We start from the raw sequence: 57,272 nt of genomic DNA, 5'->3' as shown, positions 1-57,272 counted from the left end.
ATCTGCGTGTCGCGCGCGTACTTCTTGCGCCACTCGAAGGCCACGAAGCGCACGCCGGGGTTGCGGCGGCAGTACTCCAGCGCGTGACCGCCCGCCCCGGAGCCGATCTCCAGCTCCAGCGGCCCCGTGAAGCCGAACTCCGCGTCCCAGTCCGGGGGCGCTTCCAGGGGGACGAACTTGAGGCCGACCGGATCAGGGAGCAGGGCAGGGCGCATGGCGGGGACGGGGCCTCTAACCATGGAGCCGCGTGGGTTGGCCAGGGCAAAAGCGCGCGGGGTGGTATAGGGAAGGGCCATGAAGGTCTTCCAGTCCGTGTCCGAGGCGGGCCGCCAGCTTCAGGGGCAGGCCCTCGCGCTGGGCAACTTCGACGGCGTGCACGTGGGCCACCAGGCCCTCTTCGCGGAAGCGCTTCGCCACGCCCCCGCGAACGCGCTCACCTTCCAGCCCCACCCGGGCAAGGTGCTCCAGCCGGACCTGGCGCCCAAGCTGATCACGCTCCTGCCGCGCAAGCTGGAGCTGCTCGCCGCGTGCGGCCTGTCCCACGTGGTGGTGCAGTCCTTCACCCGCGACTACGCGCGCTCCACGCCGCAGGACTTCGAGGCCGCCCTCTTCGACACGCTGGGCGTGGGCCACGTCGTCGTGGGCAGCGACTACACCTACGGCGCCCAGCGCGCCGGCACCGTCGCCACCCTGCGCGACGCCGCGGCGAAGCGGGGCGCCAAGGTGCATGTCGTGCAGCCGGTGAACGTGGACGGCGTCGTCGCGTCCTCGTCGCGGATCCGCGAGTACATCCTGGAGGGCAGGGTGGGCGCGGCCAGGCGCCTGCTCGGACGCCCGTTCGACCTGGATGGCACGGTGGTGTCCGGCGCGGGCCGGGGGCGCACCATCGGCTTCCCCACCGCCAACGTGGACACGCAGAACGAGCTGCGGCCCGCGCCCGGCGTGTACGCCATCCGCGTGCGCCTCCTGGCGGAGGTGGATGGGCCCTGGCGGCCGGGGGCGGCCAACATCGGCGTGAAGCCCACCTTCGGTGGCACGGAGGTCACCATCGAGGCGCACCTGCTGGACTTCACCGGCGATCTCTATGGCAAGGAGCTGCGGGTGCAGTTCCTGGAGCGGCTGCGGCCCGAGCAGCGCTTCGGCTCCGCCGCCGAGTTGGTGGGTCAAATCAAACGCGACGTGGAGGCCGCCCGCACCGTGGTGGCCCGCGGCGACGGGTAGGGGTTCCAGAGCCGAGGGGCGCGCCCTCCCGGAAGCGGGCGCCGGACAGCAAGGGAGCACGCCAGGGCGCCTTGACAGGCCGCGCATCGGTTTCCTCTAATCCGGGAGGATCCGTGCCAGGGCTTCAGGCCCCTGACGCACGGGCTCATTTCCCCCCGCGGGTCCCGCCGACAGCCGGGACCCTGGCTGTTTCCTCCTCACGCTCAAAGAGGCATCCCAGAAATGTCCGGTCGACTCGGTGAATTGCTGGTGCGCGAGAACCTCATCTCCGTCCAGCAACTCCGCAAGGCGCAGGAGGAGCAGCAGAAGAGTGGCGCGCGCATCGGCACGGCGCTCATCAAGACGGGCGCCATCGAGGAGTCGAAGCTCACCGACTTCCTGTCGAAGCAGTACGGCGTGCCGGCCATCAACCTGAAGGACTTCGACATTGATCCGGACATCATCAAGCTCGTGCCCAAGGAAGTGGCCGAGAAGCACCTGGTGATCCCGGTCAACCGCGCGGGCCCGTCCCTCATCGTGGCCATGTGCGACCCGTCCAACATCTTCGCCGTGGACGACCTGAAGTTCCTCACCGGCTACAACATCGAAGCCGTCGTCGCGTCCGAAATCTCCATCCGCGAGTCCATCGAGCGCTACTACGCGGAGAAGGGCCCCTCGCTGGAGGACATCGTCGGCGACGTGGGCGACGACATCGAGGTCGCCAAGGAGGAGCAGGAGAACGTGGATGAGATGGCCAGGGCCGCGGACGACGCGCCCGTGGTCAAGCTGGTGAACCTCATCCTCATGGACGCCATCAAGAAGCGCGCGTCCGACATCCACATCGAGCCGTATGAGAAGGACTTCCGGGTCCGCTTCCGCATCGACGGCGTGATGTACGAGGTGATGCGCCCGCCCATGAAGCTGCGCAACGCCATCACCAGCCGTCTGAAGATCATGGCGTCGCTGGACATCTCCGAGCGGCGCCTGCCGCAGGACGGCCGCATCAAGATCAAGATCGGCGGCGGCAAGGAGATGGACTTCCGCGTGAGCGTGTGCCCCACGCTCTTCGGCGAGAAGGTCGTGATGCGCTTGCTCGACAAGAGCAACCTGCAGTTGGACATGACGAAGCTGGGCTTCGACGCGCAGCCCCTGGCCTGGTTCAAGGAGGCCATCGACCGGCCCTACGGCATGGTGCTGGTGACGGGCCCCACGGGCTCCGGCAAGACGACGACGCTGTACTCCGCGCTCTCCAGCCTCAACGACGTGGGCACCAACATCTGCACCGCGGAGGACCCGGTCGAGTTCAACTTCGCCGGCATCAACCAGGTGCAGATGCATGAAGACATCGGCCTGAACTTCGCGGCCGGCCTGCGCTCCTTCCTCCGCCAGGACCCCGACATCATCATGATCGGTGAGATCCGCGACTTCGAGACGGCGGAGATCGGCGTGAAGGCGGCGCTCACGGGCCACCTGGTGCTCTCCACGCTGCACACCAACGACGCCCCGGGCACGGTGAGCCGTCTGCTCAACATGGGCATCGAGCCGTTCCTCGTGACGGCGTCGCTCAACCTCATCCTCGCCCAGCGTCTGGCGCGCCGCCTGTGCCCCGCGTGCAAGCGCCCCGCGGAGAAGGTGGACGAGCAGGCCCTCATCGACGCGGGCATCCCGCCGGACAAGATGGGCACCTTCACCATGTACGAGAAGGTCGGCTGCCGCGAGTGCAACGACCGCGGCTACCGCGGCCGCGTGGCCATCTACGAGGTCATGCCCTTCTGGGACGGCCTCAAGGAGCTGGTCATCAACGGCGCCTCCGCCGCGGAGCTCAAGCAGGAGGCCATCCGCCTGGGCATGAGCAGCCTGCGCATGAGCGCGCTCAAGAAGCTCATGGACGGCATGACGACGCTCGAAGAGGTCGTGGGCAACACCGCGCCGGACCGCTTCTAGTCACCCCACCTCCTCTCCCCACTTCTTCCTCCGACAGGACACGCATCCGTGGCCAACCTGCACCAGCTCCTCAAGGCGATGGTCGAGAAGGGCTCTTCCGACCTCCACATCACCACCGGCTCGCCGCCGCAGCTCCGCGTGGACGGTGAGCTCGTCCCGCTCAAGACGGCGCCGCTCACGCCCGTGGAGACCAAGCAGCTCTGCTACTCCATCCTCACGGACGCCCAGAAGCACAAGTTCGAGGAGGAGAACGAGCTGGACCTGTCGTTCGGCGTGAAGGGCCTGTCACGCTTCCGCGCGAACATCTTCATGCAGCGCGGCGCCGTCGCCGGTGCGTTCCGCACGATTCCGTTCAAGATCCTGACGTTCCAGGAGCTGGGCCTGCCGCCGGTGGTGGCGGAGCTGGTGAAGAAGCCGCGCGGCCTCATCCTGGTGACGGGCCCCACGGGCTCCGGCAAGTCCACCACGCTGGCCTCGATGATCGACAAGATCAACACCGAGCGTCATGAGCACATCATGACCATCGAGGACCCCATCGAGTACCTGCACCCGCACAAGAACTGCCTGGTGAACCAGCGCGAGGTGGGTGCGGACACGCGCAACTTCAAGACGGCCCTCAAGTACATCCTCCGCCAGGACCCGGACGTGGTGCTCGTCGGCGAGCTCCGCGACCTGGAGACCATCGAGGCGGCGCTCACCATCGCGGAGACGGGCCACATCTGCTACGCGACGCTGCACACCAACAGCGCGGTGCAGACCATCAACCGCATCCTGGACGTCTTCCCGCCGTACCAGCAGCCCCAGGTGCGCGCCCAGTTGTCCTTCGTGCTGGAGGGCGTGATGAGCCAGGCGCTCGTCGCCAAGCAGGGCGCTCCGGGCCGCGTGCTGGCCTTGGAGGTCATGGTGCCCAACCCCGCCATCCGGAACCTCATCCGCGAGGACAAGGTCCACCAGATCTACTCGTCCATGCAGGTGGGGCAGGCGAAGTACGGCATGCAGACGTTCAACCAGGCGCTGGCCGCCCTCCTGGCGCGCCGGCTCATCTCCCAGGATGAGGCCTTCGGCCGCTCCTCCGACCCGGAGGAACTGCGCAACATCCTCGCGACGGGCGGTGGGCCGGGCGGAGCCCAGCGGCCGGCCGGGGGAGCGGGCGCCCGTTAGTTTTGGGGCATGAAAATCACAGGTTAGACTCCTCGCCCTCCCCGGAGGTCCCGTCATGGCAGCACCAGCAGTGCAGCAGAAGGCGACAGCGTCCAAGAAGAACACGGCCCAGTTCCTCTGGGAGGCGAAGACCAAGAGCGGGGAGAGCAAGAAGGGCGAGATGGAGGCCTCGGACATCGAGGCCGTCAACGCGCGCCTGAAGTCCCTGGGCCTCAACCCGACGAAGGTGCGCAAGAAGAGCGCGCTCGACGGGGAGATCAGCCTGCCCGGCCTGGGCGGCGTGACGGGCAAGGACATCCTCATCTTCACCCGCCAGTTCGCGACGATGATCGACGCGGGCCTGCCGCTGGTGCAGTGCTTGGACATCCTGGCCAGCCAGATGGACAACCCCGCCTTCAAGAAGGTGGTGTTCGCCATCAAGGGCAAGGTGGAGCAGGGCAGCACCTTCGCGGACGCGCTGAAGGAGCACCCCAAGGTCTTCGACGAGCTCTACGTGCAGCTCTGCGCCGCGGGCGAGGTGGGCGGTATCCTCGACACCATCCTCAACCGGCTCGCCGCCTACCGTGAGAAGAACGAGAAGCTCAAGGCGAAGGTCAAGGGCGCCATGACCTACCCGACGGTGGTCATCCTGGTGGCCATCGGCGTGACGGCGCTGCTGCTGCTCAAGGTGACGCCCGTCTTCGAGAAGATGTTCGCGGACTTCGGTTCGCAGCTCCCGGGCCCCACGCAGGTGGTGGTGGACCTGTCGAAGTTCGCGCAGGCGTACTTCCTCCACACGGTCGCGGGCATCGCCGCCATCGTCTCCGCCTTCACCTGGAGCTACCGCCAGCCCCGGGGCCGCAAGTTCTGGGACAAGACCTTCCTCAAGCTGCCCCTGTTCGGCGACGTGCTCCGCAAGGTGGCGGTGGCGCGCTTCACGCGCACGCTGGGCACGATGATCTCCTCCGGCGTGCCCATCCTGGACGCGCTGGACGTGACGGCGAAGACGGCCGGCAACCGCACGGTGGAAGAGGCCATCTACTACGTGCGCGGGAAGATCGCCGAGGGCAAGAACATCGCGGGTCCGCTGCTGGAGACCAAGGTGTTCCCGTCCATGGTGGTGCAGATGATCGGCGTCGGTGAGGCGACGGGCGCCATGGACACCATGCTCAACAAGATCGCCGACTTCTACGACGACGAGGTGGACACGGCCATCGGCGCGCTGACGTCGATGATCGAACCCCTCCTGATGGTGTTCCTCGGCGGCGTGGTCGGCGGCTTCCTCATCGCCATGTACCTGCCCATCTTCTCGCTTGCCGGCGCGATCAAGTAACGCGGTGCCGGGAAGCACGGCGCGAAGCGCGGCCCCGGGGCTGCGCTCGCGCCTGGTGTGGCTGGTGTTGTTCCGCACCGTCGCCGCGAGCCTGTCGCTCGTCGTGACGGTGGTGCGGTTGATGACCCAGCCCGTGCAGGAGCCCAGCCGCGCGGACTCGCTGTCTTTCGCGGTCATCGCGGGCGCCTACCTCCTCACCGTGGTGACGGGCCTGCGGCTGCGCCGGGGCACGGCCGGGCGCCTGGACGCCACGGTGCAGGTGGTGGGCGACGTGCTCATCGCCACCGGGCTCGTCTACCTGAGCGGCGGCGCGGACTCCCCGCTCACGTTCCTCTACAGCCTGGCCGTCATCGGCGCGGCGGTGGTGCTGGACTGGCGCGGCGCGCTGGTGGCCGCGGCCGTGTCCACGTTCGCCTTCACCGCGCTCCTCCTGGTGATGCGGCTCACCACGCCCGCGGGCGGCATCATGGTGTCGCCCTCGCGGGTGCTCTTCGTGCTGGGCAGCAACGCGCTGGCGCTGGTGCTCATCGCCGTCCTGTCCGGCTACCTGTCGCGCCAGTTGTCCGCCACCGGCGGCGCGCTGTCCCAGAGCGAGGCGGACCTGCGCCGGCTGGGGCGGCTCCAGCAGCTCATCCTGTCCTCCATGCCGTCGGGGCTCGTCACCTGCGACATCCACCGGCGCGTCACCTTCCTCAACACCGCGGGCAGCGGCATCCTCCAGGAGGACGCCCTCGCGTGCGTGGGGCAGCCGCTGGAGAAGCTGTTGCCGGGCGTGTCCGTGCTGGCGCCGCGCTCCATCCGCAGCGAGCTGCCGGTGCAGACGCCGGGCGGCAAGCGGGTGCTGGGCCTGTCGGTGTCACCCCTGGAGGGGGAGGCGGGCGCGCTGCTCATCGTCTTCCAGGACCTCACCGACCTGCGGCGCATGGAGGAAGACCTGAAGCGCACGGACCGGCTGGCCAGCCTGGGCACGCTCTCGGCGCAGCTCGCGCACGAGCTGCGCAACCCGCTGGCCTCCATGCGCGGCTCCGCGCAACTGCTGGCGCAGGAGCAGTCGAAGGACCCGGTGGTGCAGCGGCTCACCGGCATCCTCACGCGCGAGTCGGACCGGCTGGCGCGGCTGGTGGAGGACTTCCTGCGCTTTGCCCGCCCGCCCCAGCCGCAGCGCCGCCCGGTGGCGCTGGACACGCTGGTGTCGGAGACGGTGGACATGCTGCGCGCGGACCCGCTCACGCGCGAGGTGACCCTGGAGGTGCGGGTGCCGCCCCAGCCGCTGACCGCGCCGGTGGATCCGGATCAACTGCGCCAGGTGCTCATCAACCTGGTGCGCAACGGCTGTCAGGCGGCGGGGGCGCGGGGCACGGTGCGCGTGGCCCTGGCGCGGGCGGACGAGGAAGCGCAGATTCGGGTCTGGGACTCGGCCGGCAGCATCACGGAGGAGATGATGGGACACCTGTTCGAGCCGTTCTTCACCACGCGGAGCGGTGGCACCGGGCTGGGCCTGTCCACCGCGCACTCCCTCATCCGCGCGCACGGCGGCACCATCCGCGTGAGCTCGCACCCGGCCGAAGGCACCGAGTTCCTGGTGGGGCTGCCGCTGTGAGCGCGCTCCATGAGGGGAGCCCGCGCGGCCACGTGCTGGTGGTGGACGACGAGCTGTCCATGCGCGAGTACCTTGAAATCCTGCTCGTGCGGGACGGCTACGCGGTGACGAGCGTGCCCGCGGTGGCGGCCGCCTGCGAGGTGCTGGCCCGGGACTCCGTGGACCTGGTCATCTCCGACATGAAGCTGGGCCCCGGCGGCAGCGGACTGGACGTGCTGCGGGCGGCGCGCGCGCGCAAGGAGCCGCCGGAGGTGGTGCTCATCACCGCCTTCGGCACGCCGTCCTCCGCGGTGGAGGCCATGCGCGAGGGCGCCTACGACTACATCTGCAAGCCCTTCGACAACGAGGAGCTGCGGCAGTTGGTGCACAAGGCGCTGGAGAAGCGCGCGCTGCGCCAGGAGAACAGCACGCTGAAGGAGCGGCTCCTGCCGGGCCTGGGCGGGTTGATGGTGGGCTCGAGCCCCCGCATGCGCGCGCTGTGGAACCTGGTGGAGAAGGTGGCCCCGGGGCGCAGCACGGTGCTGGTGACGGGGGAGAGCGGCACCGGCAAGGAGCTGGTGGCCCGGGCCATCCACCTGCGCGGCCAGCGCGCCGCCCAGCCCTTCCTGCCCTTCAACTGCGGCGCCCTCAACGAGGGCGTTCTGGAGAGCGAGCTGTTCGGCCACATGAAGGGCTCCTTCACCGGCGCCACGCACGAGCGTCCGGGCCTGCTGGTGTCCGCGGGCGAGGGCACGGTGATGCTGGACGAGGTGGGGGAGATGCCCCTGTCCACGCAGGTGAAGCTCTTGCGCGTGCTGCAGGAGCGCAAGGTGAAGCCCGTGGGCAGCGCGGCGGAGATTCCCTTCCACGCGCGCGTCATCGCCGCCACCAACCGCCGGCTGGAGGCGGAGGTGAAGGCAGGGCGCTTCCGGGAGGACCTCTTCTACCGGCTCAACGTCATCACCTTGGAGCTGCCCGCCCTGCGCGAGCGCCCGGACGACATCGCCCCGCTGGCGACCCACTTCCTGGCGCGCCTGGCGGAGGAGCTGGGCCGCCCGGCGCTGCGGTTCGCCCCGGAGACGCTGGCCCTGATGGAGCGCTACGCGTTCCCGGGCAACGTGCGCCAGTTGCAGAACATGGTGGAGCGCGCGGCCACGCTGTCGGACTCGGACCTGTTGGGGCCCACGACGTTGCCGCCCACGGTGCGCGGCGAGGCGGAGCCCCAGGCCCGCTCCGGCGAGGCCGGCGAGCCCGCGATGGGGCCGGGCTTCAACCTGGAGCGCCACCTGGACGACAGCGAGCGGCGCCACCTGCTGGCCGCGCTCAAGCAGGCGCAAGGGGTGAAGACGCGCGCCGCGGAGCTGCTGGGGCTGTCCTTCCGCTCCTTCCGCTACCGGCTGGCCAAGCACGGCCTCACCGATGAGCTGGACGAGCCGACGCCCCGGGCCTGAAGCCCGGGCCGCCGTGCTTCACGTCAGCGGAAGTCGCGCCGCTCGAAGATGACGGTGGCCAGTGCGATGAGCACGCCCGCCCACGCGACGCTGTAGGCGGCGCCGGACAGGAAGGTGCTGGCGTCCACCGGCAGCGCGTACGTGGCCTGCGGACGGAAGTTCACCCGCTCCAGGTTGGGCAGCGCGTAGTAGATGCTCTTGCCCAGCACCTGGATGAACGTGCTCTCCGAGCGGCTGGCGATGGCGTACAGGTCGCCCGTCAGGTGCCCGGTGAAGTACAGGCCCGTGGTGGCGATGGCCGACACCGCCGGCCCCGCGAAGCTGGAGAAGAGGATGCCCACGCTGCTGATGACGAGCAGCTCGAACCACAGCCCGGCGCTCGCCAGGAGCTGCGTGGAGGTGATGTTCGCGCCGAACATCACCAACTGAAGCAGGAAGACGAGCGTCATCGCCACCAGCAGCACGCCCAGCGTCAGCATGGTGCCCGCCAGCCGCGCCAGCAGGAACTGGGTGCGTGACACCGGCTTGCTCACCACCAGGAAGATGGTGCGCCGCTCGATTTCGCGGCTGAGCAGGCTGCTCGACAGGAACACCGACAGGAAGACGAGGATGATGCTCATCATCCCCAGGCCGAAGTCCGTCAGCACGCGGTCGAACGTGGTGACCGTGACCTCCGTCACCAGCGTGGAGGAGAAGAGCACCACCGCGGCGAACACGCCCACCACCACCGTCACCCGGTTGCGGCGCGCCTCGCGAAAGCCATTCCACATCATCGCGCTGAAGGCGCTCATGTATTGATCTCCCCGCCCACGGTGGACGCGCGCCCGGACTCCTTGAGCGCGTTCATGAACAGTTGCTCCAGGGAGAACCGCGCCGGCTGCACCTGGTTCACCCGGCCCCCGGCGCCCAGCACGCCGCTCAAGAGCCGCTGGGTGTCCACGTCCGACACCTGGAGCAGCACGCGACCATCGAGCGCCTGGAGCGACTCCAGGGGAACGCCCAGCCCCTTCACCGCGTCCGGCGCCATGCCCTCCACCACGACCTCCACGGTGGGCACCTGCGCGGACACCAGCTCCCGGACGCTGCCTTCGCGCACCAGCCGTCCGCCCACCAGCACCGCCAGCCGGTCGCACAGCGACTCGACGTCCGGGATGATGTGGCTGCAGAAGAGGACCGTGGTGCCCTTCTCCCGCTCCGCCAGGATGAGGTCGCGCATCTGGCGGCGGCCCAGCGGATCCAACCCGCTCGTCGGCTCATCCAGGATGAGCAGCTTCGGCCGGCTCACCAGCGCCTGGGCCAGCGCCACGCGCTGCACCATGCCCTTGGAGTAGCGGCGGATCTGCAGCTTCTCCGCGCCCGCCATCTCCACCGAGCCCAGGACCTCCTTGACGCGCACGTCCAGCTCCTGGCCGCTCAGGCCCGCGAGCTGTCCGGCCAGCGTCACGAACTCCCGGCCCGTGAGGTACTCGTACGGGGCGGGGTTCTCCGGCAGGAAGCCCACCAGCCGCCGGGTGGCGGCCTCATCCACCGGCTGGCCGAAGATGCGCGCGACCCCGCTGCTGGGGCGCACCAGGTTCATCAGGATCTTGATGGTGGTGGACTTGCCCGCCCCGTTGGGCCCGAGCAGGCCGTAGATCTGCCCGGCACCCACCTGGAGGTCCAGCGACTGCAGGGCACGCACGGTGCGGTTGAACCAGAAGCCGACCTTGTAGGTCTTGGCCAGCCCCTGGGCCAGGATGGGAGGGGCGTCAGGATGGGGAGTCGTCATGGCGCTTGGGTCGTCCGGGGCTTGGGCAGGATGCGTTCGCCCGTTTCGGTCTTCTCGTCCTCGATGAGCTCCAGCCGGAACCTGGAGGCGTTGGAGTAGGCCCGGCCGTCCTCGCCCAGGAAGAACTCCCCGCCCAGCGGATCCTCGGGAATCACTCGCAGGTCGCCCGCGGTCACCAGCGCGGGCAGCGTGTCGGGCAGGCGCCCCTCGCGAGCGCGATACCGGGCGATGGCCGCGTCGATGCCCCGGAGCACGCGCTCCTGCTGGATCTCCTGGATGCGCTGCTCGTAGAAGGCGCGGGACTCCTCGTCCTCCGCGCTGTCGCGCAGCGCGAGGGTCAACGACATGCTCGCGTCGAAGTCACCGGACTGCGCGTACAGCCGTGTCGCGAGCGCGGCGTAGTAGGGAGGCGCCCCCTCCCACCGGGACATCTCCTGGATGAGGTCCGCGGCTTCCTTGTACTTCCGCTCGAAGAACATCAGGTTGTACGCGAGCTGGAAGGTCAGGGGCTGGTCGTGCGGGACGTTCGCCACGCCCTTGCGCAACAGGGCCGTGGACTCCGCCGTGTTGAGGTAGCCGCCCTTGCCCGTGTAGACGGGGATGGTGAGGCCTCCGTAGAGGTACGGCTGCCGGAACTTCGGATCCAGGTCCGTCACCAGCTCCGCGTAGTCGAAGACATGGAGGTAGTCCTCCGCCCGCACCGCGCTGCCAATGCGGTTGAGCATGAGGATCCAGAAGTAGTCCGTCACCAGGCCCTTTTGCGCGGTGAACAGCGCCTTCAGCAGGTCGGGGCGTGGGAGCAGGGGTCCGCCACCTTGTCTGCGCGGGGGGATGGGGGGCGCGGACAGGAGGGCTACCAGCAGCAGTCCCGGAACGAATCGCAGCAGGGGCAGCTTTCGCATGGCCTCACGAAACGACAACGGGACGCCCGAAATGCCCGGGCGCCCCGTTGATTGTGCCATGCCGAGCCGCTTCGGTGAATCAAATGAAGCGGGCCCGGCAGGCTTGCACGGCGTGCAGCGAATTAGCCGCCGCAGCTCACGTCGTTGAACGCGTTGGTGGGCTCGCCCGCGACCAGGTTCAGGCCGTTCGGGGTGTCCTCGTCGATGCCGCAGGGGTTCTGCACGATGGCCTCACCGGCGACCGTGGCGGAGGTGATGCCCCAGGTGTCACCCTCGGGATCGTTGTCCACGTTGCCGATCGCCGTCGCGTTGAACGAGCAGTTCGGGCAGTCCTCGATGGTGGGGTTCACGCCCACCGCGTTGACGGCGTCCGCGGCGGCCGGCGCCGTGGGGAACTTCAGCGCGTCCTGGCCGATGCAGCCGGCGGTGGCGCCAGCGCGACGCGCCGTGGGGGTCGCGTCGACGGGGGCGGCGCAGCCCGTGGCCATGCCGTAGCTGTAGCGGTTGCCGGCCTCGGGATCGAACCCGATGACCGTGAAGTTCACCTGGTACTTGTCCTTCTCACCGAAGTACGCCTTCTGGGCCGTGAAGATGGCCTTCAGGTTCGTCTTCGCCTCCGACTGCTTGGACTTCGCCTGGAAGCGGATGAAGTTCGGGATGGCGATGGCGGCCAGGATGCCGATGATGGCGACCACGATCATCAGCTCGATGAGGGTGAAGCCACCCTTCTTCCGGAAGAGACGGTTCATCATGATTGGGGACTCCGCGGTGGGCAGAGGGGGGTTGGACGACGTGCGAACTCTTAGCACGAAGAGTGCCACGCCGAACAATCCGCCCAACCCCCGGGATTCCCAGGGCAGGCGAGCCGGGCAGGGGTTGGATCACTCGCGGGCCTGCCAATTTTTGTCACTGCCGCTGACGGTTTTCGTCCTTCATCGCGCAGTCGCCAGCTCCGGAAGCGGCGGGTAGGATTCCGGCTCCGTGACGTTCACCTACGCGCCGGGCTGGGCCGAGCCCCTCTTCATCCTCTTCCTGTTCATCCTCGGCCTGTGCATCGGGTCCTTCCTCAATGTCGTCATCGCGCGGGTGCCCGAGGGGCTGAGCATCGTGCGACCCGGGTCCCGCTGCCCGAAGTGCGGGCACGTGCTCTCCTGGTACGAGAACATCCCGGTCCTGTCGTGGCTGGGGCTGCGCGGGAAGTGCCGCGGCTGCGGCGCGCCCATCTCCCCGCGCTACGTGCTGGTGGAGCTGCTCACGGGGTTGCTCTTCCTCGCGTGCCTCAAGCGCTTCGACTGGACGTACGCGCTGGTGCCCGCGCTCGTGCTCGTGTTCCTGCTGGTGCCGCTCACCTTCATTGACCTGGAACATTGGATCCTCCCGTTCTCGTTGACGCTGCCCGGCATCGCCGCGGGCGTGCTGCTGGCCATCCCCCAGGGCGCGGAGGCGGTGGGGCAGGCGGCGCTGGGCGCGGCGGTGGGGTTCCTGAGCTTCCGGCTGATGGAGTACGTGGGCTGGCGCGCGTTCAAACGGGAAGCGCTGGGCGGCGGGGACAAGTTCCTCGTCGCGCTCCTCTGCGCGTTCCTGGGCTGGCAGTCGCTCCTGGGCATCCTCTTCTTCGCGTCGCTCCAGGGCTCCATCGTGGGCGTGGCGCTGCTGGCCCTCACGGGAAGGGCCGGCCCGCGCGGCGCGCCGGAAGCGGAAGGCCCGGCTTCTCCGCAGGGCCCGCAGGCCGACGCGTCCGTGACGCCCGCGCCGCGGACGGCTCCAGCGCAAGAGGAGGCGGAGGAGCCCGAAGCCACCATGACGTGGGACTTCACGAAGCCCGGCCTTCCTCTATGGAAGCGCGTGGTGCTCGTCCCGGTGTGCCTGTTGGTCCAGCCCATCCCGGACGCGCCGCTGGATGACGCCGGGGAGGAGGAGGAGTGGGTCCCCGGTCCCACCAACATCCCCTTTGGCCCGTGGCTGGCGCTGGCGGGGCTGGAGCTGATGCTCCTGGGGCCGTGGCTTGCGCGCGTGCTGTCCCCGGAGGTGGCGATGATGCTCGGAGGGGCGCGGTGAAGCGCCCCGCGCCGGTGCGGGGATGAAGTGGCGCATCGCCAGCGTGGCGTTCCTCCTGGGCTCGCTGTCCACGGGGCTGTCATGGCTGACCCTGCAGCCGGTGCTGATCCGCCTGCTGGACACGGCGCGCAGGCTGGCGCTGCCGGGGTCGCTGGACATGGAGAGCCTCGCGCGGATCCGCGCCTTCCTGCCGCTGGCGCTGGGGTTGGATCTGCTGGTGCTGACGCTGCTGGCCTATGGCGTGCTGGACCTGGCGGTGGGCCGCCCGCTGCGCGCCATGGAGAAGTCCGTGGAGCAGTTGGGCCGGCTGCAGTTGGACGCGCCGCTCTCCGGCCAGGGGGGGCCGCTGCTGTCGCGCATCCGGCGCGAGCTCCAGCGCATGGCGGAGGCGCTCCGTCAGGAACAGGCCCTCACGCGCGCGCAGTTGGAGGCGCTGCGCGAGGCGAATGCCCGGCTCGCGAGGGCGCAGACGGAGCTCGTCGCCTCCGAGCGCCTGGCCACGGTGGGAAAGCTGGCCGCGGGCGTGGCGCACGAGGTGGGCAACCCGCTGGCGGGCATCCTGGGCTACCTCTCCCTGGCCCGCTCCCGGGCGCAGGGGCCGGAGCTGAAGGACTTCCTGGAGCGCATCGACCATGAGGTCCTGCGCATCGACCGCATCGTGCGGGGGCTCCTGGACCTGGGCCGCCCGGCCAGCACCCAGCCCGGGCCGGTGGACGTGGGGCAGGTGGTGGAGACGTGCGTGCGGCTGGTGCGCGCCGGGCCGGAGCTGGACCGGGTGGAGGTCACCCTGGACGTGGCTCCCGGCCTGCTGGCCCGCGCGGATCCGGGCCCCCTGTCACAGATCCTCATCAACCTGCTGCTCAACGCGGCCCAGGCCATGGGAGGGGAGGGGCGTGTGCGCGTCTCCACCCGGCGCGAGGACGCGCAACTGCTGGTGGAGGTGGAGGACAGCGGCCCGGGCCTGTCTCCGGAGGTGCGCGCGCGCCTCTTCGAGCCGTTCTTCACCACCAAGGGCCGGCAGGGCACGGGCCTGGGACTCGCGGTTTCCCTGAACCTGGCGCAGGGCATGGGCGGCCGGCTGGACGCGCGAGACGGGGCCGGCGGCGGCGCGTGCTTCCGGTTGTCGCTGCCAGCGGCCTGACGGCGGGGCCGGACGGCATATGATGGGCATCCCCCATGCCCCTCTTCCGCACCGTCCTCGTCGCCGACGACGAGCCGTCCATCCGCCACATCCTCACCCTGGTGCTCACCGACAAGGGCTATGACGTGCGCGCCGTCGCCGACGGGGACGAGGCCCTGCGCGAGCTGTCCACGCGCGCCTACGACGTCCTGGTGACGGACGTGCGCATGCCCAAGCGCGACGGGCTGTCCGTGCTCAAGGCGGCGCTCGCGGAGCAGCCCGGCCTCACCGTGGTGGTGATGAGCGCGTACGGCTCCCAGGAGCAGGCGCTGGAGGCGGTGCAGGCGGGCGCCTACGACTACGTCCAGAAGCCCTTCAAGCCGGAGGAGATCGTCCTCGTCCTGCGCAAGGCGGAGGAGCGCGAGCGGCTGGTCCGCGAGAACCGCCGGCTGCACGAGGCCCGGCTCCCCGGCGCCTCCGGGGACCACATCCTGGGGAGGAGCGCCGCGCTCCAGGCGGTGCTCAAGCAGGTGGCGCGCGTGGCGCCCGTGGACACCACGGTGCTCATCTCCGGGGAGAGCGGCACGGGCAAGGAACTCATCGCGCGCGAGCTGCACGGAAAGAGCCGCCGCGCCGCCATGCCCTTCGTCGCCGTCAACTGCGGCGCCATCCCCCACGGCCTCCTGGAGAGCGAGCTGTTCGGCCACGCGAAGGGCGCCTTCACCGACGCGCGCACCGCCCGCCGGGGCCTGTTCTCGGAAGCCGACGGCGGCACGCTCTTCCTCGACGAGGTGGGCGAGCTGCCCCTGGGCGCGCAGGTGAAGCTGCTGCGCGTGCTGCAGGAGGGGGAGATTCGCCCGGTGGGCGAAAGCCGCGTGGAGCGCGTGGACGTGCGCGTGGTGGCCGCCACCCTGCGCGACCTGGGCAAGCTGGTGTCCCAGGGCGACTTCCGCGAGGACCTCTACTACCGCCTCAACGTGGTGAACCTCACCCTGCCGCCCCTGCGCGAGCGCCGCGAGGACATCCCGCTGCTCGCCCACGCCTTCCTCCAGCGCTTCAACCGCGACTTGAACCGGGACCCTCCGGTGGAGGGCTTCACCCCGGAGGCGGAGGCCCTGATGACCGCCTACGCCTGGCCGGGCAACGTGCGCGAGCTGGAGAACGCCATGGAGCGCGCGGTGCTGCTCGCGGAGGGCACCCACGTCGCGCCCGGCAGCCTGCCGGAAAAGCTGTGGGCGGCTTCCGCACCCGCTCCGGCCGGGACGGCTCCGCCGCTACAGGATGGCAGCGACCTGTCGCTCAAGCGCGCCATCCGGGAGCTGGAGGAGTCCTACATCCGGGCGGCGCTGCGGCGCACGAAGGGCAACCGCACCCGGGCGGCGGAGGTGCTGGACATCAGCCACCGGGCGCTCCTCTACAAGATCAAGGAGTACGGCATCGACCCGGACGCGGAGGGCTCCCGGACCTGAGGGCAGGAAAGACGCCCGGCCGGCGACCCTTGAGGAATCCTCCAGCGCCATTTGACGGAACGCCGCCGGGGCCGGAAAATCGGGCCTCCGCGATGGTGGGCCAGGGGGCGCGGTCGTGGCTGGCATTCACGGCGCTCCCCCGTCCGCAGGGCGGCCGGGCGCCAAGCACTTTTTAGGAGGGGTATCAAGCCGGTGCTACGCTGGCACCCTCTCCGATGGAGTTACGCATGGCGAAGGGCAAACTGGCACTCGGGCTGGATATCGGGTCGACGTCGATCAAGATGATCATGCTCAAGGAGCAGCGCAAGCGCGGTGAAGTCGGCTACGCGCTCCAGAGCTTCGGAATGAAGCCGCTGCCTCCCGAGGCCATCGTGGACGGCGCGTTGATGAACTCCACGGCCATCGTCCAGGCCGTCCAGGAGCTGATGTCCGAGCTGAAGGTCAAGGGCAAGGACGTCGCCATCGGCGTGTCCGGCCACTCGGTCATCATCAAGAAGATCCAGATGCCCCGCATGAGCCAGGAAGAGCTCGAGGAGAGCATCCAGTGGGAGGCGGAGCAGTACATCCCCTTCGACGTGAAGGACGTGAACATCGACACGCAGATCCTGGACGGCGGCGGCAACGACGCCACCGGCCAGATGGACGTGCTGCTCGTCGCCGCCAAGAAGGACATGATCAACGACTACACCACCGTGGTCTCCGAGGCGGGACTGGCCCCGGTGGTGGTGGACGTGGACGCGTTCGCCGTCCAGAACATGTTCTCCACGAACTACGAGCTGCCGGACAAGGAGACCGTCGTCCTCATCAACGCCGGCGCCTCCGTGGTGAACATCAACATCATCGCCAACGGCGTCACCGTCTTCACCCGTGACGTGACCATCGGCGGCAACCAGTTCACCGAGGAGATCCAGAAGCAGCTCAACGTCTCCTACGAGGAGGCGGAGGCGCTGAAGATCGGCGGCAACCGCGCGGACGCGGACGCCGTGGTGCCCCAGGACGTGGAGCGCGTGCTCTCCAGCGTGGCGGAGCAGGTGGCCGGTGAAATCCAGCGCTCGCTGGACTTCTACGCGGGCACCGCCGCGGACTCGAACTTCACCAAGGTCTACCTCTCCGGCGGCACCGCGAAGATCCCCGCCCTGTTCAAGACCATCGAGGCGCGGACCGGCGTCCCGGTGGAGATCCTCAACCCGTTCCGGAAGATCGAAGTGGACAACCGCAAGTTCGACCCCGCGTTCATCATGGACGTGGCGCCCATGGCCGCGGTGGCAGTGGGACTGGCGCTCCGGCGCCCGGGCGACAAGCTGGGCTGATACCGCTCTGGCCACGAGGAACTCACGCACATGATGATCCGAATCAACCTGCTGCCCGTCCGGGCGGTGAAGAAGCGGGAGATGGGCCGGCAGATCCTGGCCCTCTACGCCGCGGTGCTGATCGCCGCGGTGGTGGGTAATTACTTCTGGTACGCGGACCGCGACGGCGAGCTGCAGCGGGCCAACCAGGGCATCGCCCAGACGCGCGCGAAGATCGCGGAGCTGGAGAAGGTCATCGGCGAGGTGACCAACATCAACGCCCGCAAGACGGAAGTGGAGAAGAAGCTCGCGGTGCTGGACGCGCTGCGCAAGGGCCGCAACGGGCCGGTGCGCATGATGGACGCGCTGTCCTCGGCCATCCCCAAGAAGGTCTGGCTGAAGAACTTCGTGGAGTCCTCCAACAGGGTCACCATCGACGGCTCGGCCGTCAGCCACGACGAGGTCGCGGAGCTGATGCGCGGTCTGGGCAGCATGGTGTGGACGCCCAAGGGCATGGGGCGCCTGGTGGATCAGGGCCGCAATGCCAGCAAGACGTCGCGCGTGGAGCTCTTCAACACGGAGACCGCCAGCGTGGAGGAGTTCTCCGCGAGCGACATCAAGCCCTTCTTCGGCAACGTCGAACTGACCAACGCCGTGCAGAGCAAGCCCGGTGCGGCCGGCACGGCGACGTACGTCGACTTCAAGCTCACCCTCACCGCCAACTACGCCATCTGATTGGCGGCGAAGGACCCCTGTCATGGAAAAATACCTGGATCAACTGGCGAAGGCCCCCCCCGCGGCGAAGTTCGGCGGGCTCGCGGCCATCGTCGTCGTCTTGACCGTGGCCAACTTCTTCACCCTCATCCAGCCCACGGAAGAGAACATCGCCCGCCGCGCGACGGAGCGCCGCAAGCTCGACCTGGAGCTCGCGGAGAAGAGCGAGATCGCCCAGAACCTCAACGAGCGCCGCCGTGAGATGGACGTGCTCGAGCAGAAGCTGGCGGAGGCCCTCACGGAGCTGCCGGAGCGGCGCGACATGGAAGAGCTGCTCGCGCAGATCAACGACATCGGCAAGAAGTCCGGCCTGGAGATCGCCCGCGTGGAGCCCGGCAAGGAGTACGTCGAGGGCAACGAGTTCTTCGCGCGCATCCCCATCAAGATGACGGTGAGCGGCAACTACCACGAGATCGCCATGTTCCTGCAGGAGATGGCGAACATGCGCCGCATCGTGAACGTCAACAACATCAAGCTCGATGGCGCGGCCCTGAAGAACGAGAAGGTCGTTCTCCAGAGCAGCTTCCTGGCGACGACGTTCCGGTTCGTCGACACGAAGGCCGCCGGTACGAAGCCCGCCGACAAGAACAAGAAGAAGAGCAACTAGAAACTTGATCCGCCCGGCAACAAGGGCGACAAGGGATGACGCGGATGAAGACGTTCAAGTCCACGATGACCGTTGCGGTGATGGCCCTGACCCTGTCCGCTTGTGGGGACACGCCCAAGGCCAAACCCCCTGCTCCTGCCAAGGCCGCCGCCCCCGCGCCGGCCCCGGTGGCGGAGAAGACCGAGGCGTCGGCGGCGCCAATGTTCGTCTACACCTACAGTCCGGTGGGCAAGCGGGACCCGTTCCGCAGTCCGCTGGAGGAGCTCGGGCCGGTGGCGCGTGACGCACCGGAGCGGGCCTGCAATGAACCCCTGTGCGTGTTCGACCTCGACCAGCTCAAGCTGGTGGCGGTCGTCACGGGGGACGCCAGCCCGCTGGCGATGGTCGAGGACCCCCTGGGTCGCGGCCACATCGTCCGGCGCAACACCCGCGTGGGGCGCCAGGGCGGCAAGGTCACACAGATTCTCCGGGACTCGGTCACCGTCACCGAGGTCTTCACCGGCGCCAAGGGCGAGCTCATCAGCAATCCGGTGAGTCTCCAGCTCAAGGCGGATGGCGTGAAGGACCCCGCCTACAACCTGATGACGGGCAAGAACTGGGAGTAGCGCCCCACGGCGCGCCCGCGGGCAGTCGTCGCCCGCTTCCAACTTGTTGAGGGGACGCATGCTCGAGCAGAGCGCTGTGACGAGGGGCAAGTGGATCATGGCGGCCGCATGGGCGGTCGTCCTGGCAAGCGCCAAGGTGTACGGCGCGGATCTCAATACGCTGAGGGACCTGCAGGTGTCCCGGACGGGAGCCGGTGCCCAGGTCGTGGTGACCGGGACCCGGCCGCCCACCTTCACCGTCTTCCGGCTCAGCGGGCCGGAGCGGCTGGTGGTGGACCTGTCGTCCGCGGACGCCACCGGCATCAAGGGGCACCATGACGGCACCGGTCCGGTGTCCGGCGTGGTGGCCGCCCAGTTCTCCGACGCGCGCGCCAGCGTGGGCCGCGTGCTGGTGGCGCTCGATCAGGCCTCCCAGTACGACGTCCGCGCGGAAGGCAACCGCGTGGTCATCTCCGTGGACGGCTCGCCGGTGGCCCCCGCCGCCGCGACCGCCCAGGCTCCGCAGGCTCCAGCCGCGGCGAAGCCGGCGGATGCCGCGCCGGTGAAGGCCGAGCCCGCGCCGGTGGTGGAGGCGATGGTGGCGGTGGTGCCGGAGGAGGGGACCTCTTCCAAGGCCGCCCCGTCCCAGGCGCCGGGCCGTGAGAACGTCGTCGCCACGGAGGCGGATGAGCGCGAGGTGGCCCACCCGGCCCAGCGCATCACCCGGCTGTCCCTGGACGGCGAGTCGCTGCGCGTCGCCGCCGACGGCGACATCGCCCGCTACGAGGTCCTGGAGCTGGTGGACCCGCCGCGCCTGGCCGTGGACGTGTACGGCGTGGGCCTGAGCGCGAAGGGTCCCAAGGTGAAGGGCAACCTGCTCAAGGACGTGCGCGTGGGCGCCCACGAGGACAAGGTGCGCCTGGTGCTCGTGGCCAAGGGCGACATGCCCGCCTACCGCGTGGACCGCGCCGAGCGCGGCCTGGAGGTGGTGCTGGGAGGCGCGGTGGCGCGCAAGTCCAAGCCCGCCCAGCCCCGTGACGCGGTGGCGGAGACGGAGCCCCTGCGCCCGCAGCCCCTGCCCGTGCAGGAGACGGCGAAGCCGCAGCCCGCGGTGGCGCAGGCCGCGCCGCAGCCGGCGGTGGTGGAGGTCAAGGACCTGTCCTTCGACGAGAGCCCCTCGGGCGGCCGCGTGCAGCTCAAGCTGTCCGGCGCGACGGCGTGGAAGGTGGACCGGCCGGATCCGCGCAGCGCGGTGCTGACGCTGGAGAACGCGCGCCTGCCCAAGAAGCTGGAGCGCAGCCTGGACACCAGCGCGCTGGACACGCCGGTGAAGATGATCAGCGCCTTCAGCGTGCCGGGCGAGGGCCGCAAGGTGCGCCTGGTGGTCGCCGCGGACGGCGCCATCGAGGAGAACGTCACCCAGGGCGCCAACAGCCTGAGCTGGCGGCTGGACGTGCAGGGCGTGAAGACGGAGGAGGTGGCCGTCACCCAGCGCACCGCCGGCTTCACGGCGGAGGCCCCGGCGTACGCGGCGGAGGGCGCGCCCCAGCAGGCGCGCTACCGCGGCAAGCGCGTGTCCTTCGAGTTCAAGGACATCGACATCCAGAACCTGCTGCGCGTCATCGCGGAGATCTCCAAGCGCAACATCGTCGTGGCCGACGACGTGTCGGGCCGCGTGACCATCCGCCTGCGCAACGTGCCCTGGGACCAGGCGCTGGACCTCATCCTGCGCACCAAGCAGTTGGGCCAGGAGCAGGTGGGCAACATCATCCGCATCGCGCCGCTGAAGACGCTGGAAGAGGAGGCGCGGCTGCGCCAGGAGCGCAAGAAGTCGCTGCAGCAGCAGGAGGACCTGCTGGTCAGCCTGGTGCCGGTGAACTACGCGGTGGCCGGTGACATGTCGGCGCGCGTGAAGGACGTGCTCAGCGACCGCGGCTCGGTGACGGTGGACACGCGCACCAACGTGCTCATCATCAAGGACATCCGCTCCAACACGGAGAAGGCGCGCGCCCTGGTGCGCAGCCTGGACACGCAGACGCCGCAGGTCCTCATCGAGAGCCGCATCGTGGAGGCGAGCACGTCCTTCAGCCGCAACCTGGGCGTGCAGTGGGGCGGTCAGACGCGTCTGTCGGCGGCGTCCGGCAACCCGACCGGCCTCATCTTCCCCAGCACCGTGGGTGTCACGGGCGGCGCGGGCGGCACGGCGGCGGGCGTTCCGGCCCAGCCCAACTTCGCGGTGAACCTGCCGGCGGCGGTGGGTCAGGGCCTCGGTGGCGCCATGGGCTTCGCCTTCGGCTCCGCGGGCGGCGCCGTGCAGCTCAACCTGCGCCTGTCCGCGGCGGAGTCCGAGGGCACGGTGAAGACCATCTCGTCGCCCAAGGTCACCACGCTGGACAACAACACGGCCCGCATCAGCCAGGGTCTGTCCATCCCGTTCAGCCAGACGTCGGCCGGCGGCGTGAACACGACCTTCGTGGAAGCGCGCCTGTCGCTGGAAGTCACGCCGCACATCACCCAGGACGGCAGCATCCTCATGTCCATCGCGGCGCAGAACAACCAGCCGGACCCGTCCAACACGGGCGCCAACGGCCAGCCGTCCATCCAGCGCAAGGAGGCCAACACCCAGGTGCTGGTGAAGGATGGCGACACGACGGTCATCGGCGGCATCTACGTGCGCCGCGGAAGCTCCTCGTCCGACTCGGTGCCCTTCCTGTCGAAGATCCCCGTGCTCGGCTTCTTCTTCCGGAGCACCCTGGAGACGGACGTGCGGCAGGAACTGCTCATCTTCATCACGCCCCGCATCCTCAACCGGCAGACCATCGCGCAGAGCCTCTAAAGGCACCGCGCCTGATTGGGAGACACTCCAATGAAGCCCTTCTTCATCGCGGCGGCCCTGTCGCTCGGGCTCTGCTCGTGCTCTGAAAGCGCCCCCGTCGTCCAGATCCTCCAGACCATCCAGCCGGACGACAGTTGCGACTTCGGCGCCAACGATACCGGCATCGCGGCGGGTTCGCTCAACCTGGCCTACCGGAACGCCTACGTCCTGGGGCTCATCGTCAAGTCGACCTACACGGCGACGCCCATCGAAGTGAACGGCGTTCCCCTGGAGCCGGAGACCGACGTCGGTGGTTCCGCCGCCGCCTTCGTGGACACGCTCAAGCTGTCCTACTCCTCGACGCCGAGCATCAACATCCCCGACGGCGAGGTCCCCTACACGGCGGTCATCAACCCCGCGTCGGACGAGAACAAGCTGGTGGTCAACCTGATGACGGCGGAAGCCGCGACGGCCCTGCGGACCGCGCTGTCCGGGACCGCGACGGCCACGGTGCGGGTCACCGTGCAGCTCGCGGGCAAGTTCGCGTCGGGCGGCAAGACGTTCGAGTCGAACGAGATCGTCTACGGCATCGACGTCGCCAACGGGACCCCCGCGCTTCCGGCCTGCTCCGGGACCGAGACGCCCAATGTCCCCGCCGGCCCGTGTGGCTCCGGGGCCGGTCAGGACGGTCAATATCCCTCGTGCCAGCCCGCGGCGGCACCGGGCGTTGGGGGCTAGATGGCCTTCCGCACACACCTTGAAGCGGTGGTGAACCAGGTGGACGGGGCCCTCGCGTGCAGCGTGATGGGCTTCGACGGCATCTCCGTGGAGACGTTCCAGAAGGACGAAGCCACGGAGCTGGACGTGTCCGGCACCTGGGTGGAGTACGCCAACCTGCTCACGCAGTTGAAGAACGCGGCCGAGTCCCTGAAGACGGGCACCGTCACCGAGGTGTCCGTCAACAGCGAGAAGGTCCTCACAGTGATGCGCCTGCTGACGCCGGAGTACTTCCTGGTGCTGGCGCTGCGCGCGGACGGGAACTTCGGCAAGGGGCGCTATGTGCTGCGCGTCACCGCGCCGCAGGTGAAGGCGGAGCTGTAGCCGCGCACGTCCGCCCGGGCAGGGGCTTGTCGAGCCTGCCCGGCGACGCAGCGTGCCTCCGCTTTCCTCTTTGCAGGAACCAGGGCATGGGCTAGACACCCCGGACTTTCGCCTTTACGTCTGTATGAAGGAGTCGGTCCCATGGCCGGGTTTGTCGACACGTCCGAATTCCGCAATGGTTTGAAGATCTTGTGGGAGGACAAGCCGTACGTCATCGAGTACTTCCAGCACGTCAAGCCTGGAAAGGGCTCCTCCTTCACCCGCACGAAGATCCGCAGCCTGCTGGATGGCCGCGTGCTGGAGCCCACGCTGAAGTCCGGCGACAAGGTGGGCACCCCGGACATCGAGTCCAAGGACATGCAGTTCCTGTACGTCCAGGGTGACGAGTACCACTTCATGGAGAAGAAGACCTTCGAGCAGACCTTCCTCACCAAGGAAGGCCTCGGGGAGTCGGTCAACTTCCTGAAGGAGAACCTCGACGTCGAGATCCTCTTCTGGAACGGCAAGGCCATCAACGTGACGCTGCCGAACTCCGTGGACCTCAAGGTCACCAAGTGCGACCCGGGCGTGCGCGGCGACACCGTGTCCGGCGCCATGAAGCCCGCGACGCTGGAGACCGGCTTCACCGTCAACGTGCCCCTGTTCATCAACGAGGGTGACGTGCTGAAGATCGACACGCGTGAAGGTGGCAAGTACCTCACCCGCGTGGCCACCGCGGGCTGAGCGCCGCTTCCCTTCACCTGTCGACCCGGGAGGGGTCTGAATGGCAACGAAGCGCAAGGCAACCCGGTCGGCCGAGTCCTCGGGCGCGGCCTCCGGGCGGGATTCGGGTTCCACGTCGCTGGACGTGGAGGCCCTCCGGCAGATCGTCGAAATCCTGGAGGCCTCCGACGTCACCCGGCTGGTGTGGACGAAGGGACCGGAGAAGCTCTACATCCGCCGCGGTCACGCGCCGGAGACGACCATCGTGCACCACACGGCGCCCTCGGGCCCCGGGGTGACGGTGTCGCCGCCGGTGGAGTACGCCGCTCCGGCCGCGCCTCGTGCGGCCCCCGCCGCCGCGCCCTCGGCTCCGGCCGCGGCGCCGGCGCCGGAGAAGCCCGCGGAGAAGCCGGGTCACCTGGTGACCAGCCCGTTCGTCGGGACGTTCTACCGGACCCCCGCGCCGGATCAGCCCCCGTTCGTGGACGTGGGCACGGTGGTGCGCAAGGGGCAGGTGCTCTGCATCGTGGAAGCGATGAAGTTGATGAACGAAATCGAGTCCGAGGTCTCCGGCCGCATCGCCGAGGTCCTCGTGGAGAACGGTCGCCCGGTGGAGTTCGGCCAGGCGCTGTTCCGCATCGAGCCGGCCTGAGTCTGCTGACCCGTCAGGCGCGTCCTGTCCCTTCCGGGCGGGACGCGCCCCAGGCCCTCGCGTTAGGAGCACGGCCGTGTTCAAGAAGGTACTGGTCGCCAACCGCGGGGAGATTGCCCTGCGGGTCATCCGCGCATGCCGTGAGCTGGGCATCGCCACCGTGGCGGTGCACTCCACCGCCGACGCCAACGCGCTGCACGTGCGCTTCGCGGACGAGGCCGTCTGCATCGGGCCGCCTCCGTCCAAGGAGAGCTACCTCAACGTGCCGCAGTTGCTCTCCGCGGCGGAAATCACGCGCGCGGACGCCATCCACCCGGGCTACGGCTTCCTGTCGGAGAACGCCGAGTTCGCGGAGGTCTGCGAGAACTGCAAGATCCGCTTCATTGGCCCGCGCCCGGAGATGCTGCGGCTGATGGGCAACAAGGTGCGCGCGCGCGCCGCGGCCCGCGAGGCCGGCATGCCGCTGCTGCCGGGCAGCCCCGGCACGGTGAAGGACCCGCGCGAGGCGGAGGCGTTCGCCAAGGAGATCGGCTTCCCGGTCATCCTGAAGGCGGCGGCGGGCGGCGGCGGCAAGGGCATGAAGATCGTCCGCGAGCCGGGCGTGCTCGCGCAGGCGTTCTCCACCGCGCAGGCGGAGGCCCTGGCCTCCTTCAACAACGGCGACCTCTACATCGAGCGGTACGTGGAGAAGCCGCGCCACATCGAGATTCAGATCGTCGCGGACGAGCACGGGAACATCATCCACCTCAACGAGCGTGAGTGCTCCGTGCAGCGGCGGCACCAGAAGCTCATCGAGGAGAGCCCGTCGCCCGCGCTCACGCCGGAGCTGCGCCAGCGCATGGGCGAGGTGTCCGTCGCGGCGATGAAGAAGCTCCGTTACAACAACGTGGGCACCATCGAGTACCTGCTCGACGAGCGCGGCGAGTTCTACTTCATGGAGATGAACACGCGCATCCAGGTGGAGCACCCCGTGACGGAGCTGGTCATGGGCGTGGACCTGGTCCGTGAGCAGATCCGCATGGCCTACGGGCACCCCCTGCGCTTCAAGCAGGAGGACGTGCAGATCCGCGGGCACGCCATCGAGTGCCGCGTGAACGCGGAGGACCCCGTCACCTTCGCGCCGTGGCCGGGGAAGATCACCGGCTACAGCGTGCCGGGCGGCTACGGCGTGCGCGTGGACTCCGCCGCGTACGAGAACTACACGGTGCTGCCGCACTACGACAGCCTGCTGTCCAAGCTCATCGTCCACGCGGAGGACCGCGAGACGGCCATCCGCCGCATGCAGCGCGCGCTCTCCGAGTACGTCGTGGAGGGCATCCGCACCAACATCCCGTTCCACCGGGCCGCACTGGCGGAGGAGTCCTTCCAGGAGGGCAACTACGACACCCGCTTCGTGGAGCGCCTGCTGGCGAGCGAGACGGGTTCGCGCCGGCTGAAGAAGGCCGTGGAAGAGACGCCGTAGCGCCTGGCCGTGAAGGCGTGGAAAACCCGCCGGGCGTGCGAGCGTCCAGGCGGGTGATCCATCCCTGGGGGAGGGCAGGCTGTTTCTTGACCCGCATCGGAGGATTCCGTTAGCCTCCGATGCTCCCCCCCAGAGAAGGACTGAAACCCGCGAAGTTCCTCGGGGTTTCTGCCTGCCGGAAGCGCACGCTCGATGGACAAGAACAAGATCATCGAAGCCGCCGCGAAGCTGGTCGCGAAGGGCGCGTACGACAAAGCCATCAAGGAGTATCAGAAGGTCCTGGAGGTCGACCCGAAGGACATCCGGGTCCTCCAGAAGATGGGGGAGCTGTACCAGAAGAAGAACGACAACGCGCAGGCGGCGCACTTCTTCACCAAGGTCGCGGAGAGCTACTCCTCGGACGGCTTCTTCCTCAAGGCCGTCGCCCTCTACAAGCAGGTCCTCAAGCTCAACCCGAACCTGCTGGAGGTGAACCTCAAGCTGGCGGAGCTGCACCAGCAGCTCGGGTTGATGTCGGAGGCGATGGCGTACTTCCAGATCGTCGCCAACCACTACGACAAGGCGGGCGACACCAAGTCGAGCCTCGACACGCTGAAGAAGATGGTGGATCTCGACCCCGAGAACGTGGCGTCGAAGATCAAGCTCGCGGAGCTGTACGCGCGCGAGAACATGACGAAGGAAGCGGCGCAGGAGTTCAAGCGCGCCGCGGAGTACCTCAAGCGCAACGCCCGCGCGGACGACTGGCTCCGCGTCGCGGAGCGCCTCTCCGCGCTGGAGCCGGACAACCTCCCGCTCGCGAAGGAGCTGGCCTCGTCGTACCTGCAGCGCGGCGACCAGAAGCGCGCGCTCGCCAAGCTCCAGGTGTGCTTCAAGGCGGATGGCCGCGACGTGGAGACGCTGACGCTCCTGGCCCAGGCGTTCCAGGGGCTGGGCCAGGTCTCCAAGACGGTGTCCGTCTACAAGGAGCTCGCGAAGATCCACCAGGAGCGCGGCCGCACCGCCGAGTCCGACGGCGTGTGGACGCAGATCGAGCTGCTGGATCCGCAGGATCCGGACCTGCTCGCGCGCCGGGGACCCGTCGCCGAACCGGAGCCGGAGCCCGCGCCCGCCGCCGTGCATCACCACGAGGAGCCGGCCGCGCCCGCGTGGAGCGCGCCCGCCCCCTCGGCGCCCCCGTCCCGTCCCGCGCCCGCCGCGCCGCCCGCGGCCGTGGCACCGCCCGCGCCGGCGGGGATGAGCCGCGAGCAGCTCGCCAAGCTGCTGACGGAGACGGACGTCTACGTAAAGTACGGGCTCCACGACAAAGCGCTGGAGCACCTGCGCAAGGTCTTCTCCGTGGATCCGGAGAACCTGGACGCGCACGAAAAGGCGTACCACATCTACGTGGCGGCCAATAACGGCGCGCAGGCGTCCGAGCAGTTGCTCAACGTGCTGCGCCTGTGCACGCGCCGCGCGGACGTGCAGCGCGCGCAGCCGTACCTGGCGACCATCCTCCAGGAGAACCCGGCGCATCCCGAGGTGCCCGCCTTCCTGTCCGTGCTCCGCGCGGAAGGGGGCGTCGTGGCGCCGGCGATGACGCCGGGCGTGGAGTCGCTGGAGGAGGACGCCATCCTGGTGGACTCCAACGAGGACGAGATCCTCGTCGCGGATCCGCCGGAGGACGCGCTCGCGCAGCCCTCGGGTGACGAGCTGGCGCTCGCGGCGCTGAGCCACGGGTCGGACTCGGATGAAATCGTCGACGACGAGGTCGCGGAGACCACGTTGAGCGGCGAGGAAGCGGTGATGGGCGAGCCCATCAGCTCCGCCGAGAACACCGTCTACGACCTGCCGCCGCAGGACGACCTGGTGATGGGGTCCGACGAGGACTCGCTGGTGCTCGCGGACGAGCCGGGCCTGGGTGGCCTGGATGCGTCGGACGACGAGCCCCTGGTCGCCCAGGACGACGCGCTGGCGTACGCGGCGGACGCGGGCGGCGACGAGCCCATGGTGCTCGCGGACGAGCCCGGCGGCATGTCGCTGGGGGACGAGGAGGAGGCGCCGCCCACGCGCATCCTGTCCCCGTCCCGCGCGCTCCTGGAAGAGGCCGCGCCGGACACGCGCCAACTGCCGACGCTGGACGACAGCGGCGACGACGAGGCCCTGGTCGAACCCGGCATGTCGCTGGGCGAGGACGACGACGCGCCCACGCGCGTGGGGCTCGCGCCCCTGGATGCCTCCGCGCTGGACGACGCGGGCCTGGACGAAAGCTTCGCCGCGCCGGCGGAAGAGCCCGCCTACGCGGAGGGCATGTCGCTGGGCGACGAAGAAGAAGACGAGCCCACGGCCGCGCACATGGTGCTCCCGTCGGTGGAGGGGCTGTCCTACGACGAGCCCCAGGCCGACGCGTTCGAGGACACGCCGGAGCCGGAGCCCGAGGCCCTGGCGGACGCTCCGGAGCCCGAGCCCGAGCCGGAAGCGGAGCCCGAGGAGGAGCCCGCCTCCGAGGAGTGCGACGAGGCGTCGTTCTTCCTCGACCAGGGGCTGCTGGAAGAGGCGCGCGAAATCCTGGAGACGGTGGCCATCGCGTTCCCGGGCCACGTGCGCGCCGGCGAGCTGATGGCGCGGCTGGAGGAGCTGGAGGCCGGCGGTGGCGCGGCCCCCGAGGACGACGCTCCCGCCGAGCCCGTGCACGTGCCCTCCGTGCAGCCGGTGACGGAGGCCTCGCTCGACGACGGCGCCGGTGGCGGCGACGCGTTCGACCTGGCGGCGCAGTTGGCCGGCGAGCTGGACGACCTGGGCGGCGAGTCGCTGGCGGCGGTGCCTCCGGCGGACGAGGACTTCCAGTACTCAGTGGACGAGGTCTTCGCCGAGTTCAAGAAGGGCCTGGCCAAGGTGGTGAAGCCCGAGGACGTGGACACGCACTACGACCTGGGCATCGCCTACAAGGAAATGGGCCTGCTGGACGACGCCGTCCACGAGTTCGACGTGGCCCGCCAGGGCTGCGTGGGCACCCCGCGCGAGCTGGACTGCCTGACGATGATTGGCATGCTGCACACGCTGCGCGGCAAGCCGGAAGAGTCCGTGGCGGTGTTCAAGGAAGGGCTTTCCAACGTGCTCGCGACGGGCGAGGTGGCGAAGGCGCTGGGCTTCGAGCTGGCGAGCGCCTACGACGCGCTCAACGAGCAGGGCAAGGCGCTCTTCCACTTCCAGCGTGTGGCCGCCATGGACGCGAAGTACCGCGACGTGGGGTCGCAGGTGACGCGGCTGTCCGCGCTGACCGCACCGGAGGAGGACCCGCTGCCTCGCGCCGGAAAGGGCCCGGCGACGCCGGTTCCCGCCGCGGGCGCGCAGAAGGCTCGTAAAGTAGGGTACGTGTAGCGCGTCCCCACGAGGCCCGGCGAGCGATGACGACCTACCTCGATTTCTTCGAACTCACCCAGGAGCCGTTCTCCAACGCTCCGGTGAGCCGCTTCTATTACAACTCCGCGCAGCACTCGCAGGCCCTCACGCGGCTGATGCACGCCGTGGGCTACATGAAGGGCCTGTCCATCCTCATTGGCGACATCGGCGCGGGCAAGACGACGCTCGCCCGGCGCATGCTCGACTCGCTTCCGGAGTCCGAGTACGAGGCCGCGCTGCTCGTCATCATCCACTCGGGCATCACCGCCCAGTGGCTCCTGCGCCGCATCGCGCTCCAACTGGGCGTGGAGAACCCCGCGCAGGAGAAGCTGGCGCTCCTGTCGCAGCTCTACCAGCGCCTGCTGCAAATCTACGAGTCCGGCAAGAAGGCCGTCGTCCTCATCGACGAGGCGCAGATGCTGGAGACGCGCGAGCTCATGGAGGAGTTCCGGGGGCTGCTCAACCTGGAAGTGCCGGAGCGCAAGCTCATCTCCTTCGTCTTCTTCGGCCTGCCGGAGATCGAGAAGAACCTGAAGTTGGACCCGCCGCTCGCCCAGCGCGTGGCGCTCCGCTACAAGCTGGAGCCCTTCACGGCGGAGTCCACGGAGGCGTACGTGAAGCACCGGCTGCGGCTCGCCGGCTGCCCGCGGATGCCCTTCACGCCGGAGGCGCTGCTCGCCGTGCACGAGCACTCCGGCGGCACCCCGCGCGTCATCAACACCCTGTGCGACAACGCCCTCTTCGAGGCGTTCCTCGCGCGCTCGGAGACCATCGGCGCGGAGCTGGTGCACCGCATCGGCCAGAACCTGGGGCTCCAGGGGGGCTCGGCTGCCTCCCAGGCGAGCGAGCGGGCGAGCGCTCCCGCCACGTCGCTGCCCCGGACGGCGAACACCAAAATCGACCTGGCGGAGATCGACCGCTACCTCGAGGGACTCGGTAAGCTCTAGCGGCTTGTCCCTCCCCAGCCGCAACAGTGCAGCGCGCAAGGCGCTCTTGTTGGTGCTCCTCGTGGTGTCGGGGAGCATCCTGCTGTTGCGTCAGCCGTTCACCTGGGACGCCGCCTGCACAGTGGCGCGCAGGCACCTGCCGGACCTGCTGGGCGTGGACGTGGGCATCGGCCGGTGCGAGCTGGATCCGCTGGGCTCGCGCGTGGTGCTGCACGGCGTGTCGGTGTTCGCGCCGGGCAGTGACACGCCGCTGTTCGCCGCGGACGAGGCGGAGGTGGCGCTGGGCTTCCTGTCGCCCCTGTCCCGCCGCTTCATGCTGGGCCACGTGCGCGTGCGCCATCCGCGCGTGGCGTTGGACCTGTCCCGGCCCTCCACGGCCCCGCCTTCCTCCGACGGAACGTGCCCGCTCACGCCGCTGACCCGCGTGGGCGTGGGGCGCGTGGACATCACCGGCGCGGAGGTGCGGCTCGCGCTGCCGGACGGGCGGGGCGTGGAGGTGGAGAACCTGGACGTGGGGTGGGTGGAGCACTGGGGCGCGATGGAGCTGGAGGTGGGCGCGCGGCGGGGCCTGGTGCGCCTGGGCGCGGGCGGCGGCGAGCTGACGCTGGGGAAGCTGGGCTTCACCGGCGCGCTGGACCCCGACGAGGGACTGCTGGACGTGGAGCGCGCGGAGGTGACGCTCGACGACGTCACCGCCACGGTGTCCGGCCGCGTGGAGACGCTGTGCCACCCGGTGCTCGCGCTGGACGCGCAGGTGTTCCTGCCGCTGCGCACGCTGTCGCAGGCGAAGCTGCTGCCGCGTCCGGCCACCGGGCACCTGTGGACGCGCCTGTCCGTCACGGGGAAGCCGTCCTCGCTCGCGGTGGGCGCGGACCTGTCCGCGAGCAACCTGGCCTATGAGCAGTACGGCCCGGTGAGCCTCAACGCGCGCCTGTCGTACGCGGGGGACAGCGTGCGCGTGGAGTCGCTGGAGGCCCCGCTGGGAAGCGGCAAGGTGAAGCTGTCGGGCGCGTTGAAGCTCACGCCGGAATTGCCCGTGGACGTGACGCTCCAGACGGAGGACGCGTCCTTCGGGCGAATCCTGGAGCGCGCGGGCGTGGCGGGCTCGTGGGTGGATTTCCCCGCGACGGCGAACGCGCACCTCACCGGGACGCTGCTGCCCCGGCCGTCCCTGTCCGGGCCGCTGGACCTGCGCAGCGGCCGCTTCGTGCTGGCCACGCGCGCGTTCGACGCGCCGGTCAGCGCCGGCAAGACGCTGCTCACCTTCGAGCGGGGCCGCGCGCAGACGGCCGTGAAGCTGACGGGGGACCGCGTGTCCTTCAGCCGCCTCACGGTGGAGTCCGGGCGCTCGCGCGTGCACGGCGACGTGACGCTCTACTTCGACACCGTGCGCGGCCTGGACATCCAGGGCAACGGCGAGCTGGAGCTGTCGGACTTCGGCCACATCGCGGAGCTGCCGTGGTCCGGGCGGGGCTCGGCGAACTACTCCATCGTGGGGCCGTACTCGGACGTGAAGGTGGACGCGAGCCTGTCCCTGCGCGACTTCACCTTCTGGGGCTTTGGCCTGGGCGTGACGCAGGCGAAGCTGTCGTACTCGAATGGCCTCTTGTCCTTCCCGTCGCTCACCGGCCAGAAGGGGCGCACGCAGTACTTCGGCAACGCGAAGCTCACCTTCGCGCGCCTGTTGCACCTGCACCTGGACGTGACCGTGCCGCAGGGGCGCACCGAGGACCTGGTGGACCTGGTGGCGGGCCTGAGTCCGTCCATCGCCGTGGTGCAGGGCCAGTTCGCGGGCGCGGCCTCGGGCCGCGTCGAAATCGACAGTCCCCTGGAGAAGCTGGAGGGGCTGGTGGCCTTCGACCTGCGCGACACCACGTACCTGGGCCGCCGGCTGGGCGCGGGCTCCGCGCGGCTGCGCTTCGTGGACGGCAAGGAGATGGTGCTGGAGCGCACCGTGCTGGACGGCAGGCTGGGGCGCACCTGGGTGGAGGGCTCCTTCGGCTTCACCGGGGGCGCGCTGGACTACCGCTTCGGCGGTGAGAACCTGTCGCTCGCGGAGGCCGTGGGGCAGGAGACCGCGGAGGAGATGGGCATCCAGGGCACGCTCGCGCTCGCGGGCACCGTGGCGGGCTCGGCGGACAAGCCCGACATCCAGGCCACGCTCAAGGGCCCGCGCATCACCTTCGCGTCGCGCGACCTGGGCGCCATGGACCTCGCGCTGCACCAGGAGGGCAAGCAACTGCGCATCACCGGGCGCCCCTTCCGCGACGCGCAGGGCTACCTGAACATGACGGTGAAGGAGCCCTACCTCTTCGACTCCACCGTCGACCTGCTGCTGCCTGAAATCAGACCGCTGCTGCCGCAGACGCCGGCGCTGGCGGGCGTCACCGGCATGCTCGCGGGGCGCGTGACGGTGCAGGGCCCGCTGTTGCAGCCGGAGGGCTACTCGGTGGGGGCCACGGTGCGGGAGCTGTCGCTCGCGCGGGGCGACCTGCGCGGCCGCAACCAGGGGCCCATCGTGCTGACGTACCTCAACGGCCGGCTGGACGTGCAGCCCTTCCGCTTCAGCGGCGCGTCGGTGGACGTCACGCTGGGCGGCTGGATGAGCCGGCGCGCCATGAACATGAGCCTGCGCGAGGGGCGCATGGACGTGCGGCTGCTGGAGCCGCTGTTGCCCGGCATGGAGCGCGTGGGCGGCCAGCTCCGCGTGGACGCGGAGGCCACGGGGCCCCTGGACGCGCCGTCGGTGGTGGGCACCGCGGAGCTGTCCGACGTGCGGCTGTCCATGCGCGACCTGCCGCTCACCGTGCGCGGCATGTCCGGCCGCCTGGAGATGACGGGCCAGCGCGTGCTGCTGGAGCACCTGCAGGCCCAGGTCAACGAAGGCCAGGTGTCCGCGCGCGGCGACATCCGGCTGGAGCGCTTCGTGCCCAAGCGGCTGGCGCTGACGCTGCAACTGGACGCCGTGCCGTACCGGATGACGGAGGACCTGCCGCTCACCGTGTCCGGCCTGCTGCAGGTGGTGGGGCCGCCCACGGGGCCCACCGTCACGGGCGGGCTGGACATCATCAAGCTGCGCTACCAGAAGCCGCTCGACATCGAGGCGCTGCTCAAGACGATGCAGAAGAAGCCGAACCTCGCCGTGGGCGGCGGGGGCGAGCGCGCGAGGGACCCCTTCTTCACCTGGGACGTCAACGTGCACTTCGGCGACGTGCGCGTGGACAACAACCTGGCGAAGGCGCGGCTGTTGGGCGACGTGCGGCTCACCGGCACGGACGTGAAGCCGGGGCTCCTGGGCCGCGTGGAGGCGGCGGAGGGCAGCCAGGCGTTCTTCCGCAACAACCTCTTCACCATCGACCAGGGGCAGTTGGAGTTCCGCGACGCGTCCGGCATCGATCCGGTGTTCGAGGTGCAGGCGCAGACGTCCGTGCGCGAGTTCGTGGTGAAGCTGCACGCGTTCGGCCGGCCGGCCAACCCGCTGGTCGTGCTGTCCTCGGAGCCGGTGCTCACGGAGGGGGACATCCTGTCGCTGCTGACACTGGGGGTGACGAGCGCGGACAAGGACACGGCCGCGTCGGCGAGCTACGGTCTGGCGGCGGAGGCCCTCTTCAACGTGTCGGGACTGGACCGGCAGGTGCGCCGGTTCCTGCCCAGCAACCCCGTTCTCCGGGATTTGTCCCTGCAGATCTCCACCACCTACAACGACGCCACCCGGCAGGCGGAGCCCACCGCACAACTGGAGTCGAAGTTCCTTTCCGAGCAGCTTAAAATCGGGATGACCCAGCCAGTGAGTGGGCGAGGCACCCGGGCACGCGCTGAGTACCGCTTCGACGACCGTCTTTCCGCACAGGCCCAGTGGGACAACGAGAACAGCCAGGCGTCGTTCGGAAACCTCGGGCTCGAGCTGAAGCTGGGCTGGGAGGTCGAGTAGCCGCGCTGGCCGCGGTGCTGCTCCTCGTGTGCGCGCGGCCCGCCTTCGCCGCGCCCCCGGGCCACGACGATGACGCGCCGGAAGTCGTGGCCGTGGAGCTGCACCTTCCGGAGGGCATGGCCCCGGACGGGCTCTCGGGGCTCGTCACCGTGCGCAAGGGACAGGCGCTGACGCCGGGGGCGGTGCGCAGGTCGGTGGAGCAGTTGTTCGCCACGGGGCGCTTCGCGGACGTGGTGGCGCTCACGCAGGACGTGCCGGGGGGTGTGCGGCTGGTGTTCCAGCTCTCGCCCCTGCCGCGGCTGTCGCACGTGGCGGTGCGGGGCAACCAGGTCCTCACGTCCGGGGAGCTGCTGGAGGCGAGCGGGCTGCTCCAGGGCGGGCCGTTGGACCCGGAGGAGCTGGACACCGCGGCGGACGCCGTGCGCGAGGCCTACCAGCGCAAGGGCTACGACGCCGTCGACATCCAGGTGGAGGAGCGGCCGGTGCCCGCGGGCGGCGTGGCGGTGACGCTGGTGGTGTCGGAGGGCAAGCCCACCCGCGTGCGGCAGGTGACCTTCTCCGGCAGCCCCGCGCTGCCGCTGCCGCGCCTGGTGGAGGCGCTGGGGATGAAGCCCGGAGAGGTCTTCGACCGGGCGAAGCTGGACGGCGGCCTGGAGCGGCTGCGCGTGCTGCTGCGCGAGGGCCAGCACTGGCGGGCCTGGGTGGGCACGCCCGCCGTCGTCGTGGAGGACAGCGAGGCCTCCGTGGCGGTGCCGGTGTCCGCGGGCCCCGCGTTCCACCTGCGCTTCGCGGGCAACCGCCGCTTCCCGGACTCGCTGCTGGCGCGCGTGGTGGCCTACGACGGCGAGGAGGCGATGGACGAGTCCGTGGCGGCGCGGCTCGCGCGGCGGCTGGAGGCGTTCTACCGGCGGCGCGGCTTCCACGACGCGCGCGTGCGGGCGCTGGAGGTCCTCCGGCCGGACGGGGAGGCGGCGGTGCTGGGCTTCCAGGTGGAAGAGGGCGCCCCGCTGCGCGTGACGGACGTGCGCTTCCGCGGCAACGCGGCGCTGTCCTCCGCCGTGCTGCGCTCCATGCTCACCAACCAGGTGGCGGCGCTGGAGACGTGGCCGGAGCTGGACCTGCCCATGCGCGAGGACCCGCTGGAGACGGAGGGGCGCGAGCGGCGCCAGGACCCGCGCGGGATGTCCCCGCCCGACCCGTCCACGGTCTACGTGGAGGACGCGTGGCTGGAGGCCGCGGACGCGATGACGATGGCCTACCGCGAGCAGGGCTTCGCGTCCGCGCAGGTGACCTTCCGGGGGCTCACCCTGGACGTGGCCCGTCACACGGCGGAGGCGGACTTCGACGTGGAGGAGGGGCCCCAGGCGTTGATCCGCGCGCCCATCTTCCTGGGCATCCCGCTGGAGGTGGACCCGGTCTGGGTGAACCTGCTGCTGCCCGTGGGCACGTCGCTGAGCTTCGAGAAGGTGGAGCAGGCGCAGGTCGCGCTGGAGCGGGGGCTGGGCCGCGAGGGCTACCTCTTCGCGCACGTGAGCAACTCCGTGTCGGTGGAGGAGAACGGCACCTCCGCGCAGGTGACCTTCCGCACGGACCCGGGGCCGCGCGTGCGCGTGGGGCAGGTGCTGCTCCAGGGGCTGACGCGCTCGGACCCCGACGTGGTGCTGGCGCAGTTGGATTTGAAGCCCGGACAGCCGCTGTCCGTGGAGGCCCTGGCGGAGGCGCAGCGCCGGCTGTCGCGGCTGGGGCTGTTCCGCCAGGCGGAGGTGTCGCTGGCGGACCCCAACCGCCGCGAGGCCTCCAAGGACGTGCTGGTGACGGTGCAGGAGCGCCCGCGCATCGACGGCGAGGTGTCCGGCGGCTACTTCCTGGTGGACGGTCCGCGCATCACGCTGGACACGGCGTGGCGCAACCTGGACGGCCGGGGGCTGAACCTGCTGGCGCGCGGCAAGGTGAACTACGCGGGCGCGAGCGCGGAGGCGCTGTCGTCCTCGCGGCTGCCGGCCGGGTGCTCCACGGGGGAGCTGTCCGGCGAGGCGTGTGAGTCCGACCTGGACGGCTTCAGCGGCCTGGGCGGGCGCGGCAACCTGGCGCTGTCCCAGCCCCGGCTGTCCTTCCTGGCGCCGCAGGAGATTGGCGCGCGGTTGGACCTGATTGGCGAGCGCGTGCACCGGCCGTCGTACCTGTCCACGCGGTTCGCGGCGGTGATGGGCGTGGACTGGGCGCTGGCGTCGTGGGTGAACGTGTCGCTCCAGTACGAACTGGAGAACAACCGGCTGCGCTCGCGCGGGGGCGTGCTGGAGCTCATCAACCGCGCGGACCAGGAGCGCCTGCGCTACCCGTACGGCGACTTCGCGCTGCACTCGCTGCGCCCGTCCATGACGTTGGACTTCCGCGATGATCCGGCCAACCCCCGGCGCGGCATGGTGCTCAGCAGCAGCGTGGAGTTCATGCGCGGCCTCAGCGTCCACCCCACGGACGTCGCGGGCAACCGGGTGCCGGAGTTCCCCATCGACGGCGTGAAGCTGTCCGGCAGCGTGAGCGCGTACGCGCCGCTGGGCCGCCGCGCGAGCGTGGCGGTGAGCGCGCGCGCGGGCACCATCGTGCCGCTGACGCAGGGGGCGCAGAACATCGGGTCCAAGCTGTTCTACCTGGGCGGCTCCTCCAGCCTCCGCGGCTTCCGCGAGGACGGCGTGCTGCCGCAGGACGTGCGCGAGGTGCTGCACCAGCGGCTGGCCGCGTGCCGCGCCGTCATCTCCCCCGCGGGCTGCCCGGATGACTTGAAGGCGGTGCTCGCGGGGCAGGTGCCCGCGAGCCAGGGTGGCGAGCTCTTCACCCTGGCCAAGGCGGAGCTGCGCGTGCCGGCCATCGCCGCGGTGGACCTGGGGCTCTTCTTCGAGGCGGGCAACCTGTGGCAGGACCGCACGCTGTTCGACCCGGGCGTGCTGCGCTACGCGGCGGGCGTGGGCCTGCGCTACGTGACGCCCGTGGGCCCGCTGGCCTTCGACGTGGGCTTCAACCTGGACCGGGACGAAGCGCTCAATGAAGCGCCCACGCAGTTCCACTTCAGCATCGGGACGTTCTGACCGGAGGCCTTCGTCCATGCGGACCCACCGTGCGCGGCGTGGAGTGATGGGAGGCCTGGCCCTGTGGGGCCTGTTCGCGCTCGCGTGTCAGCACGGGCCGGACGCGGCCCAGAAGGCGCCGCGGCCCGCGTGGATGCCGCCGGAGGGCAGTTGTCCTCGCGGCGCGCAGCTCCAGATGGAGCGGCTGGGGCTGAAGGTGGGCGACCGCATCCCCGTCATCGTGGACAGCATCCAGGACCACCCGGGGCCGGCCCGGTACAACTACAGCTTCGTCATCGCGCTGCCGCAGGCGGAAGGGGAGGCGAAGCTGCCGGGGGCGCGCATCGGCGGGCGGCTGTACGTGACGAAGCACCGCGTGTTCGGCCGGTACGACCGCATCTTCACCCCGGAGAGCGGCGCCACGTCCGTGCCCTTCTGCGGCGTGCTGCTGGACACGCGCTGGGACCGGGACGGCGAGGGGCTCATCGCGTACCCCAGCCCCATGAAGGGCTTCTCCGTGGTGCAGGACAACACGGGCGTCATCCAGGTGGTGGACCGCTACCCGTGAGGCCCGCGCGTCAGTCGACGTGCAGGGTGTAGAAGCGCTCGTCGGAGAAGAGCAGGTCCGCGACGCCGAGCAGGAAGGTGAAGTCGCCCGGGCTCGTGGGCTTGCCGTAGAGGATGCCGTCCTTCGTGTCCAGGAGGATGCCCGGCGGCAGCGCTCCGCTCTTCACGCTCCAGTTGCCCGTGCCGCTGGCGCGCACGTCGTAGATGTAGTCAGAGCCCACGCGGCCCTTGGGCACGGCCTTCGACATCAGCGTGACGGTGCCGGGAGCGCTCGTGAGGGTGATGGAGAGCGAGCCGGTGGCGGACTGGGGCGGCGTGTCGCTGTCCGTCACGACCACCGTGAACGTCGTCTTCCCGGCCTGGGTCGTGGTGCCGGTGATGAGGCCGTCCGCCGCGAGCGTCAGCCCCGCCGGCAGTGACTGCCCCTGCGCGAGCGCGAAGGTGTACGGCCGCTTGCCGCCGGTGGCGGAGACGCGCTCGGTGTAGTCGCGCTTGTTGATGGCGTCCGCCAGCGGCTCCGGCCCCGCGACCCGCAGCAGCGGACGCACGTGCAGGGTGAGGCTGCCGCTGGCGCGCTTCGTCGGGGTGCTCAGGTCGGTCACCTCCACCGGGAGGACCTGGTCCCCCGCCTGCTTGGGCGCGCCGGTGAGGCGGCCTTCGGTGTCGAGCAGGATGCCCGCGGGGAGTGGGCCGGTGGCGTTGAACGTGTACGGCGGGGTGCCGCCCCGGGCCTGGAGCTGGCCTGAATAGGGCATGGACTCGACCGCCTCAGGCAGGAGGGACTCCAGCGCGAGCGCGGAAGGGCCCGCGTCCGTCGCGCCGGCATCCACGTCCGTGCCCGCGTCCGTCGCGCCGGCATCCACGTCCGTGCCCGCGTCCGTCGCGCCGGCATCCGCGTCCGTGCCCGTGCCCGCGTCCACGTCCGTGCCCGCGTCCGGCGGGTCCACGGGCTCGGGGTCGTCGTCACAGGGGCCTCCCTCGCCACAGGCCGGCAGACAGCGGTTCTCCGACGGGAGGCACGACGTGCCGGAGGGGCAGCCTCCCGGCGCATCGCACGCGGCGAAGCGCGACAGGTCCGGCGCGAACGTGCACGCCCCCACCGTGAGGACGACAGCACCCGTCAGCGCGGCGAGCAGGTTCCTCATGGCAGCTCCCAGATGAAGGACACCGCGCCGCCCACGCCGAGCAGCGCGCCCACGCCCAGCAGTACATTGGAGGTCCGCGCCTGGCGGCGGCCCGCTTCGAGCCGGGACTCGAAGCAGTCCGCGAAGGACTGGCCGGCCGTGGCGCACTCGCCGCCGTTCCTCGACACCTTGGACTCCGTGCTCCGCGCGGCAAGTCCAAAGCCCACGCCCGCGAGGAGCGCCGCGCCGCCCGCGCCCCACAACACCCTGGGCAGCACGCGCGAGCGCTGGGGCTCCCGCGTCGCCTGCGCCGTCACCAGCGGCGACCACACCTGGTGGAGCGCCTGCCTCGCGCGCGCGTCCGCTTCGCCCGGCGTCGTGGCGGGGGCCTCGAACTGCGCTCGCGTCTCCGGGCCTCGCGCGTCCGTCACCGTGAGCGCCACGCTGCGCTTGCCCCCCACGCCCAGCGCCACGCCCCGCACCAGCCTGCGCACGCCCAGCGCCGACGCCTGCGCGCTCCGGCACTCCGCGTCGCCACACGCCGTCAGCGCCGCGCCCGAGCCGCGCAGCCGCGCCAGCGTGTCCTCGCGCGACTCCAGGCACGCGTCCGGCAACGCGGCCACCGCGCGCCGCGTGGCGTCCTCCAGCTCGCGCGCGTCCTCGGACGGCAGGGCCAGCCTCTCGAAGGGCATGAGCACCACGCGCGTGTTCGCGTCGCAGGGCGCGGACATGCGCAGCAGCATCAACAGCAGGGATGCGGGCAGGCTCATGGCACCAGCGCGGCGTCCGCTTCGTCCGGCGACGGCGTGATGCCGAGGCTCGCCATGTAGCCCCGGTAGAAGCGCGGTCCGAAGGGCACGGAGAAGAGCTTGTCGCGCATCGCGTCCTGCACCGCGCCCCGGGCCGCCACGCTGGCGTCGTGCCAGGGCAGGCCCCCCGCGTCCACCACCTCCGACGCGCGGGTGATGGCGAACGGCGCCTCGCGGCCGCTGCCGCGCAGGTAGTAGCCGCGCCCCACGGGCAGGGCCACCACCAGCGGACGCTCGCGCTCCTTGTGCAGCTCCACCACGCGGATGCCGCGCGCGTCCTCCACCCACAGCCGGCCCGCCAGGCCCGTGGGCACCATCAGGTAGCCCAGCGACGCGGCGTCCCCCAGGTCCGTCAGCGCGAACGCGCGGTTGAGCGCGGGCGGCTGGATGAACACGTTGGGCTGGCCCCGCACGTCGTTCGTGCCCTGGCTCGCGGCGGCCACGAAGGCCCGCAGCTCCGCGTAGTCCACCTTGCCGTCCCCGTTGACGTCGCCCGCGCCCGACAGCGCCGAGCGCACCATGTGGCTGAAGACGCCGGAGCGGATGGCGCTCCACTCCTGGCTCTCCTGCTCCGAGGCCGTGGACAGCACCACGCCCACCTGCGGGAAGCGCGCCAGCTCGCGGTTGCCCAGGAGCCCCTTCACCGCGTCCACGTAAGCGGGGCCCACCGGCAGCGCGCCGCGCGAGTGGACGAAGAAGTAGGAGTCACACGCGTCCACGATGAGCTGGAGGAAGGACGCCTTGCTCGGCGAAATCACGCGCTCGTACAGCTCCGTGCGCGTCAGCGGCCCGTCCAGCAGGCTGACGGCGCCTTCGCCCGCGGCGCCGCGCTTGCCGTGGCCCACGAACACGAAGGTCAGCACCGGCACGGCGCCCTTCGCCCGGTCCTCCGCCATGCGGGCGTTCAGGCGGGAGAGCGCGGCGGACAGCGCGGGGTGCGTGGGCGGGCGCGTCTTCGCGGCGAGCCCCGGGTGCAGGGCCTGGGTCTCCGCGTCCAGCACGCTCAGCAACACCACCTCCCGCGAGCGGGGCGCGAACAGCTCGTAGTACCGGGCGCCGTCATCGTCCGCGTAGCGCAGGGGCGCCTGGGACCGCTCCGTGCCCGTGTTGCTGGCCACGATGAGGGCGTAGTGCACCTGCTCCGGCGCGGCGCCCGCGGCGGTTCCGGCCAGCAAGAGGAGCACCCCCAGGACCAGGGGCCTGTGAGAGGGCATGGACATCAAGGGTTTGCGCGATGCGCTGTGCGAAAGAATGCCACGGGGCGCAACCGACAATCCACCGGTGGCCGCTCGCGACAACATGCGGATGACGGGACCGCGACGGACGCGGTAAGCCCTTGAGGGATGGAGTGGGATGACGACACGTTGCGCCGTTTTCGCGAAGGCACCCCGGAGGTGTTGGCGGAGGTGTATCGCGCGCACGCGGAGCCGCTCGCCCGACTGCTCAAGGCGGCCGCATGGCGGGGAGCCTTCACCCGTCTGAGGAACGCGATGGAGCTGGAGAACACGCTGCTGGAGACCTTCGCCCGCGCCTTCGAGCCGCGCACGCGCGCGGCCTACAACGGCACGCGTCCCTATCCCCACTTCCTGATGGGCATCGCGCGCAACGTGCTGCTGGAGCAGTCGCGCGAGCGCGAGCTGGTGGGGCGTGACGAGGCCTTCGAGGGGCTCACCGAGGCCTCCTCCGACGAGGGCGGGCTGGACGAGCTGCTGGAGGACCGCGAGGTGGAGGCGCTGCTCGCGGCGTTCAAGGGCGGCCTGTCACGTGAAGAACACCGGCTGTTCGAACTGCGCTTCGGCGAGGGCCTGCCCCAGGAGGAGGCCGCCACGGCGCTGGGGCTCACGCGCATCCAGGTGCGGCGGCGCGAGTTCGGGTTGAAGTCCCGGTTGCTGGGGTTCCTCCAGTCGAAGGGGTACCTCGAGGACCTGGAGACGCAGGGCTGGAGCTTCTTCAAGCGGCGGGGTGCGCGATGAGTGGATGTGACGACCGCCGGGCGAAGCAGGCCATGGCCGCGCTCTTCGAGAAGGGCCGGGACGGGCTGGACGCGGAGGGCTTCCAGCGCCTGCGCGCGCACCTGGCCACCTGTCCGGACTGTCAGGAGACGTACACGCGGCTGTCGCGCGTGGAGTCGGTGCTGGAGCGGCGGGCGCTGCCCCAGGCCCGGAGCGCGCACCTGGAGCAGGCGCTGTTCGCCAGGCTTCAACCCGCCCCCGCGCGCGCGGTGGTGACGTCCGAGCGCAGGAGGTGGTTCTCATCCCCGCTCTTCATGCCCCTGGCGCTGGGCGCCGCCGCCGCGACGGTGGCGCTGGTCGTCGTAGCGCCAACCCTGGAGCGCCAGGCACCGCGGGACGTGCCGGAGTGGCAGGCGCGCTCGTCCGCCCCGGGCGAAGGGGCCTGGGGCGTGCGCGCCTTCTGCGTCTCGCCCGAAGGCACGGTGCTGGCGGAGGCCCGGCCCGGTGGGGCGCTGACGTGCGCGGAGGGCAACGCGGTGCAGTTCAGCTACACCGCGCCGGAGCGCGCGCGCCTGTCGCTGGAGGGTTTGCCCGCCGGTGGCGAGCCGCTGCGCTTCTTCCCGAGCGAGGGCCCGGCCCCGGAGGTCGCCGCGGGCGTGGACGTCACGCTGCCCTTCAGCACGCCCGTGCAGGGCGGATGGCTGACGGGCCCGGTGCCCGTGCGCGCGCGCTTCACGGACGCGCAGGGCCGCACCGTCGCGGACACGCAGGTGACGCTCCAGCCTCGCTGAGCCGCCCCCGCGAGCGAACAACCCCCCTCCCGTGCGAGCACAGGAGGGGGGCGGGGACTGCCGTGTCTTGTGGGGACCGTGAGTGACTCACGGACGCTGGACGCGGCGGTCCACTTTCCATGTCCGCGCACTTCCCAGGTGTGTCGCGAGCACCGCCGCGTGGATCGCCGCCCGCCGGACTGTTCTGTAGTGGCCGAAGCCGGAGCGCTGGCGGGGCAGGGGGTCCATGCCGCCCCTGGCGGTGACAGTGTCCGGAGCGTGGACGGGCCCAGGGTGGGGGGCCGGTATACAGTCCACGACGTGTTCTACGCGTGTGTGCGGGCGGTGGTGGCGCTGGCGCTGCGGCTCTTCTACCGGGTGAAGGTGAACGCCCCGGGCGAAGCGCCGTCCGGGCCGGTGCTCTTCGTGGGCAACCATCCGAACGGGCTCATCGACCCGGCGCTGGTGTTCATCCTCACGCGGCGCCAGGTGACGTTCATGGCCAAGGCGCCGCTGTTCAAGCTGCCCGTCATCGGCTGGCTGTTGAAGGGGCTGGACGCGCTGCCGGTGTACCGCAAGCAGGACGACCCGGCGCAGATGGGGCGCAACGAGGGCACGCTGGAGGCGGCGAAGGGCGCGCTCGTGCAGGGGCGGGCCATCACCATCTTCCCGGAGGGGAAGAGCCACTCGGAGCCGGAGCTGGCGGAGCTGAAGACGGGGGCGGCGCGCATCGCGCTCAACGCCGCGCGCGAGGGCGCCCCGGTGCGCATCGTCCCGGTGGGGCTCACCTACGCGGAGAAGAACGTCTTCCGCAGCGAGGTGCTCATCGACCAGGGCGCCCCCATCGACGTGACGGCCTTCCTGCCGGAGGACGCGGCGTCGGAGCAGGACGCGGTGCGCGCGCTGACGGAGCGGGTGGCGGAGGGCCTGCGCGCGGTGACGCTGAACCTGGAGCAGTGGGCGGACCTGCCGGTGGTGCGGGTGGCGGAGCAGCTCTACGCCTTCCGCCAGGGCGGCGCGCTGGACGCGGAGCGGCTGCGGCTGTGGGCGCGAGGGGTGCGGCTGTTCCGGACGCAGGAGCCGGAGCGCTACGCGCGCCTGCATCAGCACCTGTCCTCGTTCGGCCACCGGATGTCGCTGGTGCAGGCATCGCGGCCGGAGGAGCTGTCCGTGGAGTACCGCCCGGGCAACGTGGTGCCGTTCGCGGTGAGGACGCTGGCGCGCCTGCTGTTCGGGCTGCCGCTGTTCGCGCTGGGGCTGGCGGTGTTCGCGCTGCCCTATCCGCTGCCCCGGATGGCGGCGCGAAGCGCGGAGCTGGACGTCCAGGCCACGGTGAAGTTCCTCACCGCGGCGGTGGTGTCCGTCGTGTGGTGGTGGGGCCTGACGGCGGTCGCGGCGGTGTGGGGCGGGTGGGCGTGGGGGTTGGGGACCTTCGTGGCCATCCCGCCGCTGGCGCTGTTCACGCTGTCGTTCGCGGAGCGCTGGGACGCCACCCGCCATGACCTGGAGCTGTTCTTCACGCTGGGCAACCGGAAGCGGCTGAAGGCCCGGCTGCTCGCGGAAGGGGAGCGGCTGGCGGGCGAGGTGGAGCGGCTGGCGGAGGAGTACCGGTCGAAGCTCGACGGCACCGTCGCGCGGTAGCGGCGGCGTGGGCGGACCGGAAGATCCGCCGATGCCGTCGAAAGGCCCGCCCTCCTGTGGGCCCGGGTCCGGTCGTTAGGTTCCTCCTCCAAGGGAATCAACACCAGGAGCAGGGCAATGGCGGCATACGACGTGGTCATCGTGGGAGGCGGCCCGGGTGGGCTCAACGCCGCGCTGTATCTGGGGCGCGGGCGCAAGAAGGTGCTGCTCTGTGACGCGGGCCCGCCGCGCAACGCGGCGGCGGCGCACATGCACGGCTTCGGTTCGCGGGACGGCATCCCGCCCCCGGAGTTCCGGCGCATCAGCCGCGAGCAGTTGAAGGCCTACCCCAACGTGGAGGCGCGCGACACGCGCGTGGGCTCCGTGGAGAAGCACGAGGGCGGCTTCCGCGTGGCGCTGGGAGACGGCACGTCGGTGGACGCGCGGCGCCTGCTGCTGGCGATGGGCGTGGTGGACGTCATGCTGGACATCCCCGGCTACAAGGAGCTGTGGGGGCCCAGCATCTTCCAGTGCCCCTACTGTCACGGCTGGGAGGTCCAGGACCAACCGTTCGCCATGCTGGCGAAGAACCCGCAGTACCTGGACGGCGCCCCCATCATCCAGAACTGGTCGAAGGACCTCATCGTCTTCACCCACGGCGCCTTCGAGGTGCCAGCGGAGCAGCGTGAAAGACTCCAGGCCCTGGGCATCCCCCTGGAGGAGCGGAAGATCCGCGCGCTGCACGGGAAGGACGGGCGCCTGGCGGAGGTGGAGCTGGAGGACGGGACGCGCATCGCCCGGAGCGTGATGTTCTCCGCGCCGCCGCAGCAGCAGCACGAACTGGTGACGCGGCTGGGGCTCGCGCTGGATGACCTGGGCTACGTGAAGGTGGGCCCCACGGGGGAGACGTCCGTGCCCGGCGTCGTCGCGGTGGGCGATATGACGACGCCGATGCAGGCGGCCATCGCGGCGGCCAGCGCGGGCACCATCGCCGCGGCGATGATGAACCACGCCCTCATCCTGGAGGACGCGGACCGCCGCTACACGGAGGTGACGGGGAAGCCCGCACCGTCACGGCAGAAGGGGCACTGAGACGAGGGGCCGTCAGTGCGCGGACGGCGCGCGGTGCTGCTTGCGCCACGCGGCGGGCGTGAGCCCCTCCGTGCGCCGGAACAGGCGGATGAAGTGCGTGGGGTCCGCGTAGCCCACGCGCTCCGCGATGATGTCCACGCGCTCGTCCGTGGACATCAGCCGCCGCCGCGCCTCCGCCATCCGTCCGGAGATGATCCACTCCACCACGCTGCGGCCCGTGGCCTGCTTCAGCGCGGTGGTGACGTGCGCGGGCGAGCGGCCCACGGCGGCGGCCACCTCGCGCAGCGAGATGGGCTCCAGGCAGTGCCGTTCGATGTACGAGAGCGCTTCCCCCGCGAGCGTCGGACGCGACTCCCCGGGCGTCCACGTGCTGGAGCGGGCCACCTCCGCGAGCACCAGGGAGAAGAGGCTGCGCGTCACCTGCTCCCCCAGCGCGCGGTGCGGTGCGCGCGTCTCCGCGCGAAGCTCCGACAGCAGCCGCACCAGGTGCTCCTGCCGCCCGGACGGAATCGGCACCACGGCGGAGGCGCCCTGGCGCACGCGCTCGAAGGGCTCCAGCAGCGGCCCCACCTCCGTGTGCGTGAAGGCGGACGGATGGAACCCGAGCCCCCAGACCTCCGCCCGCTCGGACACCACCGTGCGGTGCTTCTCCCCCGCGGGGATGAGCATCACGTCGCCCGCGGACACCGTCAGCCGGGTGCGCTGGTCGATGACGGCCCGCCCGCCCGTGTAGAGCGCGAGCACGGCCTGCGGATGCGAGGCGGCATGGGGAGAGGGCGCCTGCTGGGCATGGCCGCATGCGACGACCAGGGTGGTCGACGGCACCTCCCAGACGTGCACCGGCTGCGAATGCACGACCGCCACGAAAGCCTCGCTTCCTTCCCTGGCGGGCAGGGAACCTGCCCACGCCGTTGCCCCGGGCTCGGATGCGCTCCGGGCCCGGGCGTTTCAACTCAAACCTGCTGCGCGCGGGGCACGGCGTCCCGGAACAGCCTCGCGCCCACGAGCAGCGCCAGGCCGCCCAGCAGCACCGGCACCGCGTTGATGGCGATGGCGGTGTGGAGGCTGGACATGTCGGCGATCTGCCCGATGAGCGTGGGCGAGATGGCGTCGCCCAGCATGTGGATGCACAGCACGTTGAGGCCCATGGCGAAGGCGCGGAACGCGGGCGGCACGCAGTTGACGATGGCCGCGTTGATGGGGCCGCTGTTGAGGAAGATGAGGAACTGCGCCACGCCGATGGCCGCGAACGTCAGCGTCGTGTCCTTCAGGTTCACCGCCAGGTACATGCACGGCGCCGCGAGCATCAGGCCAATGCCGGACAGCCACAGCCCGCCGCCCGCGCGCTTGCGGTCCATCTTGTCGCCCAGCAAGCCGCCGGCCACGGTGCCGGTGAGGCCCGCCACCGCCGTGATGGCGCCGAACACCAGGCCCACGCGGCCCGGGTGCTCCAGCCACAGTTGCCGCTCACGCACCAGGTACGTGGGCATCCAGAACGCCAGGCCGCCAATGGAGAACGTCATCAGCGTGTAGCCCGCCGTCGTGGCCCAGAAGGCCATGTTGCGGCCCAGCCCCTTGAGGCCCTCCATGAAGGGCAGCTTCACCGCCGCGTCCGGCCCGTCCATGGCGCCGCGCTGGGGCTCCGGCATGAAGAAGGCCATGGCGCCCAGCACGAGCCCCGGCACGCCGCCCGCGAAGAACGCCGCGTGCCACGAATACGTCTGCGTCAGCCACCCGCCCAGGCCGTAGCCCATGGCGGAGCCCACCGGGATGGCGATGTAGAAGTAGGACAGCATCCGCGTGCGCTGCTCGCGCGGATACAGGTCGGAGATGATGGACGGCGCCACCGCGCCATAGCCCGCCTCTCCAATGCCAATCACCGCGCGCGCCAGCAGGAGCGCCGTGAAGCTGGACGCCAGGCCGCTGGCCCCCGTGGCCAGGCTCCACAGGATGACGCCGCCCGCGACCAGGAGCCGGCGGGGGATGCGGTCCCCCAGGAAGCCGCCCAGGGGCGACGCCAGCATGAACACGATGATGAAGACGGTGCCCAGCAGGCCGGACTGCGCGTCGTTGATGCCGAAGTCCTTCTGAATCTCCGGCAGCGCGACGGCGATGATGTACCGGTCGAGGTAGTTGACCAGGTTGATCAGCGTGAGGATGAACAGCGCGTAGCCCGCGCGCACGGACTGCGTGGCGTGCGAGCTGGACGGAGCGGCGGGGGAGGAGGCGTTCATGAGCGGGAGGCGCCGGAGCTGGAGCCGAAGCGGTACGCCAGCAGGCCCCAGCGCAGGCCGCGGTCGCTCACGCGGCACGCATCCAGGCCCAGCGCCTTCACCGCTTCGCGCAGGATGAGGGCCCCCGCGGGGATGACGTCCGCGCGCTTGGGCTGGAGGCCGGGCAGCGTCCGCCGCGCGTCCAGGGGCATGGCGCACAGTTGGTCCGTGAGCGCGTCCAGTTCGCTCCGGGACAGCGTGCCGCCGTGGACCGCCTCCGCGTCGTAGGTCGCCATCTGGTGCCGCACGGCGTACAGCGTCGTCACCGTGCCAGCCACGCCCACCAGCATCGCGCCCGGGGGCGGAGGGGGCAGGGCGGAGAAGGTGTCGCGCAGGTGCGCCTCGATGCCGCCGCGCTCATCCGGGGACAGCGGGTCGGTGCGCACGTAGCGCTCCGTGAGCCGCACGGCGCCCACGTCGAAGCTGTGGCGGAAGGCGACCGTGCCGGCGTCGCTGCCGTAGATGAACTCCGTGGACCCGCCGCCGATGTCCACCACCAGCAGCGGCCCCGCGGCCTCGTTCGCGAAGTCCTGGGCCACCGCGGCGAAGGACAACTGCGCCTCCATCTCCCCGGGGATGATCTCCACCGTCACGTCCGCGCGGGCCTTGGCCTGCGCGATGAAGTCCGCGCCGTTCTTCGCGTCGCGCGCGGCGCTGGTGGCGGACACGGCGATGGCTTCCGCGCCCAGCTCGCGGGCCTCGTTGGCGAAGGCCACCAGCACGGAGAGCGTGGCCTCCATGCCTTCGGAGGACAGCACGCGGCTCGTGTCCACGCCCCGGCCCAGGCGGGTGATCTCCGCGCGCTCCACCACGGCCTGGAAGCGCCCGTCCGGCTGGCGGTCCGCCACCAGCAGCAGCACGGAGTTGGTCCCGATATCGATGGATGCGAAGCGAGGCATGCCGCGAACACTACTCAACGCAGCAGCGCTTCCAAAGCGCGCGCCAGGGCCTCGTAGTCCGCCGGGGTGTTGTAGAGCTGCGCGGACAGCCGCAGGTGCCTCCGGGGCGCCCGGGGCCAGGCGGTGACGGGGATCTCGATGTGGTGCTCCTCGAACAGGCGCACGTGGAGGGGGTCCACGTAGAGCGGCGGCTCGGGGCGCTCCGGGAAGCCGTCCGGCAGGGCCACGCACGCCATGCTGCCCACCATGGACTCCGGGCACAGCGGCGCCGCGTTGCCCAGCTTCGCGTCCAGCCGCCGCCGGGCCGCCAGCACCTTCTCCCGGTTGGACTCCATCACCTCCGGCCACCCGCCCGGGACCAGCCCGCCCACGACGCGCAGGGCGGTGGGGATGCACAGGAAGGGCGTGGGGTCGAGCGTGCCCACCCAGTCGAACTCCAGCCGGAAGCGCGAGCGGTCCGTGCGCGGCGAGTTGTGCCCGTGGCTCACCACCAGCGGCTTGAAGCCCGGCTGCAGGTCGCGGCGCACGTACAGGAACGCGGCGCCCTTGGGCGCGCACAGCCACTTGTGGCAGTTGCCCGTGTAGTACGCCGCGCCCAGCGCCTGGAGCGCCAGCGGCACCATGCCCGGGCCGTGCGCGCCGTCCACCAGCGTCTCCACGCCCCGCTCGCGCATGCGGCGCACCAGCTCCGCCAGCGGCATGACCAGCGCCGTCTGGCTGGTGATGTGGTCCACGAGCAACAGCCGCGTGCGCGGCGTCACCTGAGCCATCACCGCGTCCACCACGGACTCCGGCGAAGTCACCGGCCAGGGCAGCTTCGCCACCACCACCTTCACGCCCTGCTCCGCGGCGGCCACGTCCAGCGCGTTCCTGGACGCGTTGTATTCGTTGTCGGTGGTGAGCAGCTCGTCGCCGGGCTGGAAGCGCAGGTTGCGCAGCACGGTGTTCACGCCCGTGGTGGCGTTGGACACGAACGCCAGGTCCTCCGCGTCCGCGCCCACGAAGGCCGCGAGCACCGCGCGCGCCTCGTCCAGGAGCGGCTCCGCCTCGCGGGCCAGGAAGCGCACGGGCTCCGCCTCCAGCCGCGCCCGCAGCTCCGACTGGTGCTGGAGCACCGCCGTGGGGCAGGCGCCGAACGAGCCGTGGTTGAGGAAGACGACCTGGGGGTCCAACCCCCAGTGGGCCTTGTGGGCGGGGAGGGGAGCGCTCATGGAGCGCGCAATGCACTCCGGCGCGTCCCCCCTGTCAACGGACGCCCGCCGTGGCGGACTCCTTCGAAGCCGGGGCGGTGCCCCAGTCCGGGGTCAGCCAGTTGCCCTTCTCCATGGGCAGCGGCACCTGGTTGTTGCCGTCGGAGGTCATCACCCACAGGTGCGCGCCGCCGTTGCGGTTGGTGCTGAACATGATGAGCCGGCCGTTGGGGGAGAACGTGGGCTCCTCGTTGTTGCCCTGGTCCTGCGTGAGGCGCGTCACCTTGCCCGTGTCCACGTTGACGGTGAAGAGGTCGAAGGCGTTGCGCTCGTCGCGCGCGGTGAAGGCGATGAGGTCCCCGCGCGGCGACCAGTCCGGCGTCTGGTTGTAGTTGCCCTGGAAGGTGAGCCGCTTCACGCCGGAGCCGTCCGCGTTCATCACGTACACCTGCGGGCTGCCGCCCCGGTTGGACACGAACGCGATGCGCTTGCCGTCCGGCGACCAGGTGGGGCTGGTGTTGAGGCCGTAGGGCGTGTCCGTGACGGCCTTCGCGCCGGAGCCGTCCGCCGAGGCGACGTAGATCTGCGCGCTCTCACCCTCCGCCAGCGCGTAGGCGATGCGCTTGCCGTCCGGCGAGTACGCGATGCCCGTGGCCATCTGGCCTTCGGTCACCAGCGGCTTCGCCTCGCCGCCGGGGGACTGCACGTAGATGTCCGGCCGGTTCTTCCGGTAGGACGTGTAGGCCACCTGGCCGGACGGGCTGAGCGTGGGGAGGATGTGCGTGCCGCCCTTGGTGAGCGCCTGCGCGTTCATGCCGTCCCAGTCCGCCACGTACACGTCGCGGTTGGCGCCCGCCTTGCGCACGTAGGTGATGCGCGACAGGAAGGGGCTCGCCTCGCGGGTGAAGTGCCGGTAGAGCGCGTCCGCCAGCGCGTGCGCCAACTGCCGGGGCTCGCCGGCCGGCGCGTCCTTGGCCACCTTCAGCTCCTCCTTGCCCGTGGCCACGCTGAACAGGCGCAACTCGCCGCGCAGCGCGCCGCCGTCCTGCGCGAGCGACACCTTCACCAGCGACTCCGCGCCCACGTCCGCCCAGCGGCTGAAGTTGATGCTGCCCGCCGTCATGCCCTCCTTGGCGTCCGCGGTGAAGCCCGCGCGGTCCAGCACCTGGAAGATGCCGGAGGCGGTGAGGTCGTACGTGAAGGCGGAGTCGAAGGTCTGCGCGGACTTCTTGTCCGCGCCCTCCTGCACCACGGGCGAGGGGGCCGCGAGCGGCAGCGGGCGGAAGTTCGCGCCGGAGATTTCGATGACGGGCGCCTGCGCCAGCACCAGCGCGGGGACGAGGAGGAGCGACAGCAGGAGGGCTTTCATGGGCTGAACACCAGGACGACGCCGTTCTTCTGGAGCGCGTCGCGAAGCGCGTCGGGGGGAGGAGAGAAGGGAGATGCCTTGCGCACGGCGGCCACCACCGCCGCGTCGAACAGCTCGTTGCCGCTGGCCTTGGCCAGGCTCACGTCCAGCACTTCGCCCGCGCGGCCCAGCCTCATGGCCACCTGCGCCTTGAGGTACAGGCGCTCCGCGTCGGGGATGGTGTCCGCCACGTTGTAGTGACGGCGCACCTGGGACTTCAGGAGGCCGTAGTACCGCTCGCCCTCCGCCACCGCGGAGTCACCGTCCGGGTCGCCGTCCTCGGCGCCCTCCAGCTCCTCCGGCTCCGTGGGCTTCGCGGACTTGTCGAACGCGCCGAAGAGCTTCTTGCGCCGGTCCTCCGCGCTCGCCTCCCCCTTCTGGGGCGCGGGCGCCGGGGCGGGCTTCACGCCGGGCACCGCCACGGCGGCGGGGGAGGGCGCGGGAGTCTCCGCGGGAGGCGTGGGCGTGGGCTTCGCCACGACCTCCTTGGGCGGCGGCTGCGCCACCTCCTTGCGCGGCAGGAGCTTGGGGTCGCGCGGCTTGCCCAGCCGCACCAGCGACGCGTTGATGGGCTTCTGGTCCAGGTTCACCTTCGGCGCGGACGTGAAGTTCGCGTAGAGGAGCGCCGCCGCGACCACCGCCACGTGCCCGACCACGGAGACGACGAGGAAGCGCGACAGCCGCGTGGGCCGTGAAACCAGCAGGCTGTGGGAGACCGCGGAACTCATGGGCTAGCGCTTCGCCTCCTTGGGCTTGCCCTTGGCGGGGGCCTTGCCGGAGTTGGACGCCTTGGAGCCCGTGGCGGGTTCCGTGATCATCCCCACGTTGGAGATGCCCGCGCGCTGGGCCGCGGCCATCACCTCCACCACCACGCCGTACGGCACGTCCCGGTCCGCGTGCAGATACACTTCCTTGTCCGCCTGCGCCTTGGCGTTGGCGGCGAGCTTCGTCTCCAACTCCTCCAGCGCGACCTCCGCGTCCCCGATGTAGACCTTGCGCCCCGCGTCGATGGAGAGGACGACCTTCTTCTCCGTCGCCTCCACCGGGGCCGCCTTCGTCTCAGGGAGGTTCACCTTCACGCCCTGCTGGATGAGGGGCGCCGTCACCATGAAGATGATGAGCAGCACCAGCATCACGTCCACCATGGGCGTGACGTTGATCTCGCTCATGGTGGTGCGGCCACCGCCGCCCTTGCCTCCGCCCATGCCCATGTGACGGGTCCCCTAGCGGAAGAAGTGCCGCTTGATGATGTTGAGGAAGTCCGCGGAGAAGTTGGACATCTCCGTGTCGAAGACCTTGATGCGGCTGACGAACGAGTTGTACGCGACCACCGCCGGGATGGCCGCGAACAGCCCCGCCGCCGTGGCGAACAGCGCGTTGCCCACCGGCGCGGCCACCGTGGCCAGCGTCGCGTTGCCCTGCTCCGCGATGTTGTTGAACGCGCCCAGGATGCCAATCACCGTGCCGAACAGCCCCACGAACGGCGACGCGGCGCCCACCGTGCCCAGGAAGGACACGCGGTTCTCCAGCTCCGTGATCTGCGCCGTGGCCGCGCGGTTGAGCGCGCGCTCCACGTTCTCGATGCCGCCCAGCTTGGCGCTCATCGCGGCCTCGGCGCCGCCGTCCTGGGTCCCCGTCTGCGCCAGCTTGCTCAGCTCCTCGTAGCCCGCGCAGAACACCTTCGACAGCGGCGAGCCCTCCAGCTTCTGGGCGGACTGGTAGATGGCCTCCAACCGGGACGCCTTCCAGAACGTGTCTAGAAAGGTGAGCGACTGGGCGCGAGCACGCGACAACTGGGTGGCCTTCATGGCGATGAGGGCCCAGGAGGCGACCGACACGCCCATGAGGAGGAGGAGCACCGCGAGCTCGATGAACGACGCGTCGCGGATGATCTCCACGTAGTTCATGGCGCCAAAGGCCAGGGGCAGGTGGGGTATCATGGGGTCCAGCGCGTAACATTCCGTCCTCGGGTGGGTCAAACCCGCTTACGACGCCCGGTTGCTTTGGACGGCACTGAATAATTCCCGGGGTTGGTCGTCTGGAGGGTTGTTCCGGGCCGACGACCTCAACCATCCCGAACCACGGATGCCCATCATGAACGCGAGAACGCTCGCCGCATTCCTCTGTCTCTCCTCTGGCCTCACCGGCTGCATCGTTGAAAGCAACCACCCGCGCTACCCCGGTGACGTGCGGATGTCGTGGAGCTTCGACGGCGCCACCTGCGGCCAGATGCGGAACATCGACGGGGTGGACATCTACATCGACGGGGAGATCCTGGAGAATGGCGGCCAGTATCCCTGCTCGGCGAACGGCTTCGACGGCATCGTCCTGCACGACTTCGCGCCCGGCACGTACTCGTTCAGCGCGGAGGCGGTGGACTACGACGGCGTGGCCGTCTACTCGTACCGCGGCACCTTCACGGTGGACGGCAACGTGGCCGTGCCCATCAACTTCAACACGGGCCGCACGGGCGCCACCTCCTACGCCTATGTGAACTGGCTGTTCCCCACGGAGGCGGGCACGTCCTACCCCACCTGCGGCCAGGCCGGCGTGGCCTATGTGGATGCCCGCGTGGATGACGGCCCGTGGGGGCGCTTCAACTGCAACGAGGGCAGCCAGGGCCGCTACGTGGAGACGCCGGAGCTCGCCCCCGGGCAGCACTACCTGGAGGTCGTCGGCGTCGACGCGTACGAGCGGCCGCTCTACTACTACGGCGGCGGCTTCACCTCGCAGGCCGGCATCCCGGCGTCCATCACGGCGAACACCTGGGTCATTGGCGGCGCCGCGGTGGGCTGGCAGCTCTACGAAGGCGCCACGCGGCTGAGCTGCGGCCAGGCCGGCGTGGCGGAGGTGGGCATCAACTTCCAGGACGTGCACACCAACGAGTGGGTCTACGGCGAGGCGGGCCAGTGGTTCTCCTGCAACGCGTCCCCGGCCATCTTCGAGTTCCTGCGCCCCGGTGAGTACTTCGTGTCGCTGCAGGCGAACGGCACGGGCGGCCGGCGCTACATCTCGCCCCGGGGTGCGGACATGCTGAGCCTGCGCGTCTACGCCCACGACTTCCCGAGCGCGGCGGAGGCCGCCATCGCTCCGCTCGACCGCGTGCAGTAGTCGCTGGGGCCCACCCGGAACGGGCCGCATGAAAGGGTCGGAGGCCTTCCAGGCTTCCGGCCCTTCGTGCGTTCCAGGGGGCGTTGGCATCAAACGTGATAGGGACTCACCCCATGCGGCAAGACAGCCACGGTCCCATCGGCGTGTTCGACTCCGGCATCGGAGGCCTCACGGTCCTCAAGGCGCTCATGGCGCGGCTCCCCCACGAGCGCACGCTGTACCTGGGGGACACGGCGCGCGTGCCCTACGGCACCAAGTCCGGCGAGGTGGTGACGCGCTACTCGCTGAAGAACGCGGAGTTCCTCCTGGAGCGCGGCATCAAGCTGCTGGTGGTGGCGTGCAACACGGCCTCCGCCGCGGCGCTGCCCGCCCTCCAGGCCGCGCTGCCGGTGCCGGTGCTGGGCGTGATTGAGCCCGGGGCCCGCACGGCGCTCCAGCGCACCCGGGGCGGCGGGGTGGGCGTCATCGGGACGCCGGGCACCGTGCGCTCCGGCGCGTACCAGCGCGCGCTGGAGGCGGGAGACCCGAAGGTTTCGGTGAAGGCGAAGGCGTGCCCGCTCTTCGTGCCCCTGGCGGAAGAGGGGTGGACCCACGGCGACGTGCCGCTGCTCGTGGCCCGCGAGTACCTGGCCGGCTTCGCGCGCGACGGGGTGGACACGCTGGTGCTGGGCTGCACCCACTACCCGCTGCTCAAGGGCGTCATCGCCGAGGTCGTGGGGCCGCACGTGTCGCTGGTGGACTCGGCGGAGGCCACGGCGGAGGCGGTGGCGCGGCTCCTGGGGGAGAAGGACCTCCTGGCGCCAGCGTCCGTGGGCGCGCCCGAGCACGCCTTCTTCGTCACCGACGTGCCGGAGCGCTTCGTGGAGGTGGGGGCCCGCTTCCTGGGGCGCCCCATCCCTTCCGCGGAGCAGGTGGACCTGCGCTTCTAGGCGGCCTGGCCGCCCCTGGCCCGGCCCTCAGCGCACGGGGGGCGTGGAGACGCTCGCCGTGGGCTCCTCCGCGGAGGACTTGAGCAGCTCCTTGGCGGCCTGGAGGACGGGCAGCTCCTGGGCGCCGTCCACGGCGACGAGCGCCTGGGCGGCCTCCGTGCCGATGTCGTCCTGGCGCGGAAGCTGGCCGGTGGCCCAGGTGATGAGCCGCTCCATCAGCGGGAAGAAGTGGATCATCTTCAGCGGCCGGTTCATCCAGCCCACGGTGATGCAGTAGTACTGGTTGAAGGGCTTGGTGTGGTGGATGCGGTGGTGGTCCGGCGGCAGGATGAGGTGCACGCGCTGCAGGAAGCCGATGATCGCGGGCGGCTCATCCAGGTGCGACCACTTGTGGAACTGGTTGGTCGCCATCACCCAGAAGATCATCGCGCCCAGGAACGCGGCCAGGAACACCCAGCCCGGGCCGGCGAGCGGGATGGCCACCGCCAGCGCCGCCACCGGCAGCGACACCAGGCAGTTGTTGCCGTTGGTCTCCACGAAGTCGTGGCGGGTGATGGCCTTCTCGTCCACGTGGTGCTCGCGGAAGGGGCGGATGAACGCCTTGCCCAGGATGGGCATCTCCGTGGAGCCCCACGTGTCGCCCATCCAGTGGACCACGCCGGACACGAAGTCCGCGGCCAGGTAGCCCAGCACCACCGCCAGGGTCAGCATCCACGGCCCGGTGTGGTGGGTGCTCCAGAGCTTGTAGACGAGCGCGCTCTCCAGGCCCACGAACGCGATGATGGAGGCGATCTCCATGGCGCGGATGGCGGGCGAGTAGCCCTGCGCGAGCGCCTGGGCATCCTGCAGGCGGACCTTGTCCGCGATGGTGTCCGGCTTCTTCATCGGTGGTGTTCCGGTCCGCGGCGGGGAGGAAGGGACTGACGGCGCGATCGTCAGAGGGGTTTACGTACCCCAGGGCGTTTCGGCTTTTCAACAGAGGCGCCCATGCCCGCCAGGCTGGTGTCCCCGTGCGGATCCGTACACCGAGCGTCGCGGGAGGTGGCGGACGCACACCCCGGGAAGCGGGCAGGCACGCGTAAAAGAGGTGCGGGACGCGTGACGCTTACCTTGTGAAGCCTGGACCCCGCTGCTACGGTGCCCGACCTCGGCAATGGCGAAAACCTTCGAAAAAGCCGTCACCGGCTTCAATCACAACATCAAGCACAAGGGGAAGGTCTACCACGTCCAGACCGAGGACTCGGGCGTCAACAACCCCCACATCATCACCCACCTGTTCGTGGGCGGGAACATCCTCGCGTCCAAGAAGACGTCCTACGCGGACATCCTCAACGCGGAGAACCTGGCGGAGGTCGTGCGCGAGTTGATGGAGGAGCAGCACAAGGAGATGCTGCGCAACCTCATCAACGGCGTGTACGACAACTACGAGTCCACGGTCCGTTCGTACCAGCCGGGTCAACTCGCCACGGACGCGGAGATGGCCGCGCAGCCCAAGCTGCCGCCGCAAGCGCCCGCGCAGCCGCGCCCTCCCACGCCGCCTCCGCCGCCCGTCGCGGCGACCGGCTCGCAGCTCCCTCCGGAAGTGGCCGCCGCGCGCGCCCTCAAGGAGAAGCCGCGCATCAACGAGGTGGGCGTGGAGACGCTCTTCGGAGAGGACCTCATCTCCGAGAAGAGCCTGGACGAGGTCATCCTCAGCTACCTGGCGAGCGAGGGCGAGCCCTCCTAAGGCCGCACCCGCGGTGCCACCCCCTGGCCACGCCCGGCCCGTTCCTGGGCGGGCTCCGGGGGCGTGGTACGCTGCCCGGAGGGCTCGCGCTTCTCCGGTCATGATCCAGTTCTTCCACGTCTACAAGGCGTATCCCGGCGATCCGCCGGTGTTGCAGGACATCAACCTGAACGTGGAGAAGGGCGAGTTCGTCTTCCTCACCGGCCCGTCCGGCGCCGGGAAGACGACGCTGCTCAAGCTCATCTTCTGCGGGGAGAAGGCCACCAAGGGGCAGATATTGGTGGGCGGCAAGAACATCGCGCGCATCCGCGAGTCGGCGGTGCCGTACCTGCGGCGCAACATCGGCGTGGTGTTCCAGGACTTCAAGCTGCTGCCCCACCGCAGCGTCGCGGACAACGTGGGCTTCACGCTGGACGTGCTGGGCGTGCCCCGCCCGGAGGCGCGGGAGAAGGTGCTCCGGATGCTCAAGCGGGTGGGGCTGGAGCACAAGGCGAACTCGCTGCCCCTGCGGCTGTCCGGTGGAGAGCAGCAGCG

The 57,272-nt window shown here is 70.4% G+C and carries 49 protein-coding genes (2 of these 49 running past the window's edge); 32 read left to right on the top strand and 17 right to left on the bottom strand.

Annotated features, from left to right (window positions below):
- Positions 1-215, bottom strand: the 5' end (the start) of a protein-coding gene (locus K8556_RS11130) for a tRNA (guanosine(46)-N(7))-methyltransferase TrmB (RefSeq protein ID WP_223740012.1). 406 nt of this gene lie to the left of the window's left edge; the window shows 215 of its 621 coding nt (coding positions 1-215); it begins with the start codon at positions 213-215; its stop codon lies beyond the left edge, outside the window.
- 79 nt (positions 216-294) lie between these two features.
- On the opposite strand from K8556_RS11130, the gene K8556_RS11125 reads away from it, so the two are divergent.
- The 6 genes from K8556_RS11125 (at position 295) to K8556_RS11100 (ending at position 8,647) form a co-directional block, all read left to right on the top strand.
- Entirely contained in the window at positions 295-1,221 is a 927-nt protein-coding gene (locus K8556_RS11125; RefSeq protein WP_223740011.1) for a bifunctional riboflavin kinase/FAD synthetase, read from the top strand.
- A 222-nt stretch (positions 1,222-1,443) separates the two neighbouring features.
- Positions 1,444-3,144: a type IV-A pilus assembly ATPase PilB gene (gene pilB / locus K8556_RS11120; RefSeq protein ID WP_014399076.1), complete on the top strand. Its 1,701-nt coding sequence runs from the start codon at positions 1,444-1,446 to the stop codon at positions 3,142-3,144.
- A 48-nt stretch (positions 3,145-3,192) separates the two neighbouring features.
- Positions 3,193-4,305, top strand: a complete 1,113-nt coding sequence (locus K8556_RS11115; RefSeq protein ID WP_223740010.1) for a PilT/PilU family type 4a pilus ATPase — start codon at positions 3,193-3,195, stop codon at positions 4,303-4,305.
- A 55-nt stretch (positions 4,306-4,360) separates the two neighbouring features.
- Positions 4,361-5,617 carry a type II secretion system F family protein gene (locus K8556_RS11110; protein ID WP_223740009.1) on the top strand — a complete coding sequence of 419 codons (1,257 nt, stop codon included), beginning with the start codon at positions 4,361-4,363 and terminating at the stop codon, positions 5,615-5,617.
- A 121-nt stretch (positions 5,618-5,738) separates the two neighbouring features.
- Positions 5,739-7,217 carry a nitrogen regulation protein NR(II) gene (locus K8556_RS11105; RefSeq protein ID WP_255651611.1) on the top strand — a complete coding sequence of 493 codons (1,479 nt, stop codon included), beginning with the start codon at positions 5,739-5,741 and terminating at the stop codon, positions 7,215-7,217.
- Positions 7,214-8,647, top strand: coding sequence for a sigma-54 dependent transcriptional regulator (locus K8556_RS11100; RefSeq protein WP_223740008.1), 1,434 nt, complete (start codon positions 7,214-7,216; stop codon positions 8,645-8,647). Before K8556_RS11105 ends, K8556_RS11100 begins: the two co-directional genes overlap by 4 nt.
- Positions 8,648-8,670: 23 nt before the next feature.
- Here the strand turns inward: K8556_RS11100 and K8556_RS11095 are convergent, their stop codons facing one another.
- The 4 genes from K8556_RS11095 to K8556_RS11080 form a co-directional block, all read right to left on the bottom strand.
- Positions 8,671-9,438: an ABC transporter permease gene (locus K8556_RS11095; RefSeq protein ID WP_223740007.1), complete on the bottom strand. Its 768-nt coding sequence runs from the start codon at positions 9,436-9,438 to the stop codon at positions 8,671-8,673.
- Positions 9,435-10,415, bottom strand: coding sequence for an ABC transporter ATP-binding protein (locus K8556_RS11090; RefSeq protein WP_223740006.1), 981 nt, complete (start codon positions 10,413-10,415; stop codon positions 9,435-9,437). Before K8556_RS11090 ends, K8556_RS11095 begins: the two co-directional genes overlap by 4 nt.
- Positions 10,412-11,317: a pilus assembly protein PilG gene (locus tag K8556_RS11085; RefSeq protein WP_223740005.1), complete on the bottom strand. Its 906-nt coding sequence runs from the start codon at positions 11,315-11,317 to the stop codon at positions 10,412-10,414. Before K8556_RS11085 ends, K8556_RS11090 begins: the two co-directional genes overlap by 4 nt.
- A gap of 122 nt (positions 11,318-11,439) precedes the next feature.
- The gene (locus K8556_RS11080) at positions 11,440-12,066 is read right to left on the bottom strand and encodes a prepilin-type N-terminal cleavage/methylation domain-containing protein (protein ID WP_223740140.1); all 627 of its coding nucleotides are present in this window, start codon (positions 12,064-12,066) and stop codon (positions 11,440-11,442) included.
- Positions 12,067-12,298: 232 nt separating this feature from the next.
- Here K8556_RS11080 and K8556_RS11075 point away from each other — a divergent pair, with 232 nt between their 5' ends.
- The 18 genes from K8556_RS11075 (at position 12,299) to K8556_RS10990 (ending at position 37,836) form a co-directional block, all read left to right on the top strand.
- On the top strand, positions 12,299-13,375 hold the full coding sequence (locus tag K8556_RS11075) for an A24 family peptidase (RefSeq protein ID WP_223740004.1): 1,077 nt from the start codon (positions 12,299-12,301) through the stop codon (positions 13,373-13,375).
- Positions 13,376-13,397: 22 nt separating this feature from the next.
- Positions 13,398-14,516 carry a sensor histidine kinase gene (locus K8556_RS11070; RefSeq protein ID WP_223740003.1) on the top strand — a complete coding sequence of 373 codons (1,119 nt, stop codon included), beginning with the start codon at positions 13,398-13,400 and terminating at the stop codon, positions 14,514-14,516.
- A 35-nt stretch (positions 14,517-14,551) separates the two neighbouring features.
- Positions 14,552-15,964: a sigma-54 dependent transcriptional regulator gene (locus K8556_RS11065; RefSeq protein ID WP_223740002.1), complete on the top strand. Its 1,413-nt coding sequence runs from the start codon at positions 14,552-14,554 to the stop codon at positions 15,962-15,964.
- Positions 15,965-16,191: 227 nt separating this feature from the next.
- A complete protein-coding gene (gene pilM / locus K8556_RS11060; protein ID WP_014399064.1) occupies positions 16,192-17,274 on the top strand; it encodes a type IV pilus assembly protein PilM in 1,083 nt (360 codons plus the stop codon).
- Between the two features lie 30 nt (positions 17,275-17,304).
- Positions 17,305-17,988: a PilN domain-containing protein gene (locus tag K8556_RS11055; RefSeq protein ID WP_223740001.1), complete on the top strand. Its 684-nt coding sequence runs from the start codon at positions 17,305-17,307 to the stop codon at positions 17,986-17,988.
- 22 nt (positions 17,989-18,010) lie between these two features.
- A complete protein-coding gene (locus K8556_RS11050) occupies positions 18,011-18,634 on the top strand; it encodes a type 4a pilus biogenesis protein PilO (protein WP_223740000.1) in 624 nt (207 codons plus the stop codon).
- Between the two features lie 44 nt (positions 18,635-18,678).
- The gene (locus K8556_RS11045; protein WP_223739999.1) at positions 18,679-19,239 is read left to right on the top strand and encodes a pilus assembly protein PilP; all 561 of its coding nucleotides are present in this window, start codon (positions 18,679-18,681) and stop codon (positions 19,237-19,239) included.
- Positions 19,240-19,297: 58 nt separating this feature from the next.
- A complete protein-coding gene (pilQ, locus tag K8556_RS11040; RefSeq protein ID WP_223739998.1) occupies positions 19,298-22,054 on the top strand; it encodes a type IV pilus secretin PilQ in 2,757 nt (918 codons plus the stop codon).
- 30 nt (positions 22,055-22,084) lie between these two features.
- Positions 22,085-22,771, top strand: coding sequence for a hypothetical protein (locus tag K8556_RS11035; protein ID WP_223739997.1), 687 nt, complete (start codon positions 22,085-22,087; stop codon positions 22,769-22,771).
- Positions 22,772-23,134, top strand: a complete 363-nt coding sequence (locus tag K8556_RS11030) for a hypothetical protein (RefSeq protein ID WP_014399058.1) — start codon at positions 22,772-22,774, stop codon at positions 23,132-23,134. It abuts the gene before it with no gap.
- A gap of 141 nt (positions 23,135-23,275) precedes the next feature.
- Positions 23,276-23,857, top strand: coding sequence for an elongation factor P (gene efp, locus K8556_RS11025; RefSeq protein WP_223739996.1), 582 nt, complete (start codon positions 23,276-23,278; stop codon positions 23,855-23,857).
- Positions 23,858-23,897: 40 nt separating this feature from the next.
- The gene (gene accB / locus K8556_RS11020) at positions 23,898-24,488 is read left to right on the top strand and encodes an acetyl-CoA carboxylase biotin carboxyl carrier protein (RefSeq protein ID WP_223739995.1); all 591 of its coding nucleotides are present in this window, start codon (positions 23,898-23,900) and stop codon (positions 24,486-24,488) included.
- A 76-nt stretch (positions 24,489-24,564) separates the two neighbouring features.
- Entirely contained in the window at positions 24,565-25,950 is a 1,386-nt protein-coding gene (accC, locus tag K8556_RS11015) for an acetyl-CoA carboxylase biotin carboxylase subunit (protein ID WP_223739994.1), read from the top strand.
- 192 nt (positions 25,951-26,142) lie between these two features.
- The gene (locus K8556_RS11010) at positions 26,143-29,307 is read left to right on the top strand and encodes a tetratricopeptide repeat protein (RefSeq protein WP_223739993.1); all 3,165 of its coding nucleotides are present in this window, start codon (positions 26,143-26,145) and stop codon (positions 29,305-29,307) included.
- A gap of 26 nt (positions 29,308-29,333) precedes the next feature.
- Positions 29,334-30,275, top strand: coding sequence for an ExeA family protein (locus K8556_RS11005; RefSeq protein WP_223739992.1), 942 nt, complete (start codon positions 29,334-29,336; stop codon positions 30,273-30,275).
- 4 nt (positions 30,276-30,279) lie between these two features.
- Positions 30,280-34,206 (top strand): translocation/assembly module TamB domain-containing protein, encoded by a 3,927-nt coding sequence (locus K8556_RS11000; protein WP_223739991.1) that lies wholly within the window; start codon positions 30,280-30,282, stop codon positions 34,204-34,206.
- Positions 34,207-34,220: 14 nt separating this feature from the next.
- Entirely contained in the window at positions 34,221-37,289 is a 3,069-nt protein-coding gene (locus K8556_RS10995) for a POTRA domain-containing protein (RefSeq protein ID WP_223739990.1), read from the top strand.
- A gap of 16 nt (positions 37,290-37,305) precedes the next feature.
- Positions 37,306-37,836 carry a hypothetical protein gene (locus K8556_RS10990; RefSeq protein ID WP_223739989.1) on the top strand — a complete coding sequence of 177 codons (531 nt, stop codon included), beginning with the start codon at positions 37,306-37,308 and terminating at the stop codon, positions 37,834-37,836.
- Positions 37,837-37,846: 10 nt separating this feature from the next.
- Here the strand turns inward: K8556_RS10990 and K8556_RS10985 are convergent, their stop codons facing one another.
- From K8556_RS10985 to K8556_RS10975, 3 genes are read right to left on the bottom strand one after another with little or no spacing between them, the layout of a single operon-like run.
- Entirely contained in the window at positions 37,847-38,980 is a 1,134-nt protein-coding gene (locus tag K8556_RS10985; RefSeq protein ID WP_223739988.1) for a putative Ig domain-containing protein, read from the bottom strand.
- On the bottom strand, positions 38,977-39,729 hold the full coding sequence (locus K8556_RS10980) for a hypothetical protein (protein ID WP_223739987.1): 753 nt from the start codon (positions 39,727-39,729) through the stop codon (positions 38,977-38,979). Before K8556_RS10980 ends, K8556_RS10985 begins: the two co-directional genes overlap by 4 nt.
- Positions 39,726-40,982 carry a hypothetical protein gene (locus tag K8556_RS10975; RefSeq protein WP_223739986.1) on the bottom strand — a complete coding sequence of 419 codons (1,257 nt, stop codon included), beginning with the start codon at positions 40,980-40,982 and terminating at the stop codon, positions 39,726-39,728. The genes K8556_RS10980 and K8556_RS10975 overlap by 4 nt, the downstream gene beginning before the upstream one ends.
- 150 nt (positions 40,983-41,132) lie before the next feature.
- On the opposite strand from K8556_RS10975, the gene K8556_RS10970 reads away from it, so the two are divergent.
- The 4 genes from K8556_RS10970 (at position 41,133) to K8556_RS10955 (ending at position 45,202) form a co-directional block, all read left to right on the top strand.
- Positions 41,133-41,741 carry an RNA polymerase sigma factor gene (locus tag K8556_RS10970; RefSeq protein WP_223739985.1) on the top strand — a complete coding sequence of 203 codons (609 nt, stop codon included), beginning with the start codon at positions 41,133-41,135 and terminating at the stop codon, positions 41,739-41,741.
- Positions 41,738-42,511 (top strand): anti-sigma factor, encoded by a 774-nt coding sequence (locus tag K8556_RS10965; protein WP_223739984.1) that lies wholly within the window; start codon positions 41,738-41,740, stop codon positions 42,509-42,511. The genes K8556_RS10970 and K8556_RS10965 overlap by 4 nt, the downstream gene beginning before the upstream one ends.
- Positions 42,512-42,811: 300 nt before the next feature.
- Positions 42,812-44,131 (top strand): lysophospholipid acyltransferase family protein, encoded by a 1,320-nt coding sequence (locus K8556_RS10960; protein ID WP_223739983.1) that lies wholly within the window; start codon positions 42,812-42,814, stop codon positions 44,129-44,131.
- A gap of 117 nt (positions 44,132-44,248) precedes the next feature.
- The gene (locus K8556_RS10955; protein WP_223739982.1) at positions 44,249-45,202 is read left to right on the top strand and encodes an NAD(P)/FAD-dependent oxidoreductase; all 954 of its coding nucleotides are present in this window, start codon (positions 44,249-44,251) and stop codon (positions 45,200-45,202) included.
- A 12-nt stretch (positions 45,203-45,214) separates the two neighbouring features.
- Here K8556_RS10955 and K8556_RS10950 read toward each other — a convergent pair whose 3' ends face one another.
- From K8556_RS10950 to K8556_RS10915, 8 genes are all read right to left on the bottom strand, one after another.
- On the bottom strand, positions 45,215-46,066 hold the full coding sequence (locus K8556_RS10950; protein WP_223739981.1) for an AraC family transcriptional regulator: 852 nt from the start codon (positions 46,064-46,066) through the stop codon (positions 45,215-45,217).
- 89 nt (positions 46,067-46,155) lie between these two features.
- The gene (locus tag K8556_RS10945; protein ID WP_223739980.1) at positions 46,156-47,436 is read right to left on the bottom strand and encodes an MFS transporter; all 1,281 of its coding nucleotides are present in this window, start codon (positions 47,434-47,436) and stop codon (positions 46,156-46,158) included.
- Entirely contained in the window at positions 47,433-48,374 is a 942-nt protein-coding gene (locus K8556_RS10940; RefSeq protein ID WP_223739979.1) for a Ppx/GppA phosphatase family protein, read from the bottom strand. The genes K8556_RS10945 and K8556_RS10940 overlap by 4 nt, the downstream gene beginning before the upstream one ends.
- Positions 48,375-48,388: 14 nt before the next feature.
- On the bottom strand, positions 48,389-49,585 hold the full coding sequence (locus K8556_RS10935; protein WP_223739978.1) for an aminotransferase class V-fold PLP-dependent enzyme: 1,197 nt from the start codon (positions 49,583-49,585) through the stop codon (positions 48,389-48,391).
- 34 nt (positions 49,586-49,619) lie between these two features.
- Positions 49,620-50,933 carry an LpqB family beta-propeller domain-containing protein gene (locus tag K8556_RS10930; RefSeq protein WP_223739977.1) on the bottom strand — a complete coding sequence of 438 codons (1,314 nt, stop codon included), beginning with the start codon at positions 50,931-50,933 and terminating at the stop codon, positions 49,620-49,622.
- Positions 50,930-51,700: a cell envelope integrity protein TolA gene (locus K8556_RS10925; RefSeq protein WP_223739976.1), complete on the bottom strand. Its 771-nt coding sequence runs from the start codon at positions 51,698-51,700 to the stop codon at positions 50,930-50,932. The genes K8556_RS10930 and K8556_RS10925 overlap by 4 nt, the downstream gene beginning before the upstream one ends.
- Positions 51,701-51,703: 3 nt before the next feature.
- Positions 51,704-52,183 (bottom strand): protein TolR, encoded by a 480-nt coding sequence (tolR, locus tag K8556_RS10920; protein WP_223739975.1) that lies wholly within the window; start codon positions 52,181-52,183, stop codon positions 51,704-51,706.
- Between the two features lie 12 nt (positions 52,184-52,195).
- A complete protein-coding gene (locus K8556_RS10915; RefSeq protein WP_120622972.1) occupies positions 52,196-52,912 on the bottom strand; it encodes a MotA/TolQ/ExbB proton channel family protein in 717 nt (238 codons plus the stop codon).
- A 154-nt stretch (positions 52,913-53,066) separates the two neighbouring features.
- Between K8556_RS10915 and K8556_RS10910 the strand changes: the two genes are divergently transcribed.
- Positions 53,067-54,083 (top strand): hypothetical protein, encoded by a 1,017-nt coding sequence (locus tag K8556_RS10910; protein WP_223739974.1) that lies wholly within the window; start codon positions 53,067-53,069, stop codon positions 54,081-54,083.
- Between the two features lie 113 nt (positions 54,084-54,196).
- Positions 54,197-55,012 carry a glutamate racemase gene (gene murI / locus K8556_RS10905; RefSeq protein WP_223739973.1) on the top strand — a complete coding sequence of 272 codons (816 nt, stop codon included), beginning with the start codon at positions 54,197-54,199 and terminating at the stop codon, positions 55,010-55,012.
- Positions 55,013-55,039: 27 nt separating this feature from the next.
- Here the strand turns inward: murI and carF are convergent, their stop codons facing one another.
- Positions 55,040-55,897: a plasmanylethanolamine desaturase gene (gene carF, locus K8556_RS10900; protein WP_223739972.1), complete on the bottom strand. Its 858-nt coding sequence runs from the start codon at positions 55,895-55,897 to the stop codon at positions 55,040-55,042.
- A gap of 268 nt (positions 55,898-56,165) precedes the next feature.
- Here carF and K8556_RS10895 point away from each other — a divergent pair, with 268 nt between their 5' ends.
- Both K8556_RS10895 and ftsE read left to right on the top strand, forming a co-directional pair.
- Positions 56,166-56,738: a hypothetical protein gene (locus K8556_RS10895; RefSeq protein WP_223739971.1), complete on the top strand. Its 573-nt coding sequence runs from the start codon at positions 56,166-56,168 to the stop codon at positions 56,736-56,738.
- A gap of 100 nt (positions 56,739-56,838) precedes the next feature.
- Positions 56,839-57,272, top strand: the 5' portion of a protein-coding gene (ftsE, locus tag K8556_RS10890) for a cell division ATP-binding protein FtsE (RefSeq protein ID WP_206876490.1). It continues 259 nt past the right edge of the window; the window shows 434 of its 693 coding nt (coding positions 1-434); it begins with the start codon at positions 56,839-56,841; its stop codon lies off the right edge, out of view.

Origin of the sequence: Corallococcus sp. AS-1-12, from assembly GCF_020036995.1 — a bacterium.
GTDB lineage: Bacteria > Myxococcota > Myxococcia > Myxococcales > Myxococcaceae > Corallococcus.
This window is presented reverse-complemented; position numbering and strand designations above follow the sequence as displayed.

Bases quoted from the DNA above. Each gene is read 5' to 3' on its own strand.
- K8556_RS11125 (WP_223740011.1), top strand. From the start codon at position 295: ATGAAGGTCTTCCAGTCCGTGTCCGAGGCGGGCCGCCAGCTTCAGGGG.
- pilB (WP_014399076.1), top strand. From the start codon at position 1,444: ATGTCCGGTCGACTCGGTGAATTGCTGGTGCGCGAGAACCTCATCTCC.
- K8556_RS11110 (WP_223740009.1), top strand. From the start codon at position 4,361: ATGGCAGCACCAGCAGTGCAGCAGAAGGCGACAGCGTCCAAGAAGAAC.
- K8556_RS11105 (WP_255651611.1), top strand. From the start codon at position 5,739: ATGACCCAGCCCGTGCAGGAGCCCAGCCGCGCGGACTCGCTGTCTTTC.
- K8556_RS11095 (WP_223740007.1), bottom strand. From the start codon at position 9,438: ATGAGCGCCTTCAGCGCGATGATGTGGAATGGCTTTCGCGAGGCGCGC.
- K8556_RS11090 (WP_223740006.1), bottom strand. From the start codon at position 10,415: ATGACGACTCCCCATCCTGACGCCCCTCCCATCCTGGCCCAGGGGCTG.
- K8556_RS11085 (WP_223740005.1), bottom strand. From the start codon at position 11,317: ATGCGAAAGCTGCCCCTGCTGCGATTCGTTCCGGGACTGCTGCTGGTA.
- K8556_RS11080 (WP_223740140.1), bottom strand. From the start codon at position 12,066: ATGAACCGTCTCTTCCGGAAGAAGGGTGGCTTCACCCTCATCGAGCTG.
- K8556_RS11070 (WP_223740003.1), top strand. From the start codon at position 13,398: ATGAAGTGGCGCATCGCCAGCGTGGCGTTCCTCCTGGGCTCGCTGTCC.
- K8556_RS11065 (WP_223740002.1), top strand. From the start codon at position 14,552: ATGCCCCTCTTCCGCACCGTCCTCGTCGCCGACGACGAGCCGTCCATC.
- pilM (WP_014399064.1), top strand. From the start codon at position 16,192: ATGGCGAAGGGCAAACTGGCACTCGGGCTGGATATCGGGTCGACGTCG.
- K8556_RS11055 (WP_223740001.1), top strand. From the start codon at position 17,305: ATGATGATCCGAATCAACCTGCTGCCCGTCCGGGCGGTGAAGAAGCGG.
- K8556_RS11050 (WP_223740000.1), top strand. From the start codon at position 18,011: ATGGAAAAATACCTGGATCAACTGGCGAAGGCCCCCCCCGCGGCGAAG.
- K8556_RS11045 (WP_223739999.1), top strand. From the start codon at position 18,679: ATGAAGACGTTCAAGTCCACGATGACCGTTGCGGTGATGGCCCTGACC.
- pilQ (WP_223739998.1), top strand. From the start codon at position 19,298: ATGCTCGAGCAGAGCGCTGTGACGAGGGGCAAGTGGATCATGGCGGCC.
- K8556_RS11035 (WP_223739997.1), top strand. From the start codon at position 22,085: ATGAAGCCCTTCTTCATCGCGGCGGCCCTGTCGCTCGGGCTCTGCTCG.
- K8556_RS11030 (WP_014399058.1), top strand. From the start codon at position 22,772: ATGGCCTTCCGCACACACCTTGAAGCGGTGGTGAACCAGGTGGACGGG.
- efp (WP_223739996.1), top strand. From the start codon at position 23,276: ATGGCCGGGTTTGTCGACACGTCCGAATTCCGCAATGGTTTGAAGATC.
- accB (WP_223739995.1), top strand. From the start codon at position 23,898: ATGGCAACGAAGCGCAAGGCAACCCGGTCGGCCGAGTCCTCGGGCGCG.
- K8556_RS11010 (WP_223739993.1), top strand. From the start codon at position 26,143: ATGGACAAGAACAAGATCATCGAAGCCGCCGCGAAGCTGGTCGCGAAG.
- K8556_RS11005 (WP_223739992.1), top strand. From the start codon at position 29,334: ATGACGACCTACCTCGATTTCTTCGAACTCACCCAGGAGCCGTTCTCC.
- K8556_RS10990 (WP_223739989.1), top strand. From the start codon at position 37,306: ATGCGGACCCACCGTGCGCGGCGTGGAGTGATGGGAGGCCTGGCCCTG.
- K8556_RS10985 (WP_223739988.1), bottom strand. From the start codon at position 38,980: ATGAGGAACCTGCTCGCCGCGCTGACGGGTGCTGTCGTCCTCACGGTG.
- K8556_RS10980 (WP_223739987.1), bottom strand. From the start codon at position 39,729: ATGAGCCTGCCCGCATCCCTGCTGTTGATGCTGCTGCGCATGTCCGCG.
- K8556_RS10975 (WP_223739986.1), bottom strand. From the start codon at position 40,982: ATGCCCTCTCACAGGCCCCTGGTCCTGGGGGTGCTCCTCTTGCTGGCC.
- K8556_RS10965 (WP_223739984.1), top strand. From the start codon at position 41,738: ATGAGTGGATGTGACGACCGCCGGGCGAAGCAGGCCATGGCCGCGCTC.
- K8556_RS10955 (WP_223739982.1), top strand. From the start codon at position 44,249: ATGGCGGCATACGACGTGGTCATCGTGGGAGGCGGCCCGGGTGGGCTC.
- K8556_RS10945 (WP_223739980.1), bottom strand. From the start codon at position 47,436: ATGAACGCCTCCTCCCCCGCCGCTCCGTCCAGCTCGCACGCCACGCAG.
- K8556_RS10940 (WP_223739979.1), bottom strand. From the start codon at position 48,374: ATGCCTCGCTTCGCATCCATCGATATCGGGACCAACTCCGTGCTGCTG.
- K8556_RS10935 (WP_223739978.1), bottom strand. From the start codon at position 49,585: ATGAGCGCTCCCCTCCCCGCCCACAAGGCCCACTGGGGGTTGGACCCC.
- K8556_RS10930 (WP_223739977.1), bottom strand. From the start codon at position 50,933: ATGAAAGCCCTCCTGCTGTCGCTCCTCCTCGTCCCCGCGCTGGTGCTG.
- K8556_RS10925 (WP_223739976.1), bottom strand. From the start codon at position 51,700: ATGAGTTCCGCGGTCTCCCACAGCCTGCTGGTTTCACGGCCCACGCGG.
- tolR (WP_223739975.1), bottom strand. From the start codon at position 52,183: ATGGGCATGGGCGGAGGCAAGGGCGGCGGTGGCCGCACCACCATGAGC.
- K8556_RS10915 (WP_120622972.1), bottom strand. From the start codon at position 52,912: ATGATACCCCACCTGCCCCTGGCCTTTGGCGCCATGAACTACGTGGAG.
- K8556_RS10910 (WP_223739974.1), top strand. From the start codon at position 53,067: ATGAACGCGAGAACGCTCGCCGCATTCCTCTGTCTCTCCTCTGGCCTC.
- murI (WP_223739973.1), top strand. From the start codon at position 54,197: ATGCGGCAAGACAGCCACGGTCCCATCGGCGTGTTCGACTCCGGCATC.
- carF (WP_223739972.1), bottom strand. From the start codon at position 55,897: ATGAAGAAGCCGGACACCATCGCGGACAAGGTCCGCCTGCAGGATGCC.
- K8556_RS10895 (WP_223739971.1), top strand. From the start codon at position 56,166: ATGGCGAAAACCTTCGAAAAAGCCGTCACCGGCTTCAATCACAACATC.